This is a genomic window from Rhodococcus sp. 05-339-2 (assembly GCF_002258965.1).
Lineage (GTDB): Bacteria > Actinomycetota > Actinomycetes > Mycobacteriales > Mycobacteriaceae > Rhodococcoides.
The window spans coordinates 1-56,877 of sequence record NZ_NOYW01000008.1 but is presented as its reverse complement, the minus strand read 5'-3'; the positions used below and the strand labels follow the sequence as shown (position 1 = coordinate 56,877).

Sequence of the window (56,877 nt, the reverse complement as noted above, 5' to 3'; positions counted from 1 at the left end):
TGATCGCTGTATCGACCGAGTCGACGCACCGCGACCACCACGTAACCGACCACAACAATGAGGACCAGGACTGCCACGACAACACCCGAAGAAACCGTCACGAGGTACGAATTTAGCCGCGTAAGCGCGTCTGCGCCCGTAAACACGCCCGAACTTCGATCACGGCTGATTGCGTCGGCGGTCCGAGTCGAACGGAATCGGCCGCGAGACGGGCGGACGCGGCACCGGACGCGACGGATTGGCCCTACTTGCGGCCTGCGGACCGGCAGCATCGGGCCTCGGCGGACGCGGCCTGCGCCCCGGCTCCTGCGGACGCGGTTCCTGAACACGAGGTTCCTGAACACGGGGTTCCTGGACACGCGGTTCCTGGACACGGGGCTCGGCGGCGCGAGGAGGCCGAACCCTCGGCTCAGGCGTGTTGGGTGCAGGGGTTCTGGGCTCGGCGACGGGCGGCTCCGGGCGTCGAACCGCCTGAATACGGGGTTCGGCCACGCGAGGCCGAGGATTCTGTGCCACGGGTGCTTGCTGCGTGGGTGCCTCGTGCACCGACGGCCTACCGGGATCACTCCGATCATCACCGGGGCGAGCGCCGTAGACCGCGCTTCCGCGAACCGGCGGCAGCACGTGCAACATGCCCGACAGTCTCGCGACCGCGTCGATCGCGGCATCCCAATCGCGACCGACACTGCCGAGCGGCAGTGACCCGAGCGTCCAGTCCTTCTCGCTCCACAGCAGCTGCAGATTCTCCGGGATGGACTCGGTGAACGCTGCCATCCGCTGGTCGCAGACACGCCGAGCGATATCGACGTCGGTTGCGAACACCACGCGTGGACCGATGGAACCGAGCAGTTCCATGTCCTCGTCGCGCGGCGGTGGCGTCGAGCGCGGCCGAAGATCGATGTCGACATCCGAACCGACCGAGCGTTGCACGGCCACGATCGTGCCCGTCTCCTCGACGTCGAAGAGAACGAACTCCTCACCGCGTCGAACGCCGGTCACCACTCCGAGAGCCACGTCGAACTCCGGCTTGGACAGGGCAGCGCGCGAGAACCGCGTGACCAGTTCTCGATCGTGCGGTCGGTACTCGTATCCCTGAGCCTTGGCCCACATCTGCCGTACACGTCCGGACCGATCTCGCTTGGACCTGTCGATGTAGAGCAGGGCCACTGCACCCATCAGTGCAATTGCCGCAAGGCCGAACCACATTGCCGTCATCGCGAACCACCTTAATCGACATCGACACCTTCGCCGCCCACCACCGCCGGGGCCTGCGAACCGTCCCTACTGCGACGCGGGTTGCCTAACCACCCAGACTCGGCGTTTCGATGATGACGTTCGCGCGAATCGTTCCGTCCTCGACGGCCTCGCCCTGCACCACGACGAATGCACCGACGGTCAGCGACGCCAGATCGCTACCGGACAACGAGATTATCTGGGTCTGGGGTGTGGTCTGCACCGTGACCGGGGCCCCGTCGAGACCGTCGAGCGTCAGAGTCGAGCCGTCGTTGGCGGTGATCGTTCCCACCGACGAGCCGAGCTGGCCGAGAATCTCGGGAATTCCCCCCGGGATCAGCTCGGGTGTGGTGGCCGTGCCCGATTCGGTGGGCTGCGGCGTGGTCGTGGGCGCAGTCGAGGTGGGCGGCCGGATCGAGGTCGACGGCGCAGTCGCCGTGGTCTCGGGCTCGTCCGATCCCGCGCTCAGGAAGGAAATGCCGAACACCACGACGATGGCGAGAACGACGAGTCCGATGAGCGCCAGAACCCACGGTCGGGGCCCCTTGCTGCCGGAATCGGCGTCGTTCGGTCCTTCGGCGGGAGGTGGAGTGCCGTACTCCGGCGGCTGTCCGAACTGCTGAGTGTGGCCGAACTGCTGAGTGTGGCCGTACTGCGCAGTGTCGTAGCCCGGAGCCTGCCCGTACTGCTGGGCCTGCCCGTACTGAGCAGTGTTGTACCCCGGGGCCTGGCCGTAACCCGGGGCCTGACCGTACTGCTGGGTCTGGCCGTAGGCCTGATTCGCCGCAGCCTGCTGCTCGGGGTCGTACGGCGGAAACGCCTGCGTCGGCTGATACCCCGGCGGATACGCCTGCGGGTCCGGATTCTGGTAGCCCGGGTTCTCGTAGCCCGGGTTCTGATACGCCTGCGTCGGATATGCCTCGGTCGGGTGAGCGCCGTCGGGGTTTTGCTGGGTTCCGGAGTACGGCCGACCGTCGTCCTGGGTCGGCTCGGACGACTCCGCCTGGCGTGCCGCGTCCTGATCGCGTTCTCGAGGTGACCGCGGGTCGTCCGGATTCGTCATTCCACGAGCGTACCCACCCGCTGAGCCCCGGTCGAAGCACGAAACAGGCCCGCGCGAGCAGTGCTCGTGCGGGCCTGTTCGGACAGGCGACCCCGGCTAGCCCAGGATCAGGTGCTCGCCATCCGGGCTGACGTTGACCGACACCACATCGCCGTCGTGGACCTCACCGGCGAGGAGCAACTTCGCCAGTTGATCCCCGATTGCCTGCTGAATCAGTCGACGCAGCGGACGCGCACCGTACAGCGGGTCGTAGCCGCGCACCGCGAGCCACATCTTCGCCGGCGACGACACCTCGAGTGTCAGGCGACGAGCCGACAGACGCTTGGCCAGGAAGCCGAGCTGGATGTCGACGATCGACTCGAGCTGATCCTCGGACAACGCGTCGAACACCACCACGTCGTCGAGTCGGTTGACGAACTCGGGCTTGAACGAACGCCGCACCGCGTCCATCACCTGCTCCTTGGTACCGCCGGCACCGAGGTTGGAGGTGAGGATCAGGATCGTGTTGCGGAAGTCGACGGTCCGGCCCTGGCCGTCGGTGAGACGGCCCTCGTCGAGAACTGCAAGCAGGATGTCGAACACGTCGGGGTGTGCCTTCTCGACCTCGTCGAAGAGCACCACCGTGTACGGCCGCCTGCGCACGGCTTCGGTCAACTGTCCGCCGGCCTCGTAGCCCACGTAACCCGGAGGTGCACCGACGAGCCGAGCGACGGCATGCTTCTCGCTGTACTCACTCATGTCGATGCGCACCATCGCCCGTTCGTCGTCGAACAGGAACTCCGCCAACGCCTTCGCCAGCTCGGTCTTGCCGACGCCGGTGGGGCCGAGGAAGAGGAACGATCCCGTCGGACGGTTGGGATCGGCCACCCCGGCACGGGAGCGCCGGACCGCGTCGGACACCGCTTGTACGGCGTCCTTCTGTCCGACGACTCGCTTGCCGAGTTCGTCCTCCATGCGGAGCAGCTTGGCGGTCTCGCCTTCGAGCATCCGGCCGGCCGGAATTCCGGTCCAGGCCGCGACGACGTCGGCGACGTCGTCCGGTCCCACTTCCTCCTTGAGCATCACCTCGCCCTGAGCAGGAGAGTCCTCGGTCTTGGCGGCGAGCTCCTTCTCGAGCGTCGGGATGCGTCCGTAACGCAGCTCGGCGGCCTTGCCCAGATCGCCGTCGCGTTCGGCGCGGTCGGACTCCCCGCGCAGGTTCTCGAGCTCCTCCTTCAGGACCCGCACCGAGTCGATGGCGTTCTTCTCGTTCTGCCAGCGGGTGCTGAGCCCGGCGAGCTTCTCCTGAAGATCGGCCAGTTCCTGGCGGAGCTTGTCGAGGCGAGCCTTCGACGCGTCGTCGGTCTCCTTCGCCAGGGCCATCTCCTCGATTTCGAGGCGACGGACGGCCCGCTCCACCTCGTCGATCTCGACGGGGCGCGAGTCGATCTCCATGCGCAGCCGCGACGCGGCCTCGTCGACGAGGTCGATGGCCTTGTCCGGCAGGAAGCGGGCGGTGATGTACCGATCACTGAGCGTTGCCGCAGCGACCAGGGCGGAGTCCGTGATCCGGACGCCGTGGTGCACCTCGTAGCGTTCCTTGAGTCCGCGCAGGATTCCGACGGTGTCCTCGACCGAGGGCTCTCCGACGTAGACCTGTTGGAAGCGTCGTTCGAGGGCAGCGTCCTTCTCGATGTACTTGCGGTACTCCTCGAGGGTCGTCGCACCGACCAGACGCAGTTCACCGCGGGCCAGCATCGGCTTGATCATGTTGCCCGCGTCCATCGCGGACTCGCCGGTCGCGCCGGCACCGACGATGGTGTGCAGCTCGTCGATGAACGTGATGACCTGGCCCGCGGAGTTCTTGATGTCGTCGAGCACGGCCTTGAGCCGCTCCTCGAACTCACCGCGGAACTTCGCCCCCGCGACCATGGAACCGAGGTCGAGGGAGACGACGGTCTTGCCGCGCAGGCTCTCCGGAACATCGCCTGCCACGACCCGTTGGGCGAGTCCTTCGACGATGGCCGTCTTGCCGACGCCGGGCTCGCCGATGAGCACCGGGTTGTTCTTGGTGCGTCGCGACAGGACCTGCACGACGCGCCTGATCTCGGTGTCGCGCCCGATGACGGGATCGAGCTTGCCTTCGCGGGCCAGCGCGGTCAGGTCGGTGCTGTACTTCTCCAGCGCCTGGTAGGTGTTCTCGGGATCTGCGCTGGTGACCCGCGCGCTGCCACGGACGGCCTGGAAGGCGTCGCGCAATTCGTTGGGTCCGGCTCCGTGGCCGCTCAGAAGCTTGGCTACGTCGTCGTTGCCGGTCGCCAGGCCCACCATGAGGTGCTCGGTGGAAACGAACTCGTCGTCGAGTTCGGTGGCCAGGTGCTGCGCTGCGGTGATCGCGGCGAGGGTTTCACGGCCGAGTTGCGGAGTGGTGGTCGAGCCGGATGCCGAGGGCATGCGATCGACGAGGTTCTGCGCTTCTCGACGCACCGTTGCAGGGTCGACGCCGACGGCCTTCAACAAGGGTGTGGCGATGCCGTCGGTCTGATCGAGCAACGCCACCAACAAATGTGCCGGACGAATGTCCGGGTTACCGGCCGCGGATGCGGCCTGCAGGGCAGCAGAAAGCGCTGCCTGCGACTTCGTGGTGGGAGTGAAACTGTCCACCGGTCACCTTCTTTCTCGGATCGGGTTTCGTGACTGTCGCTGGGTACAACCATAGACAAGTTGAGTCTGTTCCGCTCAACCCTGATTTTCTTCGTGCGCGACTCTGCACATTCCGCACCGTGCGCGATACCCTCGATCGGTCTACTTTGGAGACGGTCGACGGCAGTGACCGGTGGGGCAATCGGTGGGGTGGAGGTAGATCGATGCTCGACGCACGCACGATCTCCCTGGTTCGCACCGGATTCAAGTCCGTCGTGGCCGCCCAGGACGGACCGGCGCGGCTGTCTCGGTCCTTCTACGGCCACCTGTTCGCCGAGCACCCCCACTTCCGCGCCCTGTTCCCCGCGTCGATGGATGCGTTGCGTGAACACTTCGTCATGGCGCTCGGGTACGTCTTCGAGCATCTCGACGACCCCGACCGCGTCGAACCGTTCCTCGAGCAACTCGGCCGGGACCACCGCAAGCACGGAATCTCGGGCGCGCACTTCCGTGCGGGCAGCTCGGCCCTGATCAGCGCGTTCCGCACCTTCGCCGGCAACGAGGTGTGGACCGACGAGGTCGAGACGGCCTGGAACGACGCACTCACCGTCGTGAGCGATGCGATGGCCGAGGCCGCCGACAACGACGAACTGCCGCCGTTCTGGAGCGCCACCGTCGTCGAACATCATCGGCTTCTCGACGACCTCGCAGTCGTGCGACTCAAGACCGACGGCGAAATTCCGTACTTCCCCGGGCAGTACGTCAGTGTGCAGATTCCGCAGCGGCCCAAGCTGTGGCGGTATCTGTCCCCGGCCATCCCCAGCAATCCGTACGGCGAGATCGAGTTCCACGTCCGACGTGTATCCGGGGGCTGGGTGTCGCCGGCGATGGTCACCGAGACCGCGGTCGGTGATCGCTGGTCCATCAGCCCGCCACTGGGCGGGATGCACGTCGATCGCGCGATCCGCGAGGACGTGCTGATGATCGCGGGAGGTACCGGCCTGGCTCCGCTGCGCGCGCAGGTCATGGAGATGGCGCAGCGCAGCAACAATCCGCGGGTGCATCTGTTCGTCAGCGGGACGTATCCGTGCGATCTCTACGATCTGGACACGCTGTGGCAGCTGTCTCTGTCCAATCCGTGGCTGACGGTCGTTCCGGTGACCGAGGAGCTCGAGAATCCGTGGTGGTACTCGGGCACACCTCGCGAACTGCCGTGGGGAATGCACCACCGTCTGCACGGCGCGGTGGGCAAGGTGGTGACCCAGTTCGGCTCGTGGGCCGATCGGCAGATTCAGATCTGTGGGTCGCCGTCGATGGTTCGGACGACGATCTACGCCCTCCGCAAGGTCGGCACACCGATGGAGCACATTCAGCACGATCCGTTCTGAATCATGTTGCGCTGCTAGGGTTTCAGCTCGACAAAGACTTCGGCGGCAGATCCTCGACGATTCCGCCCGCCACCAGGCGAGGAGTCCAGGTCTCGGTGATGAGCCTGCCGTCTCCGGTGATGATCGCGTCGGGATCGGGGTCGATCAGAATGGGATAGCCCGCGTCCGCGTCGGCCAGGACGTTCTGCACCAGAAGGTCGTTCTCGATGGTGTAGTGCACGCGAACCGGATGCAGATCCGAGTCGAAAGCCCATGGGCGGCCGATGAAGATCACCGCATCACCGGAATCGTCGAGTACCGACACCGAGCCGTCGTGCTCGAGCCGCAGGCTCCACCGAGGCGGCATGGACGTGACGAACTCGAAGCGGTGGGGCGCTCGGGTGTCGAGCAGGTGGATCATCAGCAGTGCACCGTCCCAGGGATCTCGTTGCGGGACAATCACTTCGAACGATCCACATTCGTAGAACCTGGATCCGAACGGACCCGGGATGCCTGCGCCGAGATCGTCTGCGATGGCGAGTTCGAGCCGAACGAATCCGGATCCGTCCTCGGCGCGGAGCATGATTCCCTCGGACGGGTGCGGCATGGGCGATTCGTCCCGCGGTGCGTAGGACAGCACTGCACGAAGCAGAGGCTCGACCACCTCCGCGTCACCGTCTCGTGAATCGAACGTTCGTCGTCGACGACCGGTCATCTCCACCCCCTCCGCCTGGCAAGACAGTCTGCCACCGAGGCTCCGATCACGCGCCCGATTCTGCGGAAAAGCATTCGTTCGATCCCGTTTCCCCGGGTACCCGGCCGCGCGGACTCGGCCCCGCACGTCACCCACCTCATGAAACCGATCAGTCCGATTCTGGGAGGGATTTCTGCAGGTCAGCCATGATTCGACGGGATCACGACAGCGGCTACTATGAGCCGGTTCGGTCCGTGGCGGACCGATCTGCCCGGGTGGGCAGCGGCTGTATCAGGAAGGCACACACATCCCCGATGTCCGCTGATTTCGCCGCACGTCTGAACCATCTGTTCGCCACGATCCACCCGCCCGGACGCAAGCCTCACACCAATGCCGAGGTCGCCGACGCACTCGCCCTGCGCGGGCACCAGATCTCCAAGCCGTACATCTCGCAACTGCGGTCGGGGCAGCGCGTCAATCCGTCCGCCGACACCGTGGCGGCACTCGCCGCGTTCTTCAAGGTCAAGGCCGACTACTTCTTCGACAACATCTATGCGGCCAAGGTCGATCACGACCTCGAACTGCTCACCCAGCTGCAGGGATACGGCCTACGTCGCCTGTCCGCCAGGGCATTCGACCTGTCCGAGGAATCTCAGAACCTGCTCAGTTCGATGGCCGAGAAGCTGCGCGTGAGCGAAGGACTTCCAGCGGTGCCGCCGGACAGCACCGTCTAGGATCCGGCTTTCGAGGCCGATACGGGTCGTTCCGCAGGCTGCACTCCCGCGGCCGCAATTCGCGCCTGCACTTCGGGACGCCTCAGTGGCGGCACCGTCGGCGGTGGCTGACGCCGCTCCGGGAGCGCGTCGAGGAGCCGGTGCGTCGTCGCCGTCACCTCGGCGACGGCAACCTCGAAGGCGTCACGGGTGGCGTCCGAGGTCTTCTGCACACCACTGATCTTGCGGACGTACTGACGCGCGGCCGCTTCGATCTCCTCGTCGGTTGCGTGTGGTTCCAGCCCTCGCAGGGTGGTGATGTTTCGGCACATGCATCGACGATAACCCCGCAGCTCACACCTCGAGAAGACCTGCCACGGCACGTAGACACAACGCACGAACCTGTTCTCGGCTCAGAGTTCTGCGCTCCACCCAGTCCAGGCACACCGCTCGCACGAACGCCACCCACCCGCGCAGTGCGGTGCGGACAATCTCGTCGTCGCGAAATCCTTCGGGCAGAGCAGCCAGGATCCGCTCCTGCTGGATCTCGAACTCGCGCCTGAGGATGTCGTCGATCCGTCGGTCTCCCAGCAGAGACCCGCGGTTGACGGCGCGGACGCCGTGCGCGTGCTCGTCGGTGTAGGAGATGTACGCGTCGAGACCGGCGGCGATCTGCTCGAGGACCGGAAGGGAGGTGTCCGGTGCGGTGAGGTCGAGGTTTCGCTCGGATTCGGTGCGCACGACCTCGACGAAGAATTCACGCTTGGACGGGAAGTAGTGGTACATCAACCCGCGGGAGACGCCCGCGAGATCGGCGACCTCCTCGATCCACACGTCCTCGTAGGGCCGCTCGGCGAACAGCGCCGAGCCGATCTCGAGTAGCTGCGCACGCCGTTGCGTCGGCGTCATCCGCTTACGGGGTGTGGTCATGGGCCTCGAACTTTACTTGACACGAGTTCAACAGTGAGTACGGTCACTATTGAACACCGGTTCAACAGGCTTGTCTCGAAACGATGGAGTGGCGATGTCGACAGAGTTCGCGGTACGAAACGGCCCTCTGCCGCATCCCCCGTACCGAGTCCCCGTGCTCGGCGACATTCTCGGAATCAACCCGCGCACACCGGTTCAGGACTCGACCGCCATGGCCGGCCGCCTGGGCACCATGTTCGAGCGGAGCATCCTCGGTCGACGGTTCGTGTTCGCCTCGGGTGCCGATGTGGTGGGCGAACTGTGCGACGAGAAGCGGTTCGAGAAGTTTCTCCCTCCCGGCGTCGAGAATCTGCGCGACATCGGAGCGGACGGTCTGTTCACCGCCTACAACCACGAACCGAATTGGCAACGCGCCCACGATCTGTTGCGTCCGGCGTTCACCGCCGGTGCCATGCGCGGTTATCACGAGATCATGGTCGACGTCGCCGACGATCTGGTTCGGCACTGGGAAGGCTGCGCACGCACCGGGGCGACGACCGACGTGTCCTCGGACATGACGAAGCTGACGCTCGAGACGATCGGTCGTACCGGGTTCAGTTACAGCTTCGGCTCGTTCGCGCGAACCGAGCCGCATCCGTTCGTCTCCGCGATGGTCGGCGCACTGACCTACAACCAGCGGCGGGCAATGCTCAGGGTTCCCGCGTTCGCCAAACCCTTGTTCGCCCGATCGGATCGCGCGTATTCGCAGAACAAACAGTATTTGGCCGACGTCCTCGCAGACGTCGTCCGAACTCGACGCCGGTCCACCGAGAACTTCGACGACCTGCTGCAGATCATGATGAACGCGGCACGCGACGTCGACAATCCGAATGCATTGAGCGAAGCCAACATCGGCTACCAGATCCTGACGTTCTTGATCGCCGGGCACGAGACCACCTCCGGTGCGCTGTCGTTCGCGCTGTACTACCTGGCGACACATCCGGAGGTCTTCGAACGGGCCCGCGCCGAGGTCGACGAGGTCTGGGGTGCGGGCAAGCCCGAGTTCGGGCAGGTCCCCAAGCTACGGTACGTCCGCCGAGTCCTCGACGAATCGTTGCGCCTGTGGCCGACGGTTCCCGCGTTCGGCCGAGGAGCACGGGCCGAGACCACCGTCGGTGACGGCTACCGAATGGCGGCCGGGGACTGGGCGATCGTGCTGGTGACGGCCCTGCATCGCGATCCGGTGTGGGGCGATCGTCCCGGCGAGTTCGACCCGGACAACTTTCTACCCGACCGCATCAGGGCCAGACCGGCTCATGTCTACAAGCCCTTCGGTACCGGTGAACGCGCCTGCATCGGAAGGCAATTCGCCATTCACGAGGCGGTCCTGGTACTCGGAACCATTCTCCAGCGTTTCGATCTGCACGCCGACCCTTCGTACCGGCTTCAGGTCGTGGAGCGACTGACCATGATGCCCACGGGCTTTCGGGTGCAACCGTCGACTCGGCACTAGTCAGTCGGGCAACAGCGGAACCGAGATTCCCGGATCGCGGCCGAGAAGCACCCCACGAGTGAGCGATGTCGATCCGAACTTCTTGTGCACCCCGTCGAGCGCACGGTCGAGAGCCGATGCCTCCGGCGGCGTCCGCACCTGCGGTGCGTCGAACTGCAACTCGAGCTGTTCGGCTCCACCCTTGTCGATACTCGAGACGGTGACACCGACGAGGGTGATGCCCTTCTCGGCGATCAGCGGTGCGGCATCACGGAGCAGTTCGAGTGCGGCGTCCAGGATGTCTCGGGTGTCGGCGGTGGCGCGATCGAGCGTGCGTGATCTGGTGGCGCGAGTGAAGTCGGCAAACCGCAAGCGCAACATCACGGTTCGACCGGTTCGCTCTGCTGCGCGCATACGGTGCGTGACGCGATCGACGAGCCCGATCAACGAGGCCTCCACCTCGGCCGCGTCGTGCCTGCCGCGTCCGAGTGCCCGCTGCGCGCCGATGGAACTGCGTGACTTCCCGGGTTGGACGCGTCGCGGATCCCGGCCCATGGCGAGCGCGTACAGATGGGCGCCCGCTCCCTTGCCGAGCACCGATGCCAACGACCGCTCGCCGTAGGCTGCGATATCCCCGACGGTCCTGATGTCGAGGACATGCAGCTTCTCGGCGGTCACTTTGCCTACGCCCCAGAGCCTTTCGATGTTCAGCGGATGCAGGAACTCGAGTTCGCCACCGGGCGGCACGAGAAGCAGGCCGTCGGGCTTGGCGAAGGCACTGGCCACCTTGGCCAGAAACTTGGTGGTGGCGATCCCGACCGTGATTGGCAGCCCGACCTGCTCGGCGACGTCCCGGCGCAGTTGCCGACCGATCTCGGTCGCACTGCCCGCTATCTTCTGCAAGCCGCCGACGTCGAGAAATGCCTCGTCGATGGAGATGCCCTCCACCAGCGGGGTGGTGTCGTGGAAGACGTCGAACACGTCCTTGCTCGCCTGCGAGTAGGCGTCCATGCGTGGCGGGACGACGATCGCCTGCGGGCACACGGCGCGGGCCTGCCCACCGCTCATCGCCGTGCGTACCCCGAAGGCCTTGGCCTCGTAGCTGGCTGCGAGCACCACTCCCCCGCCGACGATCACCGGCCTGCCGCGCAACCGCGGGTCGTCACGCTGCTCCACCGAGGCATAGAAGGAGTCCAGATCGGCGTGCATGATGCTCGCCACGGGTCGGCCGCTGGACTCCACGAGTCCATGCTCGCACGGCCCACCGACACCGCACCCGACTCAGCGGCAGACGTGCTCCTCCGCGGCCTGCACGATCGGCTCGGCCCAGGGTTCGCCGGTCCCCTTCTCGTAGGTTGCTCCCAGAGAATCGGTCACTTCTGCGACGGCTTCCTCCTCCGTGAGTCCCTGTTGGGCGCGGGTCTCGCAGAAGCCGGGGATGTAGATACCGAGCGCGAACACCTCGTTGACGGTCGTTCCGATGCCCTGCTCGTAGAGGTCGTCGAACAGTGCGGCCATTCCCGGGGTCTCGAGAAATCCGTCCCGCGCCTCCTGAACATCACGCGACACATCGCTCCCTGCGCCGGAGGACGTCAGCTCGTAGCTGCAGCCGGCGGTCAACGCCACCACGCACAGTGCAGCACTCACCGATGTCCGACCTGCTCGCGACTTCACAGGACCACCCCCGCAACCACGTAGGTCAGCGCGGCGACAGCTGCCGCCGCGGGCAGCGTGGTGACCCACGCCGCGAGCATGTTTCCGGCCGTTCCCCAACGCACGGCCGTCGTGCGCTTGGTCGCCCCGACGCCCATGATCGCCGACGAAATGACATGCGTCGTCGATACCGGTGCTCCCAGTCCGATCGAGGCCACGTAGAGAACCGCGGATGCGGTCGCCTCGGCCGCGAAGCCCTGGGGTGGGTCGAGTTCGATGATCTTGCGGCCGAGGGTGCGCATGATCCGCATTCCTCCGGTCGCTGTTCCGACCGCCAGCACCGTCGCGGTGAGGAAATAGCACCACAGAGGAATCGTGTAGTCGGCCTGATGACCCGACACCACCAGTGCCAGAACCACGATGCCCATCGTCTTGGCCGCATCCTGCATACCGTGCCCGAAGGCCATGGCTGCGGCCGAGCATGTCTGAGCTCGCCGGAATCCGCGGCTGGTGGCACTGGGAGACGAGCGGCGGAACATCCACAGAATGGCCACCATCGCGGCACTTCCGAGCGCGAAACCGACTGCAGGAGAAACGATCATCGGCAGGATCACCTTGGTCGCGACGCCTCCCCACAGCACTGTCATTCCGCCTGCGAGTGCAGCTCCCACCATGCCGCCGACCAATGCGTGCGAGGACGAGGACGGCAACCCGAACCACCACGTGATCAGATTCCAGGCGATGGCACCGACCAGGGCGCACCCGACCACGAGCAATGCGTCGGATCCGACATCGAGGGCGATGATTCCCTCGCCGACCGTCGAGGCGACCTTCGCACCGAAGAAGGAGCCGAGCAGGTTTCCCACCGCGGCCATGAGCAGAGCCGAACGCAGTGTGAGTGCACGCGTGGACACCGACGTCGCGATGGCATTGGCCGAATCGTGAAAGCCGTTGGTGAAGGTGAACGCCATCGCCAGAGTGATGACAAGAACGAGTGCTACCACCGCGCACTCACGTCTCTTTCAACACGATGGATTCGATGACGTGCGCGACTTTTTCGAAAGCGTCTGCGGCATCTTCGAGTTCGTCGCCCACTCCCTTGAGTTTCATCACGGTCAACGCGTCGAAACGGCCATCGAACAGATCCGCCAGGAATGTCCGATAGGCATGGTCGGCCCGGTTCTCGAGCTCGTTGATCTCGATCCAGTAGCGCTCGAGATCCTTCATCGACGCCAGCCGCGGCATGGCTTCCGCAGTGACTTTCGCCGACCGGTCGAGGATGTCGATCATGTCGTGCATGTGCGGGGTGAGTCGGTCGATCCGGTAGAGCGAGAGCAGATGAGTCGCCGCTTCCATGTGGTCCATCACGTCGTCGAGACTCGAACCCAGGACGTAGATGTCGGTGCGATCGAACGGGGTGATGAAACTCGAATTCAGGGTGCGGAACAGGTCGTGAGTGATGCTGTCTGCTTCGTGCTCGAGATCGACCATGCGCCGTGCAACAGCATCGATCTCCGGTGCGGATTCGAGCAGTTCGGTCAACGTCTTGGCTCCGGTGGCCAGCAGTTGAGCCGAGGAGTTGAACAGGTCGTAGAACAGAACGGACTTGGGCTTGAAGCGTGCGAACATCGTGCGGCTCCTAGGGGTGAGTCGGCTACCGGCGAGCGCCGGCGTATGGCTCGAGTAGATCCGACGGCACGCGATGGTCGGCATCGGCGGGAAGCACGAGTTCGGGTGCACCGGCGCGTGATCGGGGTGCCATTCCGAATGCCTCGATGGACTGGCAGTACTTCGAGACGCGAATGACGGACATGTTCATGCGAGCCGTCATATCGGTCACCCAGTACGGAACCCGCTCGTTGGCCTTGATCTCCAGGATGGCGAGCTTGGGCGGAATGATGAACCGATTCTCGGCACCGGAGTCGAAGCGGAAGTCGCGGTCGCGTCCGTGCACCTTGTGATCGATGGTGACCCGAAGCCCCAGATCGGCCTCGCGTCCGACGTACGCCTCGCGTAGATAGCCGGTCGTCACCATCGGACGCAGGTCGAGATTGGCGATCAACGTACTGACCTCGTTGACGAACGGGCGTTGACTCGGGTCGCAGTCGATCTCCTCACGTCCGTTCAACCACCGCTGAGAAACGTCGTAGGGCAACGAGATTCGACGCTTCTGGGTGACTCTGTTGACGCGTTGCTTGATCTCGATCTGCACCGGTGTGTCGTCCGTGCATTCGGACGGTGCCCCGTACAGGCGCACCCGAACCTTGCGTCGGAACTTCAGGCCCTCGATCTTCTCCCAGTAGAACCGCAGGTCGGTGGTGTCGTAGTACAGCGAGGTGACCGGGTAACCGCCCTTCGGCGAGAACGGATCGGTGTCCATCCGCGCCGTGAGCTCTTCACGGACCTGAGCGACGTCTGCCTCGGCGACGAAGTACTTGATCTCGTACCGGTTGAACGAGTGCAGCTTGCTTGCGGTCTGCTGGTAACCGGTGGGCTCGGTGGTCAGGTCTTCCGGCGAGGCACCCTGCTTCTCCAGTGCGGCCTTGGGTCGAAATTTGTCGAACAGACTCATGAGGATTCCTTCTTCCTACGAACGGTGGAACGGAGCGAGCACTACGGCGGGCAGTTCGGCAGCTCCGTCGGCCTCGGACGCGAGCAGCAGTTCACCCGCGTCGGTGAAGGCGACGGCCTCGCCCTGTGGTTGATCGGGGCCCTCGACAACACCGGTGGGAGCGCCCGAGAATGCCGCGGCCACATCGCCGTCGGCGATATCGAAGACGAACAGATCCTTCTTCGTTCGCAGTGCCCCCACAGTGGCATCGGCATCGACGGCCGCCCCGGTGATCGGCCTGCTCGATCCATCCGGTGCCGTCGCCGACACCGTTCCATTGCGAGCAAGATCGATCAATTGCGGAGAGGCGGTGACGGATTCGGCGCTGCTGTATATCGCCGCGGACGCGCCGCCCGAGGCCTTGGTGATCAACACCGGTTGCCCGCTGGGCGTCAGAGCGAACGCCTCGACGTCGTGTGCGCGGTCCGGGTAGCGCAGAGAGACGGAGGTCCGCCGATCGGACCGAACATCGACGCCGATCAGCGTGACGCTGTCGCGGTCGCTGTCGTTGTCACCGGTGTCGGCGAGCCACACGATCCCCGCACGATCGACGGCCATGTCCTCGACGTCGACCGTCTCGACCCCGACCTCGACCCACCTCGTGACCTCGCAGGCACGGTCGAGCACCGCCAGCCGGTCGTCGCTGCCGCGGTCTCCGATCGCGTATCCGGTATCGCCCGTCCACGCCAGGCCCGAGAGCTCGGACAGTCCCGGATCGGTCGGAGTACACCAGGTCTCGAATGCTGCCGTCGACTCCGGTTGGGTCACCCCGCACGACGCGAGCACCGAGACACCGATCCCACATGCGGCGACAGTCCGAACCACGCGCCGATTCCTGTTGTTCACCCACGCGTCGCCTGACCGCCACGCGAACGAGCGGCGATCGTCACCACCCGGGAGCAACACCGGCTCATGAACGGTCGAACCTCTGTTCCGGAGTTGCTGGTGGCCACGGGTACGGCGCGCACGCTCGCGCAGGCCGCCTCCTTCGTGATGGAGGGCATGGTCCTGCTCAACGGACTGCCGCTGCGCGACCCCCGCCGCGAGGTTTCCCCGGCGGACACCCTGACCCTGCGCTGACCGCCGGGGCATCACGACGATCCCGTGACAACAGGATCGTCGGCGAGTGCGTCGATTCGGATCTGCAGCCGTGACTTCAATTCCGTAGCATCCGCGTCGATGTCCTCCTGGGAAAGACCGGCCGACGTGGGAACGGACGCGGCGACCTCGTCGACGATGTCGAGTACCCGGCCACTGGCCCACAACTCGTCGTAGATCGTGCGGAACGCAGTGTCGTACTCGTCGGTGAACTCCGTCGAGTCCAAGAACATGTCCTTGAGCGAATTACCCAGCATGGGGCCACCTTCGGGCATGCCCCCGCCTTCCGGGAGCTCCATTCCCTCCGGTGGGGTGAAGCCCTCGGGCAGCTGCGGCATGCCACCGCCTGCCCCTCCGCCACCGGGAATCATCGAGACTTCGTCGTGGGCCCCGGCGGTGGAATCGGAATTCAGAGCCAGATTGAGATCCCACGACACGACGGAGAACTTCTTCGTGTCCAGGTCGTAGTAGAGGTAGAAGTTCTTTCCCGGTCCGCCCATGTCGTCGCCGTTGCCCAGCAAGTTCTGCAGTGCAAGATAATTCGCCAGCGAGTCGACGTCGACGTAGTCGGCCAGATGCGCATCGAACTCGGCCTGGTCTACACCGTCGAGCCACTTCAACAGCGTGATGATCGGTTGCAGGTCCGCTGTCCCGCGGGCATTGATCTGGGTGAACTGCTCTGCATAGGTGGTCTGATCGTCACCCTGATACGTGAAGCTCGCATTCGCTCCGGTCTTGTACAACACCCCGTCGCCGTCCTCCAGAGAATTGGCGTAGTCGTCATCGGGAGCGACGACCACCAGTCGCGTCGTCTCGGCCGAGTCGTTCACCGAGTACGTGGTGTAGGTGAAGTCCTGGGTCGGCTGGTCCGAAGCGTCGGTGATCGCAAGAGAGACCGACTCGTTCAACGCCGGAGTGTACGGCCGCAGCGAGAGCGTGGTGTGACCCTGATACGCCCGCCCCTCGGAGTACTCGGCGAAGTCGATCAGAAACGGAAGATCCTCGGGCGCATCGAAACTGAGCGGTTCACCGAACACAGCCATCCCGGCTCCCCCGGGCATTCCCCCGCCCTCGGGCATCGCCGCACCCTCGAGCATGGCTGCACCCTCGGGCATGGCTGCGCCGTCCGGCATCGCCGCACCCTCGGGCATGGCTGCGCCGTCCGGCATGGCTGCGCCCTCAGGCATTGCCGCGGCGTTCGCTGGGGGTGCTGCGCGGTCCGCGCCGGCGTTGCCACCACCGCGTCCCGGCATCGTGCCGTCATCGTTGCTCAGCGAACTCAGCGTCGAGTTGCCCTTCAGTCGAATACCGACGTCCGAGATCAGAGTCCCGTCGATGGTGATGTCGGCGGGTACCGATTCCTTGACACCCTCGTTCTGGAACGAGTCCTTCAGGGTCTGGTAGTCACCGGCATCGATATCGAGCGAAATCGAATGCGACACAGTGGGATCGAAGAGGTCGACCGCGCCCTGGACGTTCTCGGTGATCTCCGACGCGATGACGGTTGCATCGCCGGTGATGTACGGGCGGATCCGGGTCGACCCGAACACGGTCGCCATCACCACGACGAACACCAGGAGCGTGGCAGCGATCTTCCAGTGCTGCCGCACCGTCCGAGGAATTCGATGGATCAACCTCCTTCGCAGGGTCGTCGGAGCGGAGGGAAAGTTCGTGTTCGGGTCGGCCACGATCAGATATCCGTCTGGTCGTATCCGGTGAGTACCGAAACCCGTTGTCCGGTATTGACCTCACTGAGGGCAGCGATCAACTCACCGGGCTTCTTGCCGGACCGCAGTTGTGCGGTGAAATACAGCTCGGTCAGTGCGCCCGATCTCACCGATTCGGTACTGACAAGCTCGAACTCCTTGCAGTACTTGATCAGTACGTCTTCGACCAGATCGGTGTAATCGGCGTCGGGTGGCACCTGAACCTTGACGACCTGACGCTGCACATCGAGCTTGAACCAGTCGAACTTGCTCATCACCACCATCACCAGGCAGATCGCGAACGTTGCCGCGATCGCCAACACGTAGAAGCGAGTTCCCGTGGCCATGCCGATCGCCATCACGAGGAAGATGAAGCCGACGTCGCGAGTTTCCTTGATGGCGTTGCGGAATCGGACGACGGACAAAGCACCGACGAGGGCGAACGCCCGTGCCACGTTCGATCCGACGACCAGCATGATCAGGCTGATGACCATGCCCACCGTGACGAGAGTTTGTACGTAGGACTGGCTGTACGAGACGTTCTTGTGGGTGAGTCGATAGACCCAGCCGATGATGGCCGACAGGACGAACGACAGTGTCAGAGACACCACGATGTCGAACGTCGAGAACGTTCCGCTCAGGTCTTGAATGTTGAAATTCATCGCATTCCGATCGAGTTGTATCGAATTTCGCACTGGCTACCCGGGGGTGGTTCTGCCCGCGCACCGGCGTAATCCTCGCTGTTTACCGTTTGTTCGGATGCCGTTAACCATAGAGACATTCGGTCCGGAAATTCCATACAGGAAGCTGGCAGTTTCCTGCCAATTCAGCCGTGAAAAGCCTGGCAGCACGCAGTCGATCCACGACGAATACCCGACATCCACTTCGGACGTCGGGGAGGGTCATATTTTCTTATCATGTTGCAGTGCAACAGTTTCGATTGTTCACTGCAGGCAACGTAACTCCGACCGAACAGGCTCGCGATCAGCGAGTCTCCGAGCGCAGGGCCGGCAGAATGACCTCGTCGATGATTCGGGTTCGGTATTCCGAATCCAAAGGCTTGGCATCGGTCAATGGCCCCGTCATGATCGCGCTGAAAACCATGTATTGCAGAAAATCGGCAGCGGGCGGTCTGGTCGACAATTCCCCCCGCTCCACCGCACGCATGACGACCGATTCGAGGAATCGAGCCTCGGGTTCGAGGAACGTTCTCCGCACCGCTGCCGCCAACTGTTCGTCGACCATCACCGCATGGTGGATCGCCGCAGCGAAACGTTGATCGTGCTCCGCCCCCTCGGACACCCGGTGCATCAGCTCGAGCAGATCTCCACGAAGGTCGCCGGTATCGATGCCGACGAACGGCGGGGGGCCCACCGATTCGATGGCAGCGACCACCAGCTCGGCCTTGCTCGACCACCTCCGATAGAGGGTGGCTTTGCTGCACTGCGCTCGTTCGGCAACCAGGTCCATCGACAGCGAGTCGTAACCGACCTCCCCGAGACAGAGCAGCGCAGCGTCGAGAAACTCGCCCTCGCGCTCCACACTCACCCTCGACCGACGTGGGGCGTCGCCGTTCATCCGTGCCCCCTTATCGAATCGAAACAGTTTCGTACCGATAATCGATCGTAGCGCTGAGGCATACTTCTGTCACGGGACGCGAGTGCAGGTGACCTACATCACGTCAGTGTGACATTGTTGAAGCCGTCGGATCGGCGTGAACGGCTGGAGAAAATCGTGACGGCCTGGTGGCGGTGGTACGCAGCGCTCGGCGCAGTCGGCTGCGTCGTCTACTTCCTCGTCCCCACGATCGTCTGGGCTCAGTCGGTCTTCGTACTCGTCGGAGCGTCCGCCGTCGCTGCCACCGTGATCGGTACCAGGATGCACCGGCCCGCCAACCGCAGAGCCTGGCTGGCCATCGCCACCGGAACCGCACTGTGGGTGCTCGGCGACATCGTGTTCGAGTGGATCCACGTCACTCGCGGCAGCGTGCCGTATCCCTCGATCGCCGATGCGCTGTACCTCGTCGGCTATCCGATCTACGGTTTCGGCCTGTTTCTGCTGGCCCGCCACAAGTGGCGGGCCAGTGAGCGTGGGCATGTCGCCAACAGTGCCATCATCATGGTGGCCTTCGGACTGCTCACCTGGGTCTTCGCCGTCCAGCCGACGCTCGGCGCGGAAGGAATCTCCGGATTGGGCGGACTCGTCGACGTCGCGTACCCCGCGATGGACATCTTCCTGCTCGGACTGTTGGCCCACTTCGTCGGATCACGGCAATGGCGAGCGCTGTCCTACCGACTGCTCACCTGCGCCGTGTTGTTGCTCGTCGTCACCGACACCGTCAACAACTTCGCGATCATGCCCGCGTCCTCGTCCCAGCGGTCGCTGTTCGACGTCGGATGGACCCTGTCCTACGTCCTGATCGGCGTCGCCGCCCTGCACCCGTCGATGCGCCGCATCACCAACCCGAACATCGAATCCGACGCCCATCTGATGGCGTCGTTCACCACCCCCACTGTCGTCGTGCTCACTGCGGCCACATTGACCGCACCGATCGTCATGTTCATCGAAGTCGTTCGCGACGAACCGATCGAGCAGTGGGGTTGGGCAGTTCTGCTCTGTGCCGGAGCGTTGGTGATCCTGGTGGTGTTTCGCATCACCGACCTGTTGCGGTTGCTGCACACTCAAACGGTGCAGTTGCGTGCAGTCGCCGACACCGATCACCTCACCGGGTTGGCCAATTTGCGCGCCCTGGAACATCAGGTCTGGAGCAATGCCGGCGGATCGACATTGCTGACCGTCGATATCGATCGTTTCAAAGAGATCAACGACACGTTCGGGCGCGGCTTGGGCGACCGGGTTCTCGTGGTGGTCGCCGACCGCCTACGAAGCATCGTCGACGACTCGATTCTGTTGGCACGCTTGGCCGGTGACGAGTTCGCGCTGTGCGGGCCGGCGGAATCGATGGACCCGGCCGCGTTGGCCGAGGAGATTCAACAGCAATTCGCCACGCCTTTCGAGGTGGAGAACATGACTCTGCTCATCGAGGCGAGCGTCGGTGTCGCGTCGAACTCTCCGGCTACCGAGGGCGACGAGGAGACCACACCGGATCGCCTCGTGCAGCGCGCCGACCTCGCCGTCCAGACGGCGAAAGCCGCTCAGTCGCGCATTGCGTACTACGACCGATCGATGGACCGGGACAAGAGCGAGCAACTCATCATGCTCGGCGAGCTCACCACAGCACTCGAATCGGACCAGCTGCGGCTGCACTACCAGCCTCAGGTCGACCTCAGGACGATGAGCGTCGTCGGCGTGGAAGCACTGCTGCGGTGGCATCACCCGAACGGCAACGTTTTGTCCCCCAGCGCATTTCTGCCCACCGCCGAACGTACCGGACTGATCCGGCCGCTGACGAACTACGTTCTCACGCACGCCCTCGCCCAACGCAGGCAATGGCTGGCCGACGGTCTCGACCTGAGCATCGCTGTCAACATCTCGACTCGAAATCTGTTCGACGACACCTTGATCGAGCAGGTGTGCACGGCGCTGACCGAATTCGACTGTCCTCCGTGGCGATTGACGGTGGAAGTCACCGAGACCTCGGCGATGACCGACCCGGTGGGCGCGACGGAGAAGCTGTCGATTCTGCACGCGATGGGTGTGCAGGTCGCCATCGACGACTACGGCACGGGCTACAGCTCACTTGCCTACATCGAGCGGTTGCCGGTCCAGGAGTTGAAGATCGATCGCGCCTTCATCGCCGGCATGGCACACAATCCCGCGCACGCCGCCATCGTGCGCTCGACCGTCGAACTGGCCCGTACTCTGGGATTGTCGGTGACGGCAGAGGGCGTGGAGGACGAGATGACGATGACGGCGCTGCGTGAGCTCCGGTGCGGTCGGGCACAAGGTTTCCACCTCGGCCGGCCCACCTCGGCAGATCGACTGCCCGCCCTCGTCGCCGAGCTCGACGAACGTCTGAGAAGTGTTACAGGAGAACGGATATCATGACCGAGGCAGCCCTGTCGGTGTATGCAGCCATTCGATCTCGCCGCGACGTTCGCGCCGAGTTCGACGGAACCGTCGTCGACGACGAGACGCTGCGCCGCATCCTCGGTGCCGCGCATCAGGCCCCGAGCGTCGGCAACACCCAACCCTGGGACTTCGTGATCGTCCGCAAGCCCGATACCCTGAGCGCCTTCGCCGCCCACGTGGCCGGCTGCCGACAGGACTTCGCGGACAAGCTCGATGCCGAACGCCGAAAGACGTTCGACCCCATCCGTATCGAGGGAATCGAGACGAGCGGAACCGGGGTGGTGGTCACCTACGATCCGGGCCGTGGAGGTCGGCACGTCCTCGGCCGCGACACCGTCGACGACACCGGATTGTTCTCCGCCGTACTGGCCATCGAAAATCTCTGGCTCGCAGCGATAGCCGAGAACGTCGGCGTCGGCTGGGTCTCCTTCTACGACGAGGCTTATCTCACCGAACTGCTCGACATCCCCGCACCGGTTCGCCCCATCGCGTGGCTGTGTGTGGGTCCGGTCGAATCGTTCCAGGAGGTTCCCGATCTGGAGCGCTTCGGGTGGCGCACCCGCCGTCCTCTCGACGACGCCCTGCACTTCGAGCAGTACCGCCGATGATGCGGGCATGCCTGGTGACGGTTGCGACCGCGCTCCTGTTGGTGACCGGCTGCTCTGCCGACACTGTCGACGAAACCAATCCTCCCGCAACGACTCCGGCGGCCGAGCCGGCACAGGCCCCGGACTCGGCCGACCCGATCGGAACCGTCGTCGCCCTTCCTGGTGCTCCCGAGGGTGTCGTGGTTGGCTCGTCCGGCATCGCAGCTGCCGGGGTACGTGAGCCCGACGGCGTGGTGCTGTTCGATGCGGCCACCGGTGTCGTGCGCCAGATGGTCGCGACGACGGGTGCACCGCGCCATCTCTCGCTCGCGGGTCCCGACGGCCCGGTGTTGGTTCCGCTCGAAGGCAGTGACGAACTGCTCGAGATCTCACTCGACGACGGCGCGATCCTGTCCACCGCCACGGGGGTGGGCCGTCAACCACACGACGCCGTGCAGACCTCCGACGGCACCATCGTGGCCACCAACGAAATGGGTGGCGGAGTGATCTTCCTCCGCGACGGGTCGGTGGTGTCGGAGCTTCCGCCCGGGCCCGTCCAACCCGGTGGAGTCGCCGCTCTCGGTCCCTACGCTGCCGTCGCGGACGTGCAGGGCAACGGAGTGTGGGTCTACGACGGTGCGACGCGCCAGGAGGTGGCGCAGGCTCCGATCGGGGTCAAGCTCACGCACGCGGTGACGGTGAATCAGACGGTGGCCGGGTTCGCCGACACCGACGGCGGCACGGTCCTTCTCGCCTCGGTCGACACCGCCGGAGGCATTCGCCAGATCGCGTCGATCGATGCGCCCGGCAACCCGTACGGGCTCGCCGTCGATCCCGAACGCCGGCTGCTGTTCGTGACGCTGACAGCGTCGAATCTCCTGCGGGTGGTCGACGTGTCCGATCCAGCCGCTCCTCGGACTCTGGGCGACGTTCCGACGGTGACGCAGGCCAATTCCGTCGCCGTCGATCCGCGCACCGGGGACGTGCTGGTGACCGGTAGCGACCCCGGTGCGGCGAGTTCGATTCAGATCATCACCCGCGCAGAGTTGCCCGACGGTTAGACCTCACCACCCGTAGGAGCCGGGGATTCCCTTGAACGGCCCGACGACATCGTCGGTGATCCAGCCCTCGTAGAACCCGCCTTCCTGTGGTCGCACGGCCTCACCGTCGATCTCGCATTCGACGCGGCTCGGCGAGAAGGCGAGGTAGCCGGCGATGTCGACGAACCGTGGCGTCGGGTTCTCGTAACTCCACGCCGCCGCCGGTGCCACGGCGTCGCCTCCGTGCACATCCCAGTACGTGGCCGCACCCTTCCACTCGCAGTGCGTCGAGCGGGCGTCCGAGGGCGTAAGCGCACCCGGGACCACGTCCGAAGGTGAGATATACCAGGTCGGTGGGTGGCTCGTCTCGAGCACTCGGTACGCGGCGGTGGTGCGGGCGATCACCTGACCGCCGAGACGGACTACCAGCGATCGGTTGGAGGACTCGAGCCGCGGTGGGCGGGGGTAATCCCACACCGACTCCTGGCCCGGCTTCGGCTTCTCGGGAACGACGGATCTCGGCAAGTTCTGACTCATCCTTCGATGGTGCCACCGGATGTCACGGAGCGTCGACGGGATAGAGATCGTCCACTCGTTCCTCGTCGAGAATCCATCGATCCACCTCGTCGAGAGGCTCGACCGTGCGCACCGAGGTGACGGGAGATTCGGGCACGGATTGCTCGACGCGGACCGGCTGGATGTACTCCGGCTCGGGGTGGACCGGCTCGACGCGCTTCGTCGGTGCGGGTGCCGGCGTCTCGGGGGTGGTGAGTTCGGGCGCAGGTGTCGCCGGTTCGGCTCTCGGTGCGAAGGCCACCTCGTCGACGACGGGTTGTTCGTCGGCGATGCCTGCGGTCTTCGGCAGTTCCGCCGGTACCCGAACGAGGATGCCGAGTCCGTGGGTCGCGGCCAACAGGCTCACTGGGGCGACGGTCGCAATGGCCGCCGACAGGGCCGGATGCAGCGTGCCGGCGTCGGAGATGAAGGCGTGCATGGCATTTGCGCCGATACTGACCAGAGCGGCCGTGATCAGCACGCCCCAGAAGAAGCGTCGACCACTGCGTTGCTCCTCGAATTGAGCGAGCGCGATGACGGAGATGGTGGCCTGCAGAATGGTGCCGTCGACGATCACCGGCCACAGCCAGGACAGTGAGCGTGGAACGCCTGCCATCGTGGCGAGATCCCACAGTGCGGCGAAACTCAGCACGAACGACGCGATTCCGATGACGGTGGTGATGACGACCGCACTGACGAGCGTCGCACGCAGGACCTTGTTCATGGGTCGTCATGGAACACGAGACCACCGACAAGTTCGGTCGAGTCCGCGACGGTCAGGGCTCGAAGGCACCGCGAACCAGTCCCCGCAAACGCGCGCGCGTTTGCCAGCAGCACGCGTAATTGCCATGTGCGCGTTGACAATTACGACCGCGTTCGGCACATGCGCGCGCGTCTGCAGCGCACCCGTATGCCCCGGCGGGATCAAGCGGTCCGGATGGCTCCGCGGTAGAAGTCGGCGCGATCGTGCGCGGACATTCCGCCCCACACGCCGTAGGGCTCGTTGGCCTCCAGTGCGTGCTGGCGACATTGTTCGAGTACCGGGCAGCGGCCGCAGACCTGCTTCGCGGACTTCTCGCGCGAGGTGCGGGCGCGACCTCGCTCGCCTTCGGGGTGGAAGAACACGGACGAGTCCAGTCCGCGACACAGACCGTCGAGTTGCCAATCCCAGACATCGGCGTTGGGAACGGGAAGTTGGACCGGCCTGGCGGGTGCGCCTCGCACCATGAGCTGTCTCCTCACTGAAAAGTGAACAAGCTCACTATCTCGCATTCGTCGTACTTTTACAAGTTCTTTTGTCCATTCGTAGTACTTAAAAGCAAGCGCGCTTGCTTGAAACCCGGCGATCAGTGACTCTCCGACATCCCGGCCCGCGTCTCGAGTTCGACGAGGATGCGCTCGGCGATCTTGGTCGGGGGCGGACCGATGTCGACGACGATGGCGTTCTCGTCGTCACCCAGCGGCTCGAGGGTCGAGATCTGGGTGTCGAGCAGCGACGACGGCATGAAGTGGTCCATCCGCGCGTTGAGGCGACCGCTGATCCGATCCTTCGTTCCGGCCAGGTGCACGAAGATCACTTCCGCCCCCTCCCTCGACCCGGCCGCCAGCACGTCCCGATACGTCCGCTTGAGCGCCGAGCACGTCACGATCCCCGATCGCCCCGTGGTGGTGTGGTCGGTGATCCATTCCGCGATCACGTCCAGCCACGGCCATCTGTCCTCGTCGGTCAGCGGCTGACCCGACGCCATCTTGGCCACGTTGGCGTCCGGGTGCAGGTCGTCGCCCTCCTGCAGGTCCCATTTCAGTGCACCTGCGAGGATGCCCGCCACCGTGGACTTGCCCGATCCGGACACTCCCATCACCACGAGTACCGGATGATGTGCTCTACCTGTCGTCTGCGATGCCATCCCTCGATACTGCTCCATCGCGCCCGCCTGGATCGGACAGACGCGAGAAACCGGGCAACCCGTGGGACGATCGACCGGACATGAGCGAGACCAACGACTTCCGCCAACTGCACGATTCGGTGCTCGACGAGCTCGGGCGCGACATCGTCAGCGGCGCGATCCCGAGCGGGACCCGCATCTCGGCAGACGACGTCGCCGTGCGGTTCACCGTGTCGCGGACCGTCGTGCGGGAAGTCGTGCGCGTTCTCGAGTCGCTGGGGTTGCTCACGGTGCGTCGTCGCGTCGGCATCACCGTGCAGGGCTCGGAGAACTGGAACTCACTCGACCCGGTGGTGATCCGCTGGCAACTGGCCGGGCCGGCTCGCGCCGAACAATTGCTACTGCTCAGCGAATTGCGTTCGGGGATCGAACCTTTGGCAGCCAAGCTGGCCGCCCACCGAGCGACACCCGAGCAATGCGGAGCGTTGACCGCCGCCGTCATCGGAATGTCGTCGACGTCGAGAGCAGCCGACTCCGAGGCCTACCTCGAACACGACTGCAATTTTCATCGCACGTTGCTCGCGGCGTCGGGCAATCCGATGTTGCGATCGATGTCCGACATCGTGGTCGAGGTACTCGCCGGACGTACCCGCCATGCCCTGATGTCGAGGCAGGCCGACCCGGAGGCAATTCGTCTGCACGGGGTGGTCGCCTCGTCGATCCAGTCCGGTGACGCCGACGCCGCACAGCGAGCCATGTTGGCCATCGTCACCAAGTCAGCAGCATCGATGTCGGCGGCCTCGGGTGTGACGCCGTCGCCCGGTCTGGTGCCCGACCAGCAGTGATACACCGAGCGCACAAAGCCAGGTACGCCGAGGCGGGGTTCATCGCCTAGATTCGACGGGTGACTGCTCTCGAATTGCCGCTCGAACTTCGCCGCGCACTCGTTGGAGTAGCTCGGACTCCGCGTCTGCTCGTCGCGTCCGATTACGACGGCACCATGGCGCCGATCGTCTCCGACCCGCAGAAGGCGTTCCCACACCCCGAGTCGGTCAGCGCCATGCGGGGGCTCGCTTCCCTGGCCGGAACCAACGCCGCCGTCATCTCCGGACGCGCCCTGCGTGATCTCGCGATCCTCTCGCGGCTGCCGTCCGAGGTGCAGCTGGTGGGCAGCCACGGCAGCGAGTTCGACGCCGGGTTCGTCAACGCCATCGACGACAACGCAAAGAAGCTCCTCACCGTCATCACCGGCGAACTGCAGGCCATCGCCGACGCCCATCCAGGCGTGAGTATCGAGACCAAGCCGGCCAGCGTCGCGTTGCACGTCCGCAACGCCGGGACCGCCGCAGGCGACGAGGCACTCGCGGCCGTGCGATCCGGCGCGGCTGCGCGGGACGGGGTGCAGGTCACCGAGGGCAAGTCCGTCATCGAGTTGGCGGTCATCGTCACCGACAAGGGCGTCGCGCTCGACATTCTTCGCCACCAGGAAGCCGCTACTGCCGCAGTCTTTTTCGGCGACGACGTCACCGACGAGAAGGCGTTCGGACACCTGCACGGGCCGGACATCGGCGTCAAGATCGGGCCGGGAGACACCCTGGCGGAGTTCCGCATCGACAGCACCGAGCAGGTCGCGCTCGCCCTGGCATTTCTGCTCGAAGAGCGACGCCAGTGGCTCTCGGGAGCCGACGCCCCGCGTATCGAGCGACTGACGATGTTGGCCAGCCCCAATGCCGTTGCACTGCTGACCCCCGACGCCGACGTCACCTGGCTGTGTCACCCCGAACCCGATTCAGCAGCGGTGTTCGCGCACCTGCTCGGCGGCGATCAGGCCGGTCACTTCAGCGTCGGACCCACCCGTACATCGTTGCCGCTGAGCCAGCAATACGTGGACGGCACGATGACGGTGCAGACCAAGTGGGCCAGCCTGCAGGTCACCGACTACCTGCCGCACGACGTCGGCCAGGGTCAGACCGCTCTGACCCGAGTCATCACCGGCAAGGCCACCGCCGTGGTCACCTTCGCGCCGCGTCCGGAGTTCGGAAAGGCCTGGGCGTCACTGGAACCCGACGTCGACGGCCTACGCGTCCTCGGTACCGCGGATCCGATGGTGCTGCGTAGCCCCGGCGTCGTCTGGAACATCGTCTCCGATGGATCCCAGCAAACCGCGCACGCCGAGGTCGATCCCTCCAACGGACCCATCGTTCTCGAATTGCGGCTCGGAACGGATGATCTGAGCGAGCACCCGTGGGCCGAGGTGGAGCGTCGTCGGGCATCGGAGGCGTACTGGAAGGACTGGGCCGACGGCCTGGATCTGCCGCCGCTCAAGCGCGATCTGATGAAGCGATCGGCACTGACTCTGCGCGGTCTGGTGCACGCCGAGTCCGGTTCGATCATGGCGGCCGCCACCACTTCGCTACCCGAAGATATCGGCGGAGTGCGCAACTGGGACTACCGCTACTGCTGGCTGCGCGACGCGGCGCTGACGGCGGCAGCACTGGTCGACGTCGGCTCGACGGCCGAGGCCGAGAACTACCTGTCCTGGATCCACGGAGTACTCGAGTCGGTGTCGGGTCCCGAACGCCTGCACCCGCTGTACACCATCTGGGGCCTCGGCCTGCCACCCGAGGCCGTCATCGACGAGCTGCCCGGTTACGCCGGTTCGCGTCCGGTACGGGTGGGAAATGCTGCCAACCAACAGGTTCAGCTCGACGTGTTCGGCCCCATCGTCGAACTGGTGTCCGCCCTCGCCCATGCACGCAAGGCCGCAGGATCGGAACACGTTCTCTCCGAAGATGACTGGGAACTCGTCCGCGCCATGGTCGAAGCCGTCGAACGTCGCTGGTTCGAACCCGACCACGGTATCTGGGAGATCCGCGACAACCCCCGCCACCACGTCTACTCCAAGGTGATGGGCTGGATCACCGTCGATCGCGCCATCCGACTCGCCGAAACATTCGGCCGTGCGACGGAACCCGGCTGGGCACCTCTGCGCGAGACCATCCGAGAGGAAGTACTCGCCAACGGCTGGAACGAGGAGGTGCAGTCCTTCACCGCCGCGTACGACGGCACCGACCTCGACGCCGCAACCCTGTTCATCGGGCTGTCCGGACTGATCGACCCGGCCGACCCGCGCTTCGCGGCCACCGTCACCGCCACCGAAGCCGAACTGCGCAGCGGCTCGACCGTCTACCGCTACCGCCACGACGACGGACTCCCCGGCGGCGAAGGCGGCTTCCACCTGTGCGCGGCCTGGCTGGTGGAGGCATATCTTCTGGTGGGACAGCGCGCCGAAGCCGAAGCCCTGTTCGCCCAACTCGTCAGCGCCGCAGGCCCCACCGGACTGCTCAGTGAGGAATACGACCCCATCGCCGAACGATCCCTCGGCAACCATCCCCAGGCCTACAGTCACCTCGGTCTGCTGCGCTGCGCGAGATTGCTCAGCGCCCAGCCTGCTTGACCCCCGCCCCGCCGCACCGCGTCAATGGACCATTGCATACGTCTGAGCCGTGCAATGGTCCATTCACCCACCGGGGTCCGCTGCGTGAATGGCACATTGCATACGTCTGAGGCGTGCAATGGTCCATTGACGCGAAGGCGAGCGGAGCGAGCGGCGGCGGCGAAGGTCAGGCGATTGCGGGCGGTTGTTCCGGCGGCGGTCCAGCGGTTCGGCCGCGGAAGAGTTCGGTCGGCAGGGTTTCGGCGGCGACGATGCCCGAGTGCGAGGACGAGAGCACCAGTTTGCCCGCTCGACGGCCTTTTTCCTCGGCGTCCTGGCGCACGGTGGTGAGGTTCTCGCGGATGGCGTCGGAGATGCCGTCGAATCCGGTGACCGAGAGTTGGCTCGGCACATCGATTCCGGAGACTCTGGCGAAGTTGAGTGCGCCGAGGGCGATGACATCGGTGGTGCAGAGCAGCGCAGTGGTCTCGCGGTTTGCCTGGAGGGCTTGGGCGGCGGCGGAGTGGCCGGAGCGCACGGTGTGGTCGAAGCGTTCGACGACGGTGAGGATGTCCGGGTCGAGTCCGGCGTCGATCATCGCGGCTTGGACTCCGGCGATGCGTTCACGCTGGACGTGGAAGTGACTGTCCGCCAACCGTCCCGGGGGTACGACGCCGTCGCGACGGTCGCGTCCGAGCCGCATGCACAGGACCGCGAGGTGCTCGTGTCCCTGCGAGATCAGATGTGCGGCAAGCATTTTCATTGCGCCCCGGTCGTCGATGGCGACGAGGGCGGCTTCGGGGATGTTGCGGGGTTGGTCGCAGACGACGATCGGCAGATGACGTTCGCGAACCGCGGCGAGGTACGGGTCGTCGTCGGCGACGGAGTAGACGACGAACCCGTCGACTCCGGCCTGTTGCACGACGGCGGCGGCCTGCACGTCGTCGCGTTCGGCACCGGCGGGGATGAGCAGTAGTCCCTGTCCGGCGGCCTCGCAGGATTCGGCGAGTCCGGCGAGGAAGCTCATCGCGGCGGGGTCGCGGAAGGAGTAGCTCAGCGCCTCGGTGAGGAGCAGTCCGATGGCGCCGGCCTTGCGGGTGCGCAGTGATCGCGCGACCGGGTCGGGGCCCGCGTAGCCGCGGCGCTTGGCGGCCTGGAGGACGCGTTCGCGAAGTTCGGGGGAGAGCTGATCGGGTCGGTTGTAGGCGTTCGAGACGGTGGTGCGCGATACCTTCAGCTCGGCTGCGATCGACGCCAACGTCGCTTGACGTCGCGGTTCGCTCGACCTGGCCATAACCGGGACGTTAGTCCCACAACGCACCGCAGAGAAACTCGAGGTCGCCTTCGTCCGATTCGAACAAAGGCCAATCGAACGCTAGAGTACAACGGTAACGGTTTCCATTAGCGTCAAGCCTTGCCCTTCAGGAGTACATCGATGTCGTCCATCCGTCGCGCGTCCCGGACCAAACTCACGGCCGCACTCGGCCTGACCTGCGCCGCAGCCCTCACGCTCAGCGCATGCAGCTCGACCGACTCCGCGAGCACCGAGTCTGCCCCGGCCACCCCCGTCGACGGACCGATCACGATCGTCGCGTCGACGAACGTCTGGGGAAGCGTCGCGGAGGCAGTGGCGGGCAACCTGGCCACAGTGACCTCGCTCATCTCCGATCCCTCTGCCGATCCGCACTCCTACGAGGCCAGCCCGGCCGACGCCGCTGCCGTCGCCGAGGCGTCGCTCGTGGTCTACAACGGCGGCGGCTACGACCAGTTCATCGAGGACATCCTCGGATCCGAGGGCAAGGACGTGCCGTCGGTCGATGCGTACACCCTGCTCGACGAGAGCCACGATCACGAGTCCGAGCCCACCTCCGGCGACGCGACGGCCGAAGCAGAGGCAGAGGCAGAGGCAGAGGCGGCGGACGATCACGGCCATTCGCACGGCGAGGTCAACGAACACGTCTGGTACAACGCAGAGGTCGCAGCGCACACCGCCGAGGAGATCGCCGACAAGCTCGGTCAGCTCGACCCCGACAACGCTGCGCAGTACACCGCCAACGCCGAGACGTTCCACGAGCAGGTACACGGCATCACCGACGTGACGGCGAAGATCGCTGCCGATCACCCGGGCGCACCGGTGGCGCAGACCGAGCCGATCGCGCACTACCTGATCGAGGAATCCGAACTCGACGATCGCACTCCCGAGGACTTCAAGGACTCCATCGAGGAGGGCAACGACCCGTCGCCCGCTTCGATCGCCGCGACGCGTGATCTGTTCACCTCGAAGTCCGTCCGCGCTCTGATCTACAACATCCAGACCGAAGATGCTGTGACGCAGGATATTCGCTCCACGAGCGAGGCCGCGGGCATCCCCGTCGTCGAGGTCACCGAGACTCTGCCCGCCGGGATGACGTACATCGAGTGGCAGACCAAGGCAGCGACGGATCTGCAGGCCGCCCTCGCAACGGCCCCTTGAGTCGATCCGACTCCTGATCTCGGACCGGCTGATGGAAAGCTGTAGTACATGCCTGCTGTAGAACTGCGCGATGCCGGACTGGCGTTCGGCGAGCGCACGCTGTGGCAGAACCTGGACCTGACGGTCGAGAAGGGCGAGTTCGTCGCCGTTCTCGGCCCCAACGGATCGGGCAAGACTTCTCTGCTGAAAGTGCTGCTCGGTCAGAATCACCTCACATCCGGCACGGCCGCGATCGACGGCAATCCCGTCCGTCGCGGCCAGTCGGGCGTCGGCTACGTGCCCCAGCAACGAAACATCGACGACGATCTCCCCCTGCGCGGACGCGATCTCGTCGGGCTCGGCTGGGACGGTCATCGGTGGGGAATGGGCCTGCGCGGCATGCGGCAGCGCAAGGAGACGGTGCAGCGCGCGATCGATCAGGTCGACGCCAACTCCTTCGCCGGAGCGCCGGTCGGCTCGATGTCCGGCGGTGAACAGCAGCGGCTGCGTATCGCCCAGGCACTCGTCGGCGATCCGTCGGTCCTGCTGTGCGACGAACCCCTGCTCAGCCTCGACCTCGCCAACCAATCTCTGGTCTCGAGCCTCATCGATCGTCGACGACGGGAGCACGACACCGCAGTGCTGTTCGTGACCCACGAGATCAACCCGATCCTGCCGCTCGTCGATCGCATCGTCTACATCGTCGACGGCCGGTTCCGTATCGGAACGCCGGAGGAAGTCATGACCACCGAGGTGCTCTCCGAGCTCTACGGCACCGAAGTCGAGGTACTGAAAGTTCGCGGCCGGCTCATCGTCGTCGGCACCGGCGACTCGATCGACGCGCTCGGCTCGGCAGGAGCCCACCATCCACCCGTGCCGCACGACAGAGAAGACAAGGCATGAACGAGAAGGTTCTCGACGCATTCTCGAAGATGCTCGACTTCGACACCACCGCAAATCTGCTGACCTACGACTTCGTCCAGCAGGCACTGCTCGCCGCCGCGATCCTCGGATTGCTCGCAGGCGCACTCGGTCCGCTGATCGTCAGCCGCCAATGGGCGTTCGCGGTGCACGGATCGAGTGAGCTCTCGCTCACCGGTGCCTCCGCGGCACTGCTCGTGGGCATCACCGTCGGCCTCGGAGCCATCGTCGGGTCCGTGGTCGCGGCGGTCATGTTCGCCCTGCTCGGCAGCAAGGCCCGCGACCGCGACTCGGTCATCGGCGTGATCATGTCCTTCGGTCTCGGCCTGTCGGTGCTGTTCATCTGGCTCTACCCGGGCCGAACCGGCACCAGCTTCTCGCTGCTCATCGGCCAGATCGTCGGCGTCGGACAGAGCGGTATTCAGCTCCTGCTGGTGTGCGCGGTCCTGGTGTTGATCGTCCTCACCGTGGTCTACCGTCCGCTGCTGTTCGCCAGCACCGACCCCGAGGTGGCGCTGGCCCGCGGCGTCCCCGTCCGCGCACTCTCGGTGGTGTTCGCCGTGCTCGTCGGTGTCGCCTGTGCGCTCGGTGTGCAGATCGTCGGCGCGCTGCTGGTGCTCTCGCTGCTCATCACCCCGGCCGCTGCCGCCGCCCGGGTGACGGCAAGCCCGCTGAAGGCGACGCTGCTGTCGATCGTCTTCGCCGAGATCGCCGCCGTCGGCGGCATCCTGCTCTCCCTTGCTCCCGGCCTGCCGGTCTCGACGTTCGTCACCACCATCTCCTTCGTGATCTACCTCGTGTGCCGCGCGATCGGCGGAACCCGCAAGGCCAATTCCGGACGACTGGTCGCCGCCTAGGATGTCGAGGGTGTCCATCGACCTCAACGCCGATCTCGGCGAGAGCTACGGTGCGTGGACTCTCGGCGACGACGACGCGATGCTCGCCCTGGTCTCGAGCGCCAACGTTGCGTGCGGCTTCCATGCCGGCGATCCCACCACTCTGCTGCGGACGTGCCGCTCGGCCGCAACAGCGGCGGTACGAATCGGAGCGCAGGTGGGCTACCACGACCTCGCCGGGTTCGGCAGGCGCTTTCTCGACGTCTCCCCCGCCGACCTGAACGCCGACGTGATCTATCAGATCGGCGCACTCGACGGCCTCGCTCGAGCCTCCGGTTCGGCCGTCGCCTACGTCAAACCGCACGGTGCGCTGTACAACGCGATCGTGCACCACCGCGAGCAGGCCAAGGCCGTGGTCGACGCCGTTCTCGCCTACGACCCCACGCTGCCGGTGCTCGGCCTGCCTGGTTCGGTGTTCCTCGAGGAAGCCGAACGAGCCGGACTGCGCACTGTCGCAGAGGCTTTCGCCGACCGCGCGTACACTCCGCAGGGGGCGCTCGTCTCGCGCTCGGAACCCGGTGCCGTGCTGTCCGATCCCGACGCCGTCGCCCAGCGCGTGTTGACCATGATCACTGACGGCACCGCCGTTGCCGTGGACGGCTCGACCATCGACGTCCGGGCGGAGTCGATCTGTCTGCACGGCGACTCCCCCGGCGCGGTCGCTATGGCCGCAGCCGTATCGAACCTGTTGCGCGCCAACAGTATCGACATCTCCGCATTCGTCCGATGAGGATTCACCCGGCCGGTGAGGACGCACTGCTGGTCGAATTCGACGGGCTGGACGAGACGATGGCGTACTACCGCTCTCTGACGGCCGACCCACCCGCGGCGGTCGTGGATCTGGTACCAGCCGCACGCACGGTCCTGGTGATGTTCGACGGGCCGAAGCAGCCGGTTCTGGACTGGATCGCGGCCACCGAACCCGCAGTCACGACCACAGACGACCGGTCCGACACCGTGACGATCTCGGTGGTCTACGACGGCAAGGACCTCGACGAGGTTGCCCGACTGACCGGCCTGTCCACCGCAGACGTCGTTGCCGCCCATGTCGATCAGACGTGGACCGTCGCGTTCGGCGGTTTCGCACCCGGCTTCGGCTACCTCGTCGGCACCGACGCACGACTGCATGTTCCGCGGCGCACGTCGCCGCGCACCAGCGTTCCGGCCGGTTCCGTGGGCCTGGCGGGTGAGTTCTCGGGCATCTATCCGCGCTCCTCCCCCGGCGGGTGGCAACTGATCGGACGCACCGACGCTCGGTTGTGGGATCTCGACCGCGATCCACCCGCGCTGCTGCGGCCCGGCACCATCGTCCGATTCGAGCAGGCATGAGAGCCCTGACCGTTCTGCAGACGGGACCACTGTGCACCGTCCAGGATCGCGGACGCCCCGGATTCGCGTCGATCGGCGTCGGCCGCTCAGGTGCCGCAGACCGACTCTCGCACGATGCCGCGAACCGATTGGTGGGCAACGACTCCGACGCCGCCACACTGGAAGCGACCTTCGGTGGCCTGATACTATGCGCCGAGTTCGACGCTCTCGTGGCCGTCACCGGGGCGCACGTGATTTGCCGCGTGGACGGCACAGAGCAGGGACTGTTCTCGACCATCACCCTCAGAGCCGGACAGACACTGGAATTGTCCACGCCCACATGGGGTCTGCGCAGCTACGTGGCCGTACGGGGTGGGATCGACGTTCCGGCAGTCCTGGGCAGTCGGTCGACGGACACGATGTCCGGCATCGGCCCGGCCCCTCTCTCTCCCGGCGATGTTCTGAACGTCGGTAACGGCAGCGCCGAATGGCCTGCTGCAGATTTCGTGCCGCCGCCCACGCTCCACGAGACATTGCACGTGAGGTTCGGACCGCGTGACGGCTGGTTCACCGAGCACGCCTCGAAGACGCTGGTGCAGCAGCCGTGGACGGTCACACCGGACACCGATCGCGTCGGGATCAGACTCGACGGATCCGAGCCCCTGGCCCGCGCAATCGACGGTGAGTTGTCCAGTGAGGGAATGGTTCTCGGGTCTCTGCAGGTTCCCCCGTCAGGGAAGCCCGTGCTGTTTCTCGCCGACCATCCCGTCACAGGCGGATATCCGGTGATCGCCGTCGTCACCGCAGCCGACGTGTCCGTGGCCGCGCAGTTGACCCCCGGCACTCGGGTGCGCTTCCGCGCTATCGGTTGATTCCGGCAGCGGCGGGACAGATTTCACGAATGCTGCGTCGCAACGCATCGGACATCCGGTCGGGCAGTCCGAGCGGACGAACCATGGCATCGGCCTGGTGGAACAGGTGCGTCCATCCGTCGATCAGCTCGATGTCGCGATCGGCGGCGTAGGCCTCGGCGGCGTTGCGCATGTCGGCGTAGACGAAGTCGTACACCGTTGCCGTCGGTGCCAGTTCACCTGCGCCCCAGGCGAGCTGATCCTCCGAGCCGTCTCGTCCGATGGGCGTCGCATTGATCACCAGGTCGTAGGAGCCCAGATCCACTGCTCGATCCGACCAGTCGACGACCGCGACGGAACCGTCGTACCCGTCGAGTTCGGCGACGAGAGCCGCCGCTGCACGACGGTCGACATCCGAGACCACCAGCCTGTCGATGCGGGCGTGCAAGGCGAATGCCGCAGCATGCGCGGCACCACCGGCTCCGAGCAGAAGTACCGATCCGAAGGTACGTCCCGCGGTCGCGGCTCGGACCGCCGCGATGTCGGTGTTCATGGCGAACAGCGCACCCGAACGCAGGAACAGCAGATTCGCCACCCCCGAGACCGTCACATCCGGATCGGCCTCGTCGGCAACCGTTGCGGCCCAGTGCTTCCAAGGCATCGTCACGTTCGCAGCATCGGTGCGGCCGCCCCGGAGAGCCTTCTCGACGTCGGGTAGGCCGGCGGCGTCGACGACCTCCCAGGCGTCGTAACTGGATGAGACCTCGGCGATCTCGAACGCACGCGTCCACAGCGCGGGTGACATCGCGGTGGACGCGTGCGAACCGACCAGGGTCAGCGAGCTCATACCGACTTCGAGACACGCTCTGCAACAACACCTTCTGCTGCAGGAGCCTGTACGGAGACGGACGTGACGTCGGAGGAACCCATGTTCTTCATCAGCGCTGCGACCACGGCCGAGATGATGCATCCCAGGGCCAGGTACGCCGCGACGTAGTGCCAGGAACCGTCGTTCCAGCTCACCAGAGCGGCCGCGATGAACGGGGTGAAGCCACCGGCGATCGCGCTGGCGACCTGATAGCCCACACCGGCACCGCTGTAGCGCAGTTCCGGGCCGAACATCTCGGTGAACAGCGGCTGTTGCACCGAGACCACCATGTCGTGCGAGACGTTGACCAGGATGACGGCGAGGATCACGATGGCGACCACCGAGGCCGCTTGCAGGGAGAGGAAGAACGGCACGGCAGCCAGTGCGCCCACGACGGCACCGGTGACGAAGATCGGCTTGCGGCCGAAGCGGTCGGCGACCGCCGCGTAGGCCGGGATGCTCAGGATGCCGATGGCACCGACCAGCAGCGCGACGTTGAGCATGAACTGGCGCTCGTAGCCCAGTTCGTTGACGGTGTAGCTGAGCGCGAAGGTGGTGACGATGTACATGGTGAACAGCTCGGCCATGCGCAGCGCGATGATCTTGAGGAACGAACCGGGGTGCTCGGTGATCGCCTGGATGACCGGCAGCTTCTTCTTCTCACCGCTCTCCTCGACTGCCTGCTCGAACACGGGCGATTCCTCGACACCGGATCGGATCCACAGGCCGAACAGTACGAGCACCGCGCTGGCCAGGAACGGTACGCGCCAGCCCCAGCTGGTGAATGCGTCGTCGCTGAGCAGGTTGCTCATGATGGTGACCGCGCCGGTGGCGAGGATGAGGCCGACGGAGTAGCCGACCTGGACGCCACTGCTGTAGAACGCCTTCTTCTTCGCCGGCGCACTCTCGACGGCCATCAGCGATGCTCCGCCCCATTCACCGCCGACGGCGAAGCCCTGGATCGCGCGCAGCAGCACCAGCAGCAGCGGTGCGAACCAGCCGATCGACTCGAAGTTGGGAACCAGACCGATCAGGGCCGTTGCGACGCCCATCAGCAACATGGTCCAGATCAGCATCCGCTTGCGTCCGAGGCGGTCACCGAAGTGGCCGAAGAAGATTCCGCCGAGGGGCCGGAAGAGGAAGCCGACACCGAAGGTCGCGAACGCGGCCATCACACCCACTGCGGGCGAGACGCTCGGAAAGAACTGGGAGTTGAACACCAGCGCGGCGATGATGCCGTACAGCAGGAAGTCGTACCACTCGACCACGGCACCGACGAAGCTGCCGATGGCAGCTTTCCGTGCTCTGGATCCGTCCGCGACTGCGACGTCAACGTTCACTTGTCGGCCCTTCGATTTTGTGCGCATCGCGCACAGTTGTTTGTTATTCGCACAACTGTAACCAGAGGCAGCTCTTGTGGTCAAGACCACAAGCACGGAGCGGTGTGATGCAGCGCGATCAGGGCGATGAGGCAGACTCGAACCATGACGGCCGAGATCGCCCCCGACGACCAACGCCCCGCCTGGTTCGTGCAGTCACTCGAACGAGGCCTGAGCGTGCTGCAGTGCTTCGACGACGCACATCCCGCCCGCACTCTGACCGAGGTCGCCGGGGCCGTCGGAGTCACACGAGCTACGGCCCGCCGACTGCTGCTGACGCTGGCCGAACTGGGATTCGTCCGCCAGGACGGCCGTCGGTTCACCCTCACCCCACGAGTGATGAACCTGGGCTTCACGTTCCTGTCCGGAATGGACCTGCCGCGTCTGGCCGAACCCCACATCGAAACGCTCGCACGACAATTGGGCGAAACGACTTCGGTCGCGATCCTCGACGGATTCGACATCGTCTACGTCGCGCGCGTTCCGTCGTCGCGCATGCTGCGGGTCGTCATCACATTGGGCACTCGATTCCCCGCGCACGCAACGTCTTCGGGTCGAGTGCTGCTCGCAGCGCTGCCCGAGAGCGAGCTGGAGCGTTACTTCGCCGACGCGCCCATCGAAGCCCTCACCCCGCGCACGCTCGTCGATCGAGACGCACTACGTGCCGAGATCGACCGAGTGCGCGCAGCCGGGTGGTCCGAGGTGGTCGACGAATTGGATGTCGGAATGCGTGCTGCTGCAGTGCCTTTGCGGAACAGCAACGGCACCGTCGTGGCCGCGCTGAACACGTCACTGCACGCGAGGAATTACACCGATACCGACATGGTCCAGACCGTGATCCCGGCGATGCACGACACCGCCGCCCGCATCAGAACCTAGGTCTACCCGCGGCGTTGCCGAGCGATGTCGGCCAGCACGACGCCTGCGGCGACGGACGCGTTGAGCGATTCCACCGGCCCCGCCATCGGGATCGACAGAATGTGATCGCAGGTCTCGCTGACCAGACGCGACAGGCCCTTGCCCTCGGAACCGACGACGATGACGACCGGCCCCTTACCGTCGAAGGTGTCGAGTTCGGTGTCGCCGCCCGCGTCGAGACCGACGACGGTGACACCCTTGGACTGCCAATCCTTCAGTGTGCGAGTCAGATTCACTGCTCGCGCGATGGGCAGGCGAGCTGCGGCACCGGCACTGGTTCGCCATGCCACTGCCGACACGCTCGCGCTGCGCCGCTGCGGAATCACCACGCCGTGACCGCCGAAAGCGGCCACCGAACGCACGACGGCACCGAGGTTGCGCGGGTCGGTGATGTTGTCGAGAGCCACGAGCAGAGCCGGCTCCTGGTGCGTGCGCGCGTTCGAGATCAGATCGTCGGGGTGCGCGTAGCGGTACGGCGGCACCTGCAGGGCCAGGCCCTGGTGCAATCCGTTGGCGCTGAGCTTGTCCAGATCAGAGCGAGGAACTTCGAGGATGGAGATCCGCGCATCGCCTGCGCGCTGCACGGCTTCCTTGAGGCGATCGTCGCTGTCGGTACCGACGGCAACCCACAGTGCGGTGGCGGGCACGCCTGCCCGCAGGCACTCGACGACCGGGTTGCGGCCCAATACCACCTCGGGACCGTCTTCGGCCTTGCGTCCGGCCGGCCTGCCACCCGCGCGGCCACCGGTGCTGCCGCCACGATTCTGCGCGGACTTCTCGGCGAGCTTGGCCCGACGCGCGGCGGGATGCTTGGTGCGCTCGGAGGCGGGAGGCGTCGCCCCACGACCCTCGAGGCCCTTACGACGCTTGCCGCCGGAACCGGCGACCTGCCCCTTCTTGGTGCCGTCCTTGCGGATCGCGCCGCGCCTACTCGAATTGCCTGCCATCACAAACCTGCTTCGTCGGTCTTGCTCGTACCCAGCGACCATTCGGGCCCGTTGGGTGTATCTGTCACGTCGACTCCGGCCTTCGCCAGTCGTGTCCGTATGTCGTCGGCAGTGGCCCAGTCCTTGGCCGCCTTCGCCGATGCTCGACGCTCCAGCTCGGCCTCGACCAACACGCCGAGAGCGCCGAGGGCGGCCGAGTCGGAACCGCTGTCGCGGCTCCAATGCGGATCGAGCGGATCGACACCGAGGATGTCGAGCATCGCTCGCACGCTGCCCGCGTACTCCGCCGCAGCCGGTAGATCGCCGGACTCGAGTGCGGTGTTGCCGAGTGTGACGGTGGCGTGAATCTCGGCCAACGCCTTGGGAACTCCGAGGTCGTCGTCGAGGGCCTCGGCGAACCCGGCGGTCCACTTGCCCATCGGTACCTCACCGGCACGTTCGACGGCTCGACGGACGAACCCTTCGATTCCCCGGTACGTCACGGCGGCGGTCTCGAGAGCGGTGTCGGAGTACTCGAGCATCGACCGATAGTGCGCACCACCGAGGTAGAACCGAAGCTCTTGCGGCCGAACCCTCTCGAGCACGTTCGGTACCGAGAGAACGTTGCCGAGAGACTTCGACATCTTCTCCCCGCCCATCGTCACCCACCCGTTGTGCAGCCAGTACTGCGAGAAGCCGTCACCGGCCGCCATGGACTGCGCCCGCTCGTTCTCGTGGTGCGGGAACACCAGATCGAGGCCGCCGCAATGGATGTCGAACTCCGAGCCGAGGTAGTTCTCTGCCATCGCCGAGCATTCGAGATGCCAGCCCGGGCGGCCGGGACCCCACGGCGTCGGCCACGACGGCTCGCCGGGCTTCGCGCCCTTCCACAGCGTGAAGTCGCGGGGATCACGCTTGCCCTCGGCGACGCTCTCGCCCTGGTGCACGTCGTCGAGCTTGTGCCCGGACAGTGCGCCGTAGCTCGGGAAGCTCTGCACGTCGAAGTAGACGTCACCGCACGAATCGGCGTAGGCGTGGCCGCGTTCGATCAGGCGCTCGATCATCTGCACCATCTGGGTGATGTGCCCGGTCGCGCGCGGCTCCGCCGACGGCGGCAGCACCCCGAGCCGGTCGTACGCCCACGTGAAGGATCGCTCGTAGGTAGCGGCCCACTCCCACCACGGACGGCCGGCATCGCGTGCCTTGTTGAGGATCTTGTCGTCGATGTCGGTGACGTTGCGTACGAACGCCACGTCGTAATCGTGCGCCAGCAACCAGCGGCGCAGTACGTCGAAGGCGACGCCGCTGCGCACGTGGCCGATATGCGGTTCGCCCTGCACCGTTGCCCCACACAGGTACACCGATACATGGCCAGGGACCAAGGGGGTGAATTCCCGCAGGGCCCTCGTCTCGGTGTCATGCAGGCGAAGGGTCACGACCAGCAATGCTACCGGTGGTTTTACCTCGTCATGACAAGTGCGGTCGCGATGGCCGCGATTCCTTCACCACGACCGGTCAACCCCAGCCCGTCGGTGGTGGTCGCAGACACCGATACCGGCGCACCGAGCACCCGCGAAAGAACTTCCTGAGCCTCGACACGGCGCGGTCCGATCTTGGGCCGATTGCCGATGATCTGCACCGCGGCGTTGCCGATCGCGAAACCGTCCTCGTCGAGCAGCCGCTTGACCTCGGTCAACATGGCGGCTCCACTGACCCCGTCCCATTCCGGACGCCCGGTCCCGAACACCGATCCGAGATCGCCCAGTCCCGCCGCGGACAGCAATGCGTCGCACAGGGCGTGCGAGGCCACGTCGCCGTCGGAATGCCCGTCGAGTCCGTCCGCATCGGTGAACAGCAAACCCGCCAGCCAACAGGGCCGACCGGGAGCGATGGGATGGACGTCGGTTCCGATGCCGACTCTCATAGCGCGCCTCTCACAGCAGGGCCTGTGCCAGTAGTAGGTCGTGTGGAGTGGTGATCTTGAACGCGAGTGCGTCGCCGACGATGGAGTGCACCGTCTCGCCGATGCGCTCGACGAGGCCCGCGTCGTCGGTGGAGATGTCGGATGCGGCGTCGTACGCCCGGCGCAGGACGTCGGCGTCGAATCCCTGCGGAGTCTGCACCGAGCGCAGACTCGCACGGTCCGGGGTACCGACCACCGCGCCCATGATGTCGACTTCCTTGATGGTGTCGACGACCGGGAGGACGGGGATGACGGCGGAGCGTCCGGCCCGCACCTCGGCCACGACGCGGGCGATCAGCGTCGGTGGGGTGAGGGCACGGGCTGCGTCGTGGACGAGTACGACGGCCGCATCGCCGACAGCGGCCAGACCGGCGCGCACCGAATCGGTGCGCTCGAGCCCTCCGGCCACGACGACGACGTCGTCGCCGACATGACGACGGGCCGCGTCGAGCAGCTCGGCCGGCACGATGACGACGATGCGATCGACGGCCCCCGAGGCCCGAAGACCGTCCACGGAGCGTGTCAGGAGAGAATCGGTGCCCAGACAGACGAATGCCTTCGGCTCGTCGTGTCCGAGCCGAAGGCCTTTGCCTGCTGCGGGTACCAGGGCGACCACGTCGCCGGAAGTACCGTTCACTCTAGGAAGCTGTAGCGAGAACTTCGTCGAGCATGGTGTCGGCCTTGGCCTGATCCGTTCCCTCGGCGAGTGCGAGCTCGCCGACCAGGATCTGACGCGCCTTGGCGAGCATCCGCTTCTCGCCTGCCGACAGGCCGCGGTCCTGCTCACGTCGCCAGAGATCACGGACGACCTCGGCAACCTTGTTCACGTCACCGGACGCGAGCTTCTCCAAGTTGGCCTTGTAGCGGCGCGACCAGTTGGTGGGCTCTTCGGTGTGCGGCGCGCGAAGCACCTGGAAGACTTTGTCGAGACCTTCTTGCCCGACGACGTCGCGAACGCCTACGTATTCTGCGTTGTCCGCGGGAACTCGAACGGTGAGGTCGCCTTGCGCGACCTTGAGAACCAGATACTCTCTCGGTTCACCCTTGATGGTGCGTGTCTCTATCGCTTCGATCAGCGCCGCTCCGTGATGGGGGTAAACGACGGTGTCTCCGACCTTGAAAATCATGTGACAAGTGCCCCTTTCGATTTACCCAGAATACCACGGCTCATATCAACGGTGCAGGTCAGGGGCATAGTGGTGCCGAATCAGGGGTTGACACAGACCGATCGACGTGTATCCGGGGCCACATTTTCACGTGCGTCACTGCGTCGTCCTCACACTCGGCAGGCACCCTCACCTGGCGTCATCGGGCCACCGGCAGACCCCACGAGCGGCCGGTGGACGAGAACTACTACTCTCCCTAGTGGACGAGATGGACCGAGCCGGCCCGGCACCACATGGAGGACGACCGAAGTGACTGCAATCGACGCTGCGACACCGCTTGGCCGCCATCGCAGGACGGCCGCTGCCCTCGCTCTTCTCGCCGGTGGCGCGCTCGCCCTCACCGCGTGCGGCGCAGGTCAGATCTCCCAGACGGCCACTCAGGTCGCCGCGGTCAACGGCAACTCCGTCGACGTCGGCGACATCCAGCTGCGCAACGTGCACGTGGTGTACCCCGATTCGCAGGAGTACAGCATCGAGCCCGGCGGCACCGTCGAGCTCGGTTTCACGGCCATCAACTCCAACCCGGGTGTGGCCGACGAGCTGACCGGCATCTCCTCCCCCGAGGCCGAGGTCACCATCGTCGACGAGGCGGAATCGGGCAGCACCGAGATCGCTCCGCTGACCGCGCTCGGCGCAGGTACGCCCGCGGACGTTCAGCTCGACGATCCGCTGCTGCCGATCCAGCTGATCAAGGTCGAGATGGCAGACATCTCCGAGAACGTTCGGCCGGGCCTGACCCTGCCGGTCACGTTCGAGTTCGCCAACGCGGGCGAGGTCGTCGTCAACGTTCCCGTCGATGCCGGCCACGAGCTCGAGCGCGACGAGTCCGCGGTGACCGAGCACAGCGAAGGCGAGTAGCCGCCGCCCCGACCCTGTCGGTGCCCATCGTTAGGCTCGCGGCGTGGTCAAACTGAAGTCGAGCTACCGCTGCTCCGCGTGCCGTCACTCGGTCTCCAAATGGGTCGGTCGCTGCCCCGAGTGCGGTGACTGGGGCTCGATGGACGAAGTCCAGGCCACCGCTGCTCCGCTCGCCACACGCGCAGGCGCATCGGCCCTTCGTTCGGGCGGTGGGGCCATGATTCCCACCACGCCCGCTGCAGCTCTGACGACCATCAGCAGTGCCACCTCGCAGGCCAACACCACCGGAATCGACGAGTTCGATCGTGTTCTGGGTGGCGGCCTCGTCCCCGGTTCGGTCGTGCTCCTCGCCGGCGAGCCCGGAGTCGGCAAGTCGACGCTGTTGCTGGAGGTGGTGCATCGGTGGGCCCGATCGGCACCCGATCGCCGAGCGCTCTACGTCACGGGCGAGGAGTCGGCGGGTCAGGTGAGGTTGCGTGCCGATCGGACCGGCGCGGTACACGAGCGCGTCTTCCTCGCCGCCGAGTCCGACCTCGCCACCGTCTTCGGCCACGTCGAGCAGGTCGAGCCGAGCCTGCTGATCGTCGATTCCGTGCAGACGATGCTCGCCGCGGACGTCGACGGCGTCATCGGCGGTGTCACCCAGGTTCGCGCCATCACGAGCGCGCTGACCACGCTGGCCAAGACGACCGGGGTTGCGGTGCTGCTCGTCGGGCACGTCACGAAGGAGGGCGCGGTGGCAGGTCCGCGCTCGCTCGAGCACCTCGTCGACGTGGTCCTCAACTTCGAGGGCGACAAGCACTCGACTCTGCGGATGATCCGCGGCGTCAAGAATCGGTTCGGCGCATCCGACGAGGTCGGCTGCTTCGAGCTGCGCGAAACCGGGATCGTCGGCATCAGTGATCCGTCCGGGCTGTTCCTGCATCATCGGGGCGACGCCGTGCCCGGCACTGCCGTCACCGTCACGATGGACGGCAAACGGCCGCTGTTGGCCGAGCTGCAAGCACTGATCGTGGACACCGCGATGCCGTCGCCCCGGCGCGCGGTCAGTGGGCTCGATCACGCCCGCGTGGCGATGATCCTGGCCGTGTTGGAACGCCGCTGCGGGGTCAAGGTGTCCAAGGCGGAGGTCTATGCGGCGACGGTCGGCGGCATGCGCACCAGCGAACCGTCCGCCGATCTCGCGCTGGCTGCGGCCGTGGCGTCGGCGGTCCGCGATCAGCCGCTGCCCCCGGGCATGGTGATTCTGGGCGAGGTGGGGCTGGCAGGCGAGGTGCGCCGCGTCGCCGGACTGGGTCGCCGCCTCGCCGAGGCCGCGCGGTTGGGCTTCAACTACGCCATCGTCCCCGAGGACGCAGGCCCCATACCGGACGGCATCAAGGTCAAGACCGTCACCAACGTCGGCGAGGCGTTGACCTACACGCGTATGCGGCCCGTATGACACCGGGCAGTATTCTTTGTCGGGCTGCCTGCACGTAGTTGCGCAGTACTCTTTATCCGCAGACATGCATCGCCCGCACGGGCAGCAACCACGCCGCACGCCGAGACGACACGAGGGGGTTGGCCATGGAGGGCACCACGCCGTCCCCAGCGTTGCGCGAGACCATCGCCCGGCTCGCACCGGGAACCGCCCTGCGCGACGGTCTCGAGCGAATTCTGCGCGGCCGCACCGGCGGCCTGATCGTCCTCGGATACGACGACGAGGTCGAGGCCATCTGCGACGGCGGATTCGAGCTCGATGTCGAGTTCGCGCCGACCAGACTTCGCGAGCTGTCGAAAATGGATGGCGCAGTAGTACTTTCGACCGACGGCAAACGAATCGTCCGGGCCAATGTGCAGCTCGTACCGGACCACAAGATCCCCACTGTCGAATCCGGCACCCGGCACCGCGCCGCCGAGCGAACCGCCATGCAAACCGGCTATCCCGTCGTCTCGGTGAGCCAGTCGATGAGCATCGTCAGCGTCTACATCGGCGGCGTCAGGCACGTCGTGGAGGGCTCGGCCACCATCCTCTCGCGCGCCAATCAGGCCGTCGCGACCCTCGAGCGCTACAAGGCCAGGCTCGACGACAACACCCGTCAACTCTCGGTCGTCGAGATCGAGGACTTCGTGACCCTGCGCGATGCCCTGACCGTCGCGCAGCGTCTCGAGATGGTGCGGCGAGTGTCGGTGGAGATCGAACAGAACGTCCTGGAACTCGGCACCGACGGCAGGCAACTCGCGCTCCAGCTCGAAGAGTTGTTGGGCGACAACGACGTCGATCGCCAACTGATCGTCCGTGACTACCTGGCCGGGAACGAACCGTCGAGCACCACCGGAGTCGAGAAGGCACTCGCCGCACTGGACAAGCTGACCGACGTCGATCTGCTGGATCTGACGACGCTGGCCCGAGCCTTCGGATATCCCGCGACCATCGAGGCCCTCGACACCCCGATGAGCCCCCGCGGGTACCGGGTGCTCACCCGAGTTCCGCGGTTGCAGTTCAGCCAGATTCACCGACTCGTCGGCGCGTTCGGCACCCTGCAGGGGCTACTCGCGGCCACCTCGGCCGACCTGCAGTCCGTGGACGGCATCGGTGGACTGTGGGCCCGTCACATCCGCGAAGGCCTCTCCAGATTGGCCGAGGCCTCGATCTCGGGACCGTACGACTAGGACGCCTTCTTCTTCGTCCCCGGCAGGAAGCCTGCATCGATCACGGCCTTCACGTACGGTCGTGCGCTCGTGATCAACTCCTCGGCATCGGGGACGTCTCTCCACACGGCCGACGCCATGATGTCGGTGCGATCCTCGATGTGCTGATCGAGCGCGACGCCGTCATCGGTCAACGTCTCGCCCTCGGCGGAGACGGTGAGCAGTCCACGGGCAGCGAGTCGTTCTGCGGCAGAACCCCATTCGCTCTCGGACCATTCCCGGGTGAGCTGCGTGATGCGCTTGCCGAGCGCCCGACGGCCGGGCTGCGGGTTCGGCCGGTCGGCCTCGTGGAAGACGGCCGCTTCCGTTGGGTCGAGTTCTGCGTCGATCAGCGCGGCGAGGTGGCCGTCACCGCGCCATTCGCGCAGGACGGTGATCGAGTGCCAGAGGGCCAGATGCGGTACCTCCGGTCGAGCGGCGGAGTGCCACGCCGCGGCGAGCGGTCGGCCCGCGAACGAGGCGGTGTCGCCGATATCGCCCAGACGCCCCGCCAACTCGGTGAGCGCAGGGTCGTCCGCCAGGGAGCCGAGAGCCGTGCCGAGAACGGAGTCGAGCAGGGCCCACCGACGATCGGACACCGTCTCCAGTCCGACGGCCACGGCGGCAGGCCACGCACGCTCGATCAGTACCGGATTGAAGTTGTAGAACGCAGCAGCGACGACACTCGGCGCGCACGGACCCATCGGAGCAGCCCGAGCTCCGACGTACCAGGCGTGCCCGTCGAGGCCGGTGTCCTCGTACGCCGATCCCAGTTCGGGATTGAAGTACGCGGTGACGTGGAAGGGTTCGAGCGTCTTGTAGGCCGCTCGGGCGAGTGCTGTCGAGGTGGTCATGAGAGTCGACCGTACTCAGCCGGTGATGTTGAACGGCTCCGGCGCGCTCTTGAGCTCGCCGAGCTGGGCGATCGCCTGGTAGGCACCTACGCCGACCGGGATGCGCTCTTCGCCGCAGCCGGGAACCGAGTTGGTACCCGACCACTTGACGGTGAAGCCGGCCTGTTCGCCGGGCTTGAAGGTGCGCAGATCCGAAGCAGCGTTGGGGAAGCAGTCGATGTTGGACCAGATGCGCTGATTGTCGAGGGTGTAGACGAGCGCCTGCTGCAACCCGGCACCGACGTCGCGCTGACATTCGGTGGAGCCGATGTTGGTGATGACCACGGTGAACACGGGCTCTTCGCCCAGCCTGTAGGTGGCCTGCTCCGGCGTCACCTTGATCGCGAGCGACTGATCCGAGCACTGATTGGCGATCACCGGAGCCGGCGCGCCGCTGGTGGTTGCAGCTGCGCCACCACCGGCAGCGGAGTCGGTAGCTCCACCCGAGCCGCCGGAACCGCCGGAACCACCTGATCCACCCGAACCGCCACCGGAGCCACCTGCACCGGCGGAATCGGCATCGGAGGCAGAGGAGCTGGGTGACGGCAGAGCCGAGGACGTCGCCGGAGCCGCAACGACACCTGCAGGAGCGGCCTCGGTGTCGTCGGAACCGCCACTGAGCGAGGCGATGAACCACACGATCAATCCGAGGACGACAACGGCCGCACCGATGGCGAGCGCACGGCGTCGCCAGTAGATTTCGGGAGGCAAAGGCCCGGTCGGTTCCAACACGAATCAACCGTATGCGGCCGAGGCCACGCTATCCCTGAGCCCACGCGGCGTGTCGCGTCAGCGAACTCACCGAGATGGGATCGGAGTGGTTCAGGCTGGTATTTCGCCGATGTCGCCGATGACCTCACGCAACTGCGCATGACCCTTCGACAGTTGGTAGGTGAGCCCGACGATCGCGAGCTCTCCGGCTTCGACCTTCTCGGCGACGATTCGGGAACGCTGCATCAGCAGATTTCCGGTTTCCTCGACGTGGCGGGCCTCGAACTCGTCGACGGCATGGTAGCCGTCGCGGCGGGCCGAGAGCACCGACGGGGTGACGCGTTCGACGACGTCGCGGATGTAGCCACCGGGTACGTCGCCACTCTCGAGGGCGTCGACGGTCGCCTTGACTGCACCGCAATGATCGTGGCCGAGCACCACGATCAGCGGCGCCTTCAGCACCGCGACGCCGTACTCGATCGAGCCCAGAACCGCAGAGTCGACGACATGGCCTGCCGTGCGCACCACGAACATGTCACCGAGGCCCTGATCGAAGATGATCTCTGCAGCAACACGCGAATCCGCGCAGCCGAAGAGGATGGCACCGGGATGCTGAGCGCTCTCGAGGCGGGCGCGATCCTCGATACCCTGCGACGGGTGCAGGACCTCTCCGGAGACAAACCGTTGGTTGCCTTCCTTGAGTGACTTCCAGGCAGCGATCGGATTCGAAGCAGGCATGGGTTTCATTGTGCACGTGGATCGAGTTACCGGCGAGTCGGGTTGACTACTGTTGGGACCGATCACGGACACGACGAGAAGGGCGACCACTTGCCGATCGATGCCGACGCACTGCTCGGGTGGTTCGACACCGACGGACGCGACCTGCCGTGGCGACGGCCCGGCGTCAGCGCGTGGCAGATCCTGATGAGCGAGATCATGCTGCAGCAGACGCCGGTGGTGCGGGTCGCGCCCATCTGGGAGCAGTGGGTGCAGCGTTGGCCGGTGCCGTCGGCGATGGCCGCGTCCTCGCAGGCCGAAGTGCTCCGCGCGTGGGGCAAGTTGGGCTATCCGCGTCGAGCACTGCGGTTGCACGAGTGCTCCCGGGTGCTCGCCGAAGAGTACGGCGACGAGGTGCCAACCGACGTCGAGACTCTGTTGGGTCTGCCGGGCATCGGCGCATACACCGCAAGGGCGGTCGCGACTTTCGCCTACGGTCAGCGAGTTCCTGTGGTGGACACCAATGTTCGACGCGTCGTCGCGCGTGCGATGCACGGCAACGCCGAGCCCGGAAATCCCTCGACCTCGCGGGATCTGGCCGATGTGGAACAGCTGCTCCCCGAGAGCGTCCCGCGCGCCGCGCGCTACTCGGCGGCGTTGATGGAACTGGGCGCACTGATCTGTACCGCCAAGAATCCGGCCTGCCTGCTGTGCCCACTGCCGGAGTGCGCCTGGATCGAGGCAGGCAGGCCCGCGCACACCGGCCCGGCCAAGAAGGTCCAGAAGTTCGCGGGGACGGATCGTCAGGTGCGCGGCAAGCTCATGTCGGTGCTGCGCGAGAGCACCGGACCGGTCGAGCGCGCTCAGCTGGACATCGTCTGGACCACCGACCCGACCCAACGCGACCGAGCTCTCGATTCACTGCTCACCGACGGCTTGATCGAACAAACCGAATCGGGATTGTTCGCCCTCGCGGGCGAGGGCTCGGACGGCTAGGACGCCAGGAACTCCACCAGCGCAGCATTGACCGCATCGGGGCGTTCGAGGTATCCGAAGTGACCGGTGTCGGCGATTTCGACGTACCGCGCACCGGGTATCGCGGAGGCGACGTCGCGGCACTGCTGCACCGGAATCATGCGATCATCGGCGAATCCGATCACCAGAGATTTCGCCCTGATCGCCCGGTACGCCGCCAATCGGTCCGTCCCTGAACGCATTTCGAGTCCGATCTGCGCACGCATACCCGCAGTCTTTCTGCCACCGGAGTATTCGAGGATCGCCAGCCAATCACCGATCGCCGAGTCGTCGGCGAGGGTCTTCGGCGAAAAGTTCTGCATCGCAGTCATCGCCGCCCGATACGACGCGGGGAGTTCGACCCCGGCGTCGTGAAGATCCTTCTCACCCTTCGACATCTGCGCACGAAAAGTGGTGGTCTTGCCGAAGGTGGCCATCATCACTGCATGCGACACCAGATCCGGCCGGGCCAAGGCCAGTTCCTGCGTCACGCGCGCTCCCATCGAGGTGCCCACGACGCGTGCAGGCCCGCCACCGAGGTGTTCGATGAGGGCAGCGGTGTCGGCGACCAGATCGTCGAGCGTCATTCCGCTCGCGCACTCGGAAGACGGTGCGATACCCCGATTGTCGAAGGTCACCACCCGGTACCCCTGCTTCACCAGCACCGGAACCTGATGGGTTCGCCACACGCGTCCCGGGCTACCGGTACCCATCACCAACACCACCAGCGGACCGTCGCCGGTGACGTCGTAGTTGAGGTCGATTCCGTTGAGCTTCGCGAGCGGCATTCGGATCATCCTAGTGCGCGCAGGAACTCCTGCACCGCCGTGCGATACCCCTCGGGTGCCTCGTCGTGAATCAGGTGCGCCGCCTTCTCGATCCGCACGTACGCCGATCCGGGCTTGCCCGAGTGCATTCGCTGCATCTGACCGGCCGGGGTGATGGTGTGTTCACCTTCGATCAGCAACACCGGAGCGTCGACGGCATCCCACTCGTCCCAGAAGTGTCGAGTCCCCCACTCCTGCGAGATCGCTTCGAAGACGTCCACCTCACCGTGCAGGTGCCAGCCATCGTCACTTCGCACGAAGGAATCCAGAAAGTATTGTCCCGCAACATCTCCGAAGAATGCCAGCACCGCATCGGCGTCGGGAAAGGGTTGCGGCCACGCCCGCATCATCGCTGCCCAATCATCGGCGGTCCGTCCCCTGAAATCCGGAGAGATGTCCTCGACCACCATGGCGGAAACCAGGTCGGGGCGCTCGGCGGCGGCACACCAACCGTGCAGTGCGCCCATCGAATGGCCGATCAGCACACTGGGACCCAACGCCTCGAGATGCTCGAGCAGGTCGGCCACGAAGAACTCGGTCGTGAGCTCGGTCGGCGCAGGACGACGATGCCCCGGCGCATCGTAGGAGTGCACATGCCCGAATTCTCGAAGCCACGGAACCTGCCGCCGCCAGGTGGAGGCGCTGCCCATCAGCCCGTGCAGCAGCAGAATCGATCGGCCGGATCCACCCTCGTCGTAGAGCATCACCACCGAGCATATCGGCGGAGTAATCTCGCGGGCATGGCCATTGTGAAGATCAATGCGATCGACGTACCCGAGGGCGCTGGCCCCGAACTCGAGAAGCGCTTCGCCGCGCGCGCCGGGTCGGTCGACGGCTCCCCGGGTTTCCTCGGGTTCCAACTGCTGCGGCCGGTCAAGGGCGAGTCGCGCTACTTCGTCGTCACCCAATGGGAGGACGAGGAGTCGTTCCAGGCATGGTCGGCGGGACCGTCGCGGGAGGCTCACGCAGGAGCCAGTTCTGCGAAGCCGGTCTCGTCCGGAGCATCCCTGCTCGAATTCGAGGTCGTACTGGACGTGCCTGCCGTGTCCTGAAGAGCGCACGCGTCCGCTCAGATGCGTTCGCGGGCGAGCTCCCATTCGAGTCTCGTCGGCATTTGCGAATCCAGTTTCGCCACAGCTTCGGCCAGGAACTCGGCCGGCATCGGCCTGCCGAGGAAGTAGCCCTGAGCACCGTCGCAGCCCAATTCTCGAAGCGCGTCCAACGTGCCCGCGTCCTCGACTCCCTCGGCCATCACCCGCACCCCGAGACTTCGAGCCAAGTCGATGGTCGAGCGCACGATCGATGCGTCGGTCTCTTCGGTGTTCATCTTCGACACGAACGAGCGGTCGATCTTGAGAGTCTGCACCGGCAGAGTCTGCAGATAGGCCAACGAGCTGTAGCCGGTGCCGTAGTCGTCGATCGCGATGGTGACGCCGAGGCCACGAAGGGACGTCAACGCGTTCACCGAGCGCACCGGATCGGTCATCGCCGTTGTCTCGGTGACCTCGAACTCCAGGGCATGCGCGGGAACCGAATGTTTCGCCAACGCGGCCGCGACCTGTTCGGTGAGCGTCTCGTCCAGTAGGTTTCTCACCGAAAGATTCACCGAGACAGACAGATTGACTCCACGTCGACGCAGCTCGCTGCACTGAGCCAAGGCCTCGTCGAGCACGAGGGCGGTGATGGCGGGCAACATACCGGTGCGCTCGGCGTCGGGCAGGAACATCGACGGTCCGATCAGACCCTCACGTGGGTGCTGCCACCGCAGTAACGCCTCGACGCGATCGACACTGCCGGATTCCAGATCCAGGCAAGGCTGAAAGAACACTCGAAGCTGGTGGTCACCGATGGCCTTGTCGAGTTCGCCCAGCAACCGCATGTGATCGTGTCGGTCGCGATCCATGTCGGGTTCGTAGCGACCGATACGAGTGTGGCCCGCCTTCGCGGCAGTCAGGGCCACGTGCGCCCGCTGCAGCATCGATTCGCCGTCTATCGACACGGTCGCCGGACCCGAACCCGAACCCGAGGCCGCCGGGCAGACTTCTATGGCTGCGATTCCGACCGTCGCGTCGAGTGCCACGTTGATGTCGTGCACGAACATCGTTCTACTGACTGCGAACTGGAGTTGCTCGGCGGTGTCCGATACGTCGATCTGGCCGGGACGCCTGCGCATGGCGACGACGAACTGATCCCCACCGAGCCGTCCGACGAGGTCGTCGGATCGCACCGATGCGACCAGGCGATGACCGATCTCGCGCAGGACACTGTCTCCCACGCTGTACCCGAAGGTCTCGTTGATCTGCGCGAAGCGGTCGATGTCCACCACGAGCGTGAATACGTCCGACTCGCCGCGTCCGGCGAGCATCGTGTCCAACCGCTCTCGGAGCAGGCGGCGACTGGCCAGCCCGGTCACCGCATCCGTCCGAGCCACGTCCTCGAGCACTGCGGCCTGCCGCCGCAGCGTCTCGAGGAAGTACGCGATACGGCACCCGACGAGCGCGATGATCATCGCCGACGACAGCACGATCACCCACCCCCACTGCTGGACCGGAACCCCCCGGGCCAACTGAACAGCCATCGCGAGGGGTGTCACGGCGACCGCGACCGCGAGTCCGAGAAATCTCACACGCCCGAATCTGAAGGGGCTGGACCGGTCGACCCGCGACACCGCCCGCTCCGGAATGTGCAGGGCGATCACTCCGAAACACACGTACGCGGCCAACCACAGCGTGTTCAGGAGGGTCGAACGGTAGAGCTCGGACGAGTCGACCGTGGCATAGGACGCGAAATCGGCAGACACCAGGAACACGACTCCGGCCGCTGCCGCCAGGAACGGCACCGTTGTCGAGCGGGTCAGCAGGTACAGACTTCCGACGAGCGTGAGCAGAAACGCGTCGATGGTGAGGTAGACCGTGGCAGGCCACAATTCCATCGCCGACGGAAACGACAACGCCGAATCGCCGGGGATGACGAACACCCAAGTGGCGAGTCCGATACCGACTGCAACCACCAGACACTCGAGCAGTTCTTCCCACCCGAACACGAGCCCGTTCTCGTCGGCGGCTCGTGCGAAGCCGACGGCGATCACCAGATAGCCGAACAGGTAGAAGATGTCGGACGAGGAGAACGTCGATACTCGTCCACCGCTGACCTGCACCATCGCGATCAGCACGTCGCCGATACCCCAGGAGCCGACGCCGACGGCCATGTACTTCCACGTCCGCTTGTCCGGCCCGGGTTCCCGAAAGTAGCGGTAGACGAACGCGACGATTGTGGCCAGAAGCACGATTGCGTATATCGCACCCTGGGGTATCCCCGGTGGGGCTATTGCGTACGCCGCTACGGCGAGTACACCGAGGCCCAGGAAGCGCGTCCACAACATGGTGGGGCTGATCCTTCCTAGGCCGGTCGGTGCATACCCCGAACGTACGCATCAGCCGATCGAACCCGACGTTTGAACACGATTCGTAACCGAATCACCCTGCAGATGGGTCGAGTAACGAACTATTTCAAACCTGACGATTGTTCGCCAGTCTCACATCGGGCGATTTGTCCGTTCAGCTTTCGAGAGCCGCGTCCAATGTGATCTCGACACCGGTGAGAGCCTTGCTGACGGGGCAGGTTTCCTTTGCCGCCTGAGCCGCCTTCGCGAAGCCGTCTGCGTCGAGACCCTCGACCTCGCCCCGCACGGTGAGTTTGATGCCGGTCAGCTTGAAACCCGGTTCATCGGGACCCAGCGAGACATCGGCGGTGACCTCGAGGCTCTGTGGGGTGCCGCCCGCCTCGGCGATCAACGCCGACAACTGCATCGCATAGCAACTCGAGTGAGCCGCGGCGATCAATTCCTCGGGACTGGTGGTGCCGTCGGCGTTCTCGGCGGCGCGCTTGGGAAACGACACATCGAAAGTCGCCGCGCCGGAACTGGACAGCTCGACCTGACCGGAACCTTGTTCCAGCGTTCCGTTCCAAGCTGTGCGTGAAGTACGAGTTGGCATCGAACCGAATCCTTTCGTAGTCGACCCTCTGTGGGCCTGTTTCTCAGGCTAACGTCAGCGGGGTGACCGGGCTACCGAGTGCGAAGATGTCGACACGACGGGTGCGACAATCGAGAAACTGCCCGCGCGCAGCGACGATCGTGGCAACCGCGATCCTGTCGATCGCGATCGCCGGATTCTCGACGCCGACGGCCGGCGCGAGCCCTCTGACGGAGTTCTACGACGCGCCGGTTGCGGCGGTCGACACCGCGACGCTCGGCGAGGTGGTCCGAAGCCTGCCCGTCAACTCGCCCAAAGGGTTCGGTCTCGGATTCGACATCGAGCGGATTCTCTATCGGTCCACCGACACACACGATCAGCCCATGGTCGTATCCGGCTACACCATGACCCCCACCGCTCCGTGGGTCGGCCCCGGACCCCGGCCGGTGATCGCGTACGCGCCCGGCACCTCCGGTATGGCGGACCGCTGCGCCGGATCGGCTGTTCTCGGGACAGTCGGTTCGTCCCCGGCCATCCTGCCGCTGCTGTTGGCCGGATATCGCGTCGTCGCGACCGACTACCAGGGCCTGGGCACCCCCGGCGGGCACACGTACCTGAACCGAATCGCCTCGGGCCGTGCGCTGCTGGACGCCGCCAGAACAGCGGACGTCGAGCCGACCACCCCGGTGGTGCTGTTCGGCTACTCCGAAGGCGGGTTCGCGTCCGCATCCGGTGCCGAACTCGCCGCCACCTACGCTCCCGAGCTGAACGTCCGGGGAGCGTACGTCGGTGCGCCACCGGCGGATCCGACCCTCAACATCGACACGCTCGACAACACCCGCCTCGGTAGTGCCGCGCTCTTCACGGTCGACGGGATGATCAACGCCTACCCGGAACGAGCGGCAGGCATCCGCGACCTCTTCGACTCCGACGGGATCGCCGCGCTCGACGCCGCACAGAACTGGTGCACCACCGACCCCGCGGCCACCGCAACCGTACGAACGACCGAGCTCACCCGCGACGGCCGACCACTGACCGAGCAACTGAGCAACCCGGTGCTGGCCGAGATCACCGAGACGAACACCGTCGGGCGCATCGCCCCTGCCATGCCGGTGTATCTCTCGCACGCAGTCGAGGACGACACCGTGCCCGTCGAGCAGAGCCGCACCCTGCTCGGGCGCTGGCGCGATCTGGGCGCAGACGTCACCTACCGCGAATACGATCTGCCGGCCATCCCGGTGGAGGGCGCGAACCACCTACCCGGATCCCTGGCGGCCTACGACGACGTGATGCCCTGGATCGCAGGCCTCGTCCGCGCAGGAGTGGAGCTTGCAGGAACGACCCGATAGGCGGAAGCTGATCTCAGGTGTGAAATCAGGGTGTTCACCGAGGCGTCGACCGCGATGAAGTTGATTCACTCCCATCATGCGCATCGTCCACGCCCTGCTGACCGTCGTAGCAGTCCTGACCGCAGGCTCCCCCACCCCACCGGACCCCGGCGTGGCGTCGGACATCCGAGCCGTCGCAGACGAACTCGGACTGCCGGGAGTCGCGTTCCGCGTCGTCTCCGAGCACGAGGTCTTGGAGAACGTCGAGTACGGGGTGGACGGAGACGGTGCGCCGATCGACGAGACGACTCCGTTCGTGTGGGGTTCGGTATCGAAGTCGGTGACGGCGGCCACGGTGTACTCACTCGCCGAACACCGAGCCCTGACGCTGGATGGATCCGTGAATTCGATTCTGCCGGAGAGTGATTCGATCCTTCCGGACAACGTCACGATCGACGACCTGATCCACCACACGAGCGGCCTCCCGCACGATGTGACCGAACTGGACGTGTGGGGGCGCACGGAGCGAGCGCTCGACATCCTCCCCGCCCTGGACGTCAGGGCCGCCGAACGCGGCACCTTCCGTTACTCGAGCCTGAACTACCTACTGCTGCAAGCGATCGTCGAGAAGGCCACCGCCGAACCTTTCGCCGACGTCGTCGCCCGTGAGACCGGGGTGCACACCGCCGACACCGTCGCACCCGGCCACGTACCGTTCTTCACCTTCCCCCGAAGAATCGATACCGGAATCGACTCCGCAGGAATGGGTTACGGCTACCTGAGCGGTTCCATCGACGAACTCTCACGCTACGCATCCAGGCAACTGACCGCTCCGGCGTCGAACAGTCCGGATACGGTGCCGACAGGTTCGGGGGCGGCGTACGGATACGGGTGGTACGTCGAAACGCTGCCCGACGGTACCGAGATGCGGTGGCATTCCGGTGCGGTCCCCGGCTACTTCACTCACGTCGCACTCGTTCCGGAACGACACCTGGCAGTGGTGTTCGCGACCAACAGATACGGCGAGCTCGAGGCCGATGCTCTGGCCTCGGCTGCCCGCTCCCTCGTGCTCACGCGACTCGGCATGGACGACCCTCGTACCGCCGGCTTCGGTCTGTACGAAGTTGCACTGATCGCGTCGACCACCCTCGCGGTGCTGTTGGCGATCTGCGCGACGAGAGCGCTCCTCGGATTCCGAACCGCTCCCGGACGATGGGCACCCGCGCATGCACTGGCCGCCCTCGGCGCAGCTGGACTGCTGTACTTTTCGCTGCCCACACTCGCCGATGCGCCGATCTCGACACTGGCCCGCTGGGCTCCAGACATCGCGCTGCTGTTCTGGATCCTGCTCGCCGAACTTGTTGTCATTGCCGTTGCCCTCGGCGCTCGGGTCCTGCGTCAATGGACCACTGCACACGTCTGAGCGCTGCAATGTGCCATTCACCCGCGGAGCTGATCTGCGTGAATGGACCACTACATACGTCTGAGGGGTGCAATGGTCCATTGACGCGAACGGGGTGGTGGGCGGGCTGTGCGGGTG

The 56,877-nt window shown here is 65.6% G+C and carries 58 protein-coding genes (1 of these 58 only partly in view); 23 read left to right on the top strand and 35 right to left on the bottom strand.

The genetic code is table 11. The features are described 5' to 3' along the window. From CH273_RS06465 to clpB, 4 genes are all read right to left on the bottom strand, one after another. Positions 1-101, bottom strand: the 5' portion of a protein-coding gene (locus tag CH273_RS06465) for a LemA family protein (protein ID WP_032397164.1). 478 nt of this gene lie to the left of the window's left edge; the window shows 101 of its 579 coding nt (coding positions 1-101); the start codon lies at positions 99-101; its stop codon lies beyond the left edge, outside the window. Between the two features lie 58 nt (positions 102-159). Then, positions 160-1,215 carry a hypothetical protein gene (locus tag CH273_RS06460; protein WP_052050001.1) on the bottom strand — a complete coding sequence of 352 codons (1,056 nt, stop codon included), beginning with the start codon at positions 1,213-1,215 and terminating at the stop codon, positions 160-162. An 85-nt stretch (positions 1,216-1,300) separates the two neighbouring features. Beyond that, the gene (locus CH273_RS06455) at positions 1,301-2,296 is read right to left on the bottom strand and encodes a DUF5666 domain-containing protein (protein ID WP_052050002.1); all 996 of its coding nucleotides are present in this window, start codon (positions 2,294-2,296) and stop codon (positions 1,301-1,303) included. A gap of 96 nt (positions 2,297-2,392) precedes the next feature. Then, the gene (gene clpB / locus CH273_RS06450) at positions 2,393-4,939 is read right to left on the bottom strand and encodes an ATP-dependent chaperone ClpB (RefSeq protein WP_032397165.1); all 2,547 of its coding nucleotides are present in this window, start codon (positions 4,937-4,939) and stop codon (positions 2,393-2,395) included. A 203-nt stretch (positions 4,940-5,142) separates the two neighbouring features. On the opposite strand from clpB, the gene CH273_RS06445 reads away from it, so the two are divergent. Beyond that, positions 5,143-6,306, top strand: a complete 1,164-nt coding sequence (locus tag CH273_RS06445; RefSeq protein WP_032397166.1) for a globin domain-containing protein — start codon at positions 5,143-5,145, stop codon at positions 6,304-6,306. Between the two features lie 22 nt (positions 6,307-6,328). On the opposite strand, the gene CH273_RS06440 is transcribed toward CH273_RS06445, so the two are convergent. Next, positions 6,329-7,000, bottom strand: coding sequence for a hypothetical protein (locus CH273_RS06440; protein WP_143544543.1), 672 nt, complete (start codon positions 6,998-7,000; stop codon positions 6,329-6,331). A gap of 293 nt (positions 7,001-7,293) precedes the next feature. Between CH273_RS06440 and CH273_RS06435 the strand changes: the two genes are divergently transcribed. Next, positions 7,294-7,713, top strand: a complete 420-nt coding sequence (locus CH273_RS06435) for a helix-turn-helix domain-containing protein (protein ID WP_032397406.1) — start codon at positions 7,294-7,296, stop codon at positions 7,711-7,713. On the opposite strand, the gene CH273_RS06430 is transcribed toward CH273_RS06435, so the two are convergent. Then, positions 7,710-8,024: a DUF2277 domain-containing protein gene (locus CH273_RS06430; RefSeq protein WP_045198644.1), complete on the bottom strand. Its 315-nt coding sequence runs from the start codon at positions 8,022-8,024 to the stop codon at positions 7,710-7,712. The genes CH273_RS06435 and CH273_RS06430 overlap by 4 nt on opposite strands. A gap of 22 nt (positions 8,025-8,046) precedes the next feature. Next, positions 8,047-8,622 carry a TetR/AcrR family transcriptional regulator gene (locus tag CH273_RS06425; RefSeq protein ID WP_032397168.1) on the bottom strand — a complete coding sequence of 192 codons (576 nt, stop codon included), beginning with the start codon at positions 8,620-8,622 and terminating at the stop codon, positions 8,047-8,049. A gap of 94 nt (positions 8,623-8,716) precedes the next feature. Here CH273_RS06425 and CH273_RS06420 point away from each other — a divergent pair, with 94 nt between their 5' ends. Beyond that, entirely contained in the window at positions 8,717-10,114 is a 1,398-nt protein-coding gene (locus CH273_RS06420) for a cytochrome P450 (RefSeq protein WP_032397169.1), read from the top strand. On the opposite strand, the gene dinB is transcribed toward CH273_RS06420, so the two are convergent. The 6 genes from dinB to CH273_RS06390 form a co-directional block, all read right to left on the bottom strand. Beyond that, positions 10,115-11,302 (bottom strand): DNA polymerase IV, encoded by a 1,188-nt coding sequence (dinB, locus tag CH273_RS06415; RefSeq protein WP_032397408.1) that lies wholly within the window; start codon positions 11,300-11,302, stop codon positions 10,115-10,117. A gap of 72 nt (positions 11,303-11,374) precedes the next feature. Continuing rightward, a complete protein-coding gene (locus tag CH273_RS06410) occupies positions 11,375-11,740 on the bottom strand; it encodes a hypothetical protein (RefSeq protein ID WP_143546181.1) in 366 nt (121 codons plus the stop codon). A gap of 23 nt (positions 11,741-11,763) precedes the next feature. Further along, positions 11,764-12,750 carry an inorganic phosphate transporter gene (locus CH273_RS06405; RefSeq protein WP_032397171.1) on the bottom strand — a complete coding sequence of 329 codons (987 nt, stop codon included), beginning with the start codon at positions 12,748-12,750 and terminating at the stop codon, positions 11,764-11,766. 7 nt (positions 12,751-12,757) lie between these two features. Beyond that, a complete protein-coding gene (locus CH273_RS06400) occupies positions 12,758-13,375 on the bottom strand; it encodes a DUF47 domain-containing protein (RefSeq protein ID WP_032397172.1) in 618 nt (205 codons plus the stop codon). Positions 13,376-13,400: 25 nt separating this feature from the next. After that, complete coding sequence (locus CH273_RS06395; RefSeq protein WP_032397173.1) at positions 13,401-14,318, bottom strand: polyphosphate polymerase domain-containing protein; 918 nt, start codon at positions 14,316-14,318, stop codon at positions 13,401-13,403. A gap of 15 nt (positions 14,319-14,333) precedes the next feature. Next, entirely contained in the window at positions 14,334-15,182 is an 849-nt protein-coding gene (locus tag CH273_RS06390; RefSeq protein ID WP_143546180.1) for a hypothetical protein, read from the bottom strand. 87 nt (positions 15,183-15,269) lie between these two features. Here CH273_RS06390 and CH273_RS27600 point away from each other — a divergent pair, with 87 nt between their 5' ends. Next, a complete protein-coding gene (locus CH273_RS27600; protein WP_155290818.1) occupies positions 15,270-15,437 on the top strand; it encodes an RNA-binding S4 domain-containing protein in 168 nt (55 codons plus the stop codon). Positions 15,438-15,448: 11 nt separating this feature from the next. On the opposite strand, the gene CH273_RS06385 is transcribed toward CH273_RS27600, so the two are convergent. From CH273_RS06385 to CH273_RS06375, 3 genes are all read right to left on the bottom strand, one after another. Continuing rightward, on the bottom strand, positions 15,449-17,143 hold the full coding sequence (locus CH273_RS06385) for a CotH kinase family protein (protein ID WP_442981393.1): 1,695 nt from the start codon (positions 17,141-17,143) through the stop codon (positions 15,449-15,451). A gap of 2 nt (positions 17,144-17,145) precedes the next feature. After that, positions 17,146-17,823 carry a DUF4956 domain-containing protein gene (locus tag CH273_RS06380; RefSeq protein ID WP_032397174.1) on the bottom strand — a complete coding sequence of 226 codons (678 nt, stop codon included), beginning with the start codon at positions 17,821-17,823 and terminating at the stop codon, positions 17,146-17,148. Positions 17,824-18,145: 322 nt separating this feature from the next. Next, a complete protein-coding gene (locus CH273_RS06375; protein ID WP_032397175.1) occupies positions 18,146-18,739 on the bottom strand; it encodes a TetR/AcrR family transcriptional regulator in 594 nt (197 codons plus the stop codon). 156 nt (positions 18,740-18,895) lie between these two features. Here CH273_RS06375 and CH273_RS06370 point away from each other — a divergent pair, with 156 nt between their 5' ends. The 3 genes from CH273_RS06370 to CH273_RS06360 are packed head-to-tail and all read left to right on the top strand — an operon-like array spanning position 18,896 to position 22,841. Further along, positions 18,896-21,169, top strand: a complete 2,274-nt coding sequence (locus tag CH273_RS06370) for a putative bifunctional diguanylate cyclase/phosphodiesterase (RefSeq protein ID WP_032397176.1) — start codon at positions 18,896-18,898, stop codon at positions 21,167-21,169. Positions 21,170-21,180: 11 nt separating this feature from the next. Beyond that, a complete protein-coding gene (bluB, locus tag CH273_RS06365; protein WP_179273151.1) occupies positions 21,181-21,801 on the top strand; it encodes a 5,6-dimethylbenzimidazole synthase in 621 nt (206 codons plus the stop codon). A 14-nt stretch (positions 21,802-21,815) separates the two neighbouring features. Then, positions 21,816-22,841, top strand: coding sequence for an NHL repeat-containing protein (locus CH273_RS06360; RefSeq protein ID WP_230596972.1), 1,026 nt, complete (start codon positions 21,816-21,818; stop codon positions 22,839-22,841). A gap of 3 nt (positions 22,842-22,844) precedes the next feature. Here the strand turns inward: CH273_RS06360 and CH273_RS06355 are convergent, their stop codons facing one another. The 4 genes from CH273_RS06355 to CH273_RS06340 all read right to left on the bottom strand — a co-directional run bounded on the left by CH273_RS06355 (position 22,845) and on the right by CH273_RS06340 (position 25,282). Then, the gene (locus CH273_RS06355) at positions 22,845-23,357 is read right to left on the bottom strand and encodes a DUF427 domain-containing protein (RefSeq protein WP_032397179.1); all 513 of its coding nucleotides are present in this window, start codon (positions 23,355-23,357) and stop codon (positions 22,845-22,847) included. A gap of 22 nt (positions 23,358-23,379) precedes the next feature. Then, positions 23,380-24,099, bottom strand: a complete 720-nt coding sequence (locus tag CH273_RS06350; protein ID WP_032397180.1) for a DUF2637 domain-containing protein — start codon at positions 24,097-24,099, stop codon at positions 23,380-23,382. 200 nt (positions 24,100-24,299) lie between these two features. Continuing rightward, on the bottom strand, positions 24,300-24,602 hold the full coding sequence (locus tag CH273_RS06345) for a WhiB family transcriptional regulator (RefSeq protein WP_032397411.1): 303 nt from the start codon (positions 24,600-24,602) through the stop codon (positions 24,300-24,302). Positions 24,603-24,721: 119 nt separating this feature from the next. Continuing rightward, complete coding sequence (locus tag CH273_RS06340) at positions 24,722-25,282, bottom strand: gluconokinase (RefSeq protein ID WP_032397181.1); 561 nt, start codon at positions 25,280-25,282, stop codon at positions 24,722-24,724. Between the two features lie 80 nt (positions 25,283-25,362). On the opposite strand from CH273_RS06340, the gene CH273_RS06335 reads away from it, so the two are divergent. Beyond that, positions 25,363-26,106: a FadR/GntR family transcriptional regulator gene (locus CH273_RS06335; protein ID WP_032397182.1), complete on the top strand. Its 744-nt coding sequence runs from the start codon at positions 25,363-25,365 to the stop codon at positions 26,104-26,106. Positions 26,107-26,165: 59 nt separating this feature from the next. Then, a complete protein-coding gene (otsB, locus tag CH273_RS06330; protein WP_032397183.1) occupies positions 26,166-28,718 on the top strand; it encodes a trehalose-phosphatase in 2,553 nt (850 codons plus the stop codon). A gap of 166 nt (positions 28,719-28,884) precedes the next feature. Here otsB and CH273_RS06325 read toward each other — a convergent pair whose 3' ends face one another. Beyond that, complete coding sequence (locus tag CH273_RS06325) at positions 28,885-29,991, bottom strand: LacI family DNA-binding transcriptional regulator (RefSeq protein ID WP_032397184.1); 1,107 nt, start codon at positions 29,989-29,991, stop codon at positions 28,885-28,887. A 141-nt stretch (positions 29,992-30,132) separates the two neighbouring features. On the opposite strand from CH273_RS06325, the gene CH273_RS06320 reads away from it, so the two are divergent. The 6 genes from CH273_RS06320 to CH273_RS06295 are packed head-to-tail and all read left to right on the top strand — an operon-like array spanning position 30,133 to position 35,146. Continuing rightward, positions 30,133-31,170, top strand: coding sequence for a metal ABC transporter solute-binding protein, Zn/Mn family (locus tag CH273_RS06320; protein ID WP_052050006.1), 1,038 nt, complete (start codon positions 30,133-30,135; stop codon positions 31,168-31,170). Between the two features lie 48 nt (positions 31,171-31,218). Continuing rightward, positions 31,219-32,052 (top strand): metal ABC transporter ATP-binding protein, encoded by an 834-nt coding sequence (locus tag CH273_RS06315; protein WP_032397185.1) that lies wholly within the window; start codon positions 31,219-31,221, stop codon positions 32,050-32,052. Further along, positions 32,049-32,927 (top strand): metal ABC transporter permease, encoded by an 879-nt coding sequence (locus CH273_RS06310; protein WP_032397186.1) that lies wholly within the window; start codon positions 32,049-32,051, stop codon positions 32,925-32,927. Before CH273_RS06315 ends, CH273_RS06310 begins: the two co-directional genes overlap by 4 nt. A 1-nt stretch (position 32,928) precedes the next feature. Then, positions 32,929-33,696, top strand: coding sequence for a LamB/YcsF family protein (locus tag CH273_RS06305; RefSeq protein WP_032397187.1), 768 nt, complete (start codon positions 32,929-32,931; stop codon positions 33,694-33,696). Beyond that, entirely contained in the window at positions 33,693-34,295 is a 603-nt protein-coding gene (gene pxpB, locus CH273_RS06300; protein ID WP_032397188.1) for a 5-oxoprolinase subunit PxpB, read from the top strand. Before CH273_RS06305 ends, pxpB begins: the two co-directional genes overlap by 4 nt. Then, positions 34,292-35,146, top strand: a complete 855-nt coding sequence (locus CH273_RS06295) for a 5-oxoprolinase subunit C family protein (RefSeq protein WP_032397189.1) — start codon at positions 34,292-34,294, stop codon at positions 35,144-35,146. Before pxpB ends, CH273_RS06295 begins: the two co-directional genes overlap by 4 nt. Here the strand turns inward: CH273_RS06295 and CH273_RS06290 are convergent. Together CH273_RS06290 and shiA are read right to left on the bottom strand one after the other, a co-directional pair. Next, entirely contained in the window at positions 35,136-35,972 is an 837-nt protein-coding gene (locus CH273_RS06290; RefSeq protein WP_052050008.1) for a shikimate dehydrogenase family protein, read from the bottom strand. The genes CH273_RS06295 and CH273_RS06290 overlap by 11 nt on opposite strands. Beyond that, positions 35,969-37,333, bottom strand: a complete 1,365-nt coding sequence (gene shiA, locus CH273_RS06285) for a shikimate transporter (protein ID WP_230596973.1) — start codon at positions 37,331-37,333, stop codon at positions 35,969-35,971. The genes CH273_RS06290 and shiA overlap by 4 nt, the downstream gene beginning before the upstream one ends. A 144-nt stretch (positions 37,334-37,477) precedes the next feature. Between shiA and CH273_RS06280 the strand changes: the two genes are divergently transcribed. Then, the gene (locus CH273_RS06280) at positions 37,478-38,251 is read left to right on the top strand and encodes an IclR family transcriptional regulator domain-containing protein (protein ID WP_052050010.1); all 774 of its coding nucleotides are present in this window, start codon (positions 37,478-37,480) and stop codon (positions 38,249-38,251) included. 2 nt (positions 38,252-38,253) lie between these two features. Here the strand turns inward: CH273_RS06280 and rlmB are convergent, their stop codons facing one another. From rlmB to CH273_RS06255, 5 genes are read right to left on the bottom strand one after another with little or no spacing between them, the layout of a single operon-like run. Next, the gene (gene rlmB / locus CH273_RS06275) at positions 38,254-39,237 is read right to left on the bottom strand and encodes a 23S rRNA (guanosine(2251)-2'-O)-methyltransferase RlmB (protein ID WP_032397190.1); all 984 of its coding nucleotides are present in this window, start codon (positions 39,235-39,237) and stop codon (positions 38,254-38,256) included. Then, on the bottom strand, positions 39,237-40,652 hold the full coding sequence (gene cysS / locus CH273_RS06270) for a cysteine--tRNA ligase (RefSeq protein WP_032397416.1): 1,416 nt from the start codon (positions 40,650-40,652) through the stop codon (positions 39,237-39,239). Before cysS ends, rlmB begins: the two co-directional genes overlap by 1 nt. 23 nt (positions 40,653-40,675) lie before the next feature. Next, positions 40,676-41,140, bottom strand: a complete 465-nt coding sequence (gene ispF / locus CH273_RS06265; RefSeq protein WP_032397191.1) for a 2-C-methyl-D-erythritol 2,4-cyclodiphosphate synthase — start codon at positions 41,138-41,140, stop codon at positions 40,676-40,678. A 10-nt stretch (positions 41,141-41,150) separates the two neighbouring features. Then, a complete protein-coding gene (ispD, locus tag CH273_RS06260; RefSeq protein ID WP_032397192.1) occupies positions 41,151-41,816 on the bottom strand; it encodes a 2-C-methyl-D-erythritol 4-phosphate cytidylyltransferase in 666 nt (221 codons plus the stop codon). Between the two features lies 1 nt (position 41,817). After that, the gene (locus CH273_RS06255) at positions 41,818-42,306 is read right to left on the bottom strand and encodes a CarD family transcriptional regulator (protein ID WP_027494344.1); all 489 of its coding nucleotides are present in this window, start codon (positions 42,304-42,306) and stop codon (positions 41,818-41,820) included. Between the two features lie 288 nt (positions 42,307-42,594). Between CH273_RS06255 and CH273_RS06250 the strand changes: the two genes are divergently transcribed. From CH273_RS06250 to disA, 3 genes are all read left to right on the top strand, one after another. Then, a complete protein-coding gene (locus CH273_RS06250) occupies positions 42,595-43,203 on the top strand; it encodes a copper chaperone PCu(A)C (protein ID WP_032397193.1) in 609 nt (202 codons plus the stop codon). 43 nt (positions 43,204-43,246) lie between these two features. Then, positions 43,247-44,644: a DNA repair protein RadA gene (gene radA, locus CH273_RS06245; protein ID WP_032397194.1), complete on the top strand. Its 1,398-nt coding sequence runs from the start codon at positions 43,247-43,249 to the stop codon at positions 44,642-44,644. A gap of 125 nt (positions 44,645-44,769) precedes the next feature. Beyond that, positions 44,770-45,855 (top strand): DNA integrity scanning diadenylate cyclase DisA, encoded by a 1,086-nt coding sequence (gene disA, locus CH273_RS06240; protein ID WP_032397195.1) that lies wholly within the window; start codon positions 44,770-44,772, stop codon positions 45,853-45,855. Here disA and CH273_RS06235 read toward each other — a convergent pair. From CH273_RS06235 to CH273_RS06225, 3 genes are all read right to left on the bottom strand, one after another. Continuing rightward, positions 45,852-46,727 (bottom strand): SCO6745 family protein, encoded by an 876-nt coding sequence (locus tag CH273_RS06235; RefSeq protein ID WP_032397196.1) that lies wholly within the window; start codon positions 46,725-46,727, stop codon positions 45,852-45,854. The two genes, disA and CH273_RS06235, sit on opposite strands and share 4 nt — an antisense overlap. A gap of 15 nt (positions 46,728-46,742) precedes the next feature. Next, entirely contained in the window at positions 46,743-47,498 is a 756-nt protein-coding gene (locus tag CH273_RS06230) for a hypothetical protein (RefSeq protein ID WP_032397197.1), read from the bottom strand. Positions 47,499-47,588: 90 nt separating this feature from the next. Continuing rightward, on the bottom strand, positions 47,589-48,215 hold the full coding sequence (locus tag CH273_RS06225) for a carbonic anhydrase (protein WP_032397417.1): 627 nt from the start codon (positions 48,213-48,215) through the stop codon (positions 47,589-47,591). A 90-nt stretch (positions 48,216-48,305) separates the two neighbouring features. Here CH273_RS06225 and CH273_RS06220 point away from each other — a divergent pair, with 90 nt between their 5' ends. Beyond that, a complete protein-coding gene (locus CH273_RS06220; protein ID WP_032397198.1) occupies positions 48,306-49,190 on the top strand; it encodes an HhH-GPD family protein in 885 nt (294 codons plus the stop codon). Here CH273_RS06220 and CH273_RS06215 read toward each other — a convergent pair. Both CH273_RS06215 and CH273_RS06210 read right to left on the bottom strand, forming a co-directional pair. Further along, a complete protein-coding gene (locus tag CH273_RS06215) occupies positions 49,187-49,996 on the bottom strand; it encodes an alpha/beta fold hydrolase (RefSeq protein WP_032397418.1) in 810 nt (269 codons plus the stop codon). The genes CH273_RS06220 and CH273_RS06215 overlap by 4 nt on opposite strands. A 5-nt stretch (positions 49,997-50,001) precedes the next feature. Continuing rightward, a complete protein-coding gene (locus tag CH273_RS06210; RefSeq protein WP_032397199.1) occupies positions 50,002-50,739 on the bottom strand; it encodes an alpha/beta fold hydrolase in 738 nt (245 codons plus the stop codon). 36 nt (positions 50,740-50,775) lie between these two features. Here CH273_RS06210 and CH273_RS06205 point away from each other — a divergent pair, with 36 nt between their 5' ends. Beyond that, positions 50,776-51,087, top strand: a complete 312-nt coding sequence (locus CH273_RS06205; RefSeq protein ID WP_032397200.1) for an antibiotic biosynthesis monooxygenase family protein — start codon at positions 50,776-50,778, stop codon at positions 51,085-51,087. A 17-nt stretch (positions 51,088-51,104) separates the two neighbouring features. Here CH273_RS06205 and CH273_RS06200 read toward each other — a convergent pair whose 3' ends face one another. Then, a complete protein-coding gene (locus tag CH273_RS06200; RefSeq protein WP_052050013.1) occupies positions 51,105-53,417 on the bottom strand; it encodes a putative bifunctional diguanylate cyclase/phosphodiesterase in 2,313 nt (770 codons plus the stop codon). 175 nt (positions 53,418-53,592) lie between these two features. Next, on the bottom strand, positions 53,593-54,030 hold the full coding sequence (locus CH273_RS06195) for an OsmC family protein (RefSeq protein WP_032397201.1): 438 nt from the start codon (positions 54,028-54,030) through the stop codon (positions 53,593-53,595). A 62-nt stretch (positions 54,031-54,092) separates the two neighbouring features. On the opposite strand from CH273_RS06195, the gene CH273_RS06190 reads away from it, so the two are divergent. Beyond that, positions 54,093-55,358: a lipase family protein gene (locus CH273_RS06190; RefSeq protein ID WP_230596974.1), complete on the top strand. Its 1,266-nt coding sequence runs from the start codon at positions 54,093-54,095 to the stop codon at positions 55,356-55,358. Between the two features lie 76 nt (positions 55,359-55,434). Then, a complete protein-coding gene (locus tag CH273_RS06185; protein ID WP_052050014.1) occupies positions 55,435-56,760 on the top strand; it encodes a serine hydrolase domain-containing protein in 1,326 nt (441 codons plus the stop codon). Positions 56,761-56,877: the final 117 nt, after the last annotated feature.

Coding starts and splice junctions, on each gene's coding strand:
- CH273_RS27600 (WP_155290818.1), top strand. CDS start 15,270: ATGAACGGTCGAACCTCTGTTCCGGAGTTGCTGGTGGCCACGGGTACG.
- CH273_RS06210 (WP_032397199.1), bottom strand. CDS start 50,739: ATGCTCTACGACGAGGGTGGATCCGGCCGATCGATTCTGCTGCTGCAC.
- CH273_RS06420 (WP_032397169.1), top strand. CDS start 8,717: ATGTCGACAGAGTTCGCGGTACGAAACGGCCCTCTGCCGCATCCCCCG.
- CH273_RS06280 (WP_052050010.1), top strand. CDS start 37,478: ATGACGGCCGAGATCGCCCCCGACGACCAACGCCCCGCCTGGTTCGTG.
- CH273_RS06455 (WP_052050002.1), bottom strand. CDS start 2,296: ATGACGAATCCGGACGACCCGCGGTCACCTCGAGAACGCGATCAGGAC.
- CH273_RS06200 (WP_052050013.1), bottom strand. CDS start 53,417: ATGTTGTGGACGCGCTTCCTGGGCCTCGGTGTACTCGCCGTAGCGGCG.
- CH273_RS06185 (WP_052050014.1), top strand. CDS start 55,435: ATGCGCATCGTCCACGCCCTGCTGACCGTCGTAGCAGTCCTGACCGCA.
- CH273_RS06425 (WP_032397168.1), bottom strand. CDS start 8,622: ATGACCACACCCCGTAAGCGGATGACGCCGACGCAACGGCGTGCGCAG.
- CH273_RS06305 (WP_032397187.1), top strand. CDS start 32,929: ATGTCGAGGGTGTCCATCGACCTCAACGCCGATCTCGGCGAGAGCTAC.
- CH273_RS06205 (WP_032397200.1), top strand. CDS start 50,776: ATGGCCATTGTGAAGATCAATGCGATCGACGTACCCGAGGGCGCTGGC.
- CH273_RS06255 (WP_027494344.1), bottom strand. CDS start 42,306: ATGATTTTCAAGGTCGGAGACACCGTCGTTTACCCCCATCACGGAGCG.
- dinB (WP_032397408.1), bottom strand. CDS start 11,302: ATGCACGCCGATCTGGACTCCTTCTATGCCTCGGTGGAGCAGCGTGAC.
- CH273_RS06460 (WP_052050001.1), bottom strand. CDS start 1,215: ATGACGGCAATGTGGTTCGGCCTTGCGGCAATTGCACTGATGGGTGCA.
- CH273_RS06290 (WP_052050008.1), bottom strand. CDS start 35,972: ATGAGCTCGCTGACCCTGGTCGGTTCGCACGCGTCCACCGCGATGTCA.
- rlmB (WP_032397190.1), bottom strand. CDS start 39,237: ATGGCAGGCAATTCGAGTAGGCGCGGCGCGATCCGCAAGGACGGCACC.
- CH273_RS06435 (WP_032397406.1), top strand. CDS start 7,294: ATGTCCGCTGATTTCGCCGCACGTCTGAACCATCTGTTCGCCACGATC.
- CH273_RS06355 (WP_032397179.1), bottom strand. CDS start 23,357: ATGAGTCAGAACTTGCCGAGATCCGTCGTTCCCGAGAAGCCGAAGCCG.
- CH273_RS06395 (WP_032397173.1), bottom strand. CDS start 14,318: ATGAGTCTGTTCGACAAATTTCGACCCAAGGCCGCACTGGAGAAGCAG.
- CH273_RS06350 (WP_032397180.1), bottom strand. CDS start 24,099: ATGAACAAGGTCCTGCGTGCGACGCTCGTCAGTGCGGTCGTCATCACC.
- CH273_RS06310 (WP_032397186.1), top strand. CDS start 32,049: ATGAACGAGAAGGTTCTCGACGCATTCTCGAAGATGCTCGACTTCGAC.
- CH273_RS06375 (WP_032397175.1), bottom strand. CDS start 18,739: ATGAACGGCGACGCCCCACGTCGGTCGAGGGTGAGTGTGGAGCGCGAG.
- CH273_RS06335 (WP_032397182.1), top strand. CDS start 25,363: ATGAGCGAGACCAACGACTTCCGCCAACTGCACGATTCGGTGCTCGAC.
- CH273_RS06380 (WP_032397174.1), bottom strand. CDS start 17,823: ATGAATTTCAACATTCAAGACCTGAGCGGAACGTTCTCGACGTTCGAC.
- CH273_RS06340 (WP_032397181.1), bottom strand. CDS start 25,282: ATGGCATCGCAGACGACAGGTAGAGCACATCATCCGGTACTCGTGGTG.
- CH273_RS06295 (WP_032397189.1), top strand. CDS start 34,292: ATGAGAGCCCTGACCGTTCTGCAGACGGGACCACTGTGCACCGTCCAG.
- CH273_RS06320 (WP_052050006.1), top strand. CDS start 30,133: ATGTCGTCCATCCGTCGCGCGTCCCGGACCAAACTCACGGCCGCACTC.
- ispF (WP_032397191.1), bottom strand. CDS start 41,140: ATGAGAGTCGGCATCGGAACCGACGTCCATCCCATCGCTCCCGGTCGG.
- disA (WP_032397195.1), top strand. CDS start 44,770: ATGGAGGGCACCACGCCGTCCCCAGCGTTGCGCGAGACCATCGCCCGG.
- pxpB (WP_032397188.1), top strand. CDS start 33,693: ATGAGGATTCACCCGGCCGGTGAGGACGCACTGCTGGTCGAATTCGAC.
- CH273_RS06430 (WP_045198644.1), bottom strand. CDS start 8,024: ATGTGCCGAAACATCACCACCCTGCGAGGGCTGGAACCACACGCAACC.
- CH273_RS06215 (WP_032397418.1), bottom strand. CDS start 49,996: ATGCCGCTCGCGAAGCTCAACGGAATCGACCTCAACTACGACGTCACC.
- CH273_RS06400 (WP_032397172.1), bottom strand. CDS start 13,375: ATGTTCGCACGCTTCAAGCCCAAGTCCGTTCTGTTCTACGACCTGTTC.
- CH273_RS06235 (WP_032397196.1), bottom strand. CDS start 46,727: ATGACCACCTCGACAGCACTCGCCCGAGCGGCCTACAAGACGCTCGAA.
- CH273_RS06345 (WP_032397411.1), bottom strand. CDS start 24,602: ATGGTGCGAGGCGCACCCGCCAGGCCGGTCCAACTTCCCGTTCCCAAC.
- CH273_RS06195 (WP_032397201.1), bottom strand. CDS start 54,030: ATGCCAACTCGTACTTCACGCACAGCTTGGAACGGAACGCTGGAACAA.
- CH273_RS06315 (WP_032397185.1), top strand. CDS start 31,219: ATGCCTGCTGTAGAACTGCGCGATGCCGGACTGGCGTTCGGCGAGCGC.
- CH273_RS06440 (WP_143544543.1), bottom strand. CDS start 7,000: ATGACCGGTCGTCGACGACGAACGTTCGATTCACGAGACGGTGACGCG.
- CH273_RS06225 (WP_032397417.1), bottom strand. CDS start 48,215: ATGCCTGCTTCGAATCCGATCGCTGCCTGGAAGTCACTCAAGGAAGGC.
- CH273_RS06325 (WP_032397184.1), bottom strand. CDS start 29,991: ATGGCCAGGTCGAGCGAACCGCGACGTCAAGCGACGTTGGCGTCGATC.
- CH273_RS06445 (WP_032397166.1), top strand. CDS start 5,143: ATGCTCGACGCACGCACGATCTCCCTGGTTCGCACCGGATTCAAGTCC.